Genomic DNA, 56,018 nt, shown 5'->3' on the forward strand with positions numbered 1-56,018 from the left:
GGCATCGAGCAGAAGCTGACCAAGAACATCTCGATCGGCATGGAATACATGTTCCATCAGTACCAGGACGACGACGCGCGCGTTCGCGTGACGGCGGGCACGGCGCTGGCCGGCAGCCCGGTTCTGCTGGCGAACAACCCGTTCCTGATCGCGCCAAACACCAGCGGCACCGATTTCCGCCGCAGCGACGAGAAGTTCCGCTGGCACAGCCTGCGCGCCACGGCGGCGTTCCGGTTCTGAGCCCATACGCTGCCAGCATTGCATGATGCTGGCAGCGTAGCGCTTCCGGCGAGCCTAGAGCCCCTCGCCCCCGACCCACTGCGCATTCGACAGGCGCCGTGCCAGATCCCAGCTTTGCTGCCGGATATCGGGGACCGCGACGACCTCCCACAATCCGCCGCGGGTCATCGGCCCGATACAGTGCAACCGCTGCTCGGCGTTACCGTCACGCCCGATCGCCTGCGACTGCGCATCGACATCGATCCCGAGACGAAGCGGATCGGGCCGGATGGCCCCGTCCGCGATCAGATGCCGGATCAGCGGCTCGCTCGATCGCATCAGGTCGCCCTGCGGCCCGGTACAGTTCACGATCCGCGCCGCCCGCGTGACGACCGCCTGGTCCGAACCGCGTGGCCGCCAGCTTAGCTCCACAGCATCACCGGCTGCCGCGGCGGACACGATCTTTCCCGCTGTGAACCGGAGCCGCCCGGTCGAGACCAGCGCATCGACCCGGTCCGCGACCTCCGGCGCCAGCCGATGCCGGTGGACGTCCCAATAGGGCCGTGCGTGCCGCAGGAACCGTGCGCGCTGCGACGTCGGGGCGGCGGCCCAGAGCATCTGGGTCACGGGGCGAAGCTCGTCGACCGCCGCGCGCCAGCCATCCGCCTTGGCACGGTCGCGGACGTGCCGGACGATCGCCGACAAATCCCCCTGCGGCTTGTCGAGGACCCGCGCGGGCGGCGCGCCATCGACATGCCGCCGCGGCGACAGCCCACGCCGCGACACCGCCAGGATCTGTCCCGAAAATCCGCCCGCATCGAGCAGCAGCGCGGCGTCGATCGCGGTCAGCCCGGTCCCGACCAGCACCACCGTATCGTCCGGCCCGAGCCCCTCGCCAATGTCCGAGGCCCAGGGATCCGCGCTATAGCGTCCGGGCGGAAGGTCGTCGGGGTTGAGCCCCGGCGGCGTGTGCGGCGGCAGGTTGCCGAGCGCGAGCACCGCACTGTCCGCAGCGATCGCGCTGCCATCCGCCATCGTCACCGCAAGCCTGTCGGTCCCGGCGAAATCGATCGCGCACACCTCCCCTTGCGCAAGCACAAGCCGCCCCGCCGATTGCGCGATCGTCGCGTCGAGCATCTCGCGCAGATACAGGCCGTAGGTCGTGCGCGGCACGAACGTCTTGCGGTCGCCGTCACCGCGCGCTTCGAGCCAGCGGACGAAATGATCGGGATCGTCGGGCAGCGCGCTCATGTTGCCCGCGCGTACGTTGAGCAGGTGGCTCGGATGCGCTGCACTATAGGCGACGCCGCGTGCGAGCTGGCGCTGACGCCGCTCGACCAAAGTCGCGCGCGGCCCGCCGTGGCGCATCAGGTTGATCGCCAGCAACGTGCCCGAAAAACCGCCCCCGACGATGACGACATGATCGTCCGGTCCCGCGATACGTGTCATCCTGCCCCCATTTGCCGCAAAATCATCGTCCCCGCTCGATAGGCGCAAAGCGGCCCGACGCACAGCCGGCACGCGCAACGCACGGGGAACATAGAAGGATTGCACAAACGACAGCGCTGTTGCACTTTCTCGTCCATGGCCTGCCGGTCCCGGTCTGGCCCTCCCCCGGAGATCGCCCTGTGAAATCGAAGTTCGCCGTTCTTGTCTCGCTGATCGCCATCGCCGCCGCCACGCCCGCCACCGCGCAGGACCTTCACGCCTGTATCGACGAGGCGTGTACGCTCGAATCGATCCTGCCGCAGGACGCGGCATCGGGCACGCCCGCAGCCGATGCGGCGGCCGCGACGCGCTATGGCCGCTGGGGCTTCGACCTTGCCGGCATGGACAAGAGCGTGAAGCCCGGCAACGACTGGTTCGACTATGTGAACGGCAGCTGGGTCAAGAGAACGCAGATCCCGGCGGACCGCTCGTCCTACGGCGCCTTCGCGGTACTGCGCGACCTGTCCGAGGCACGCATGCGCACGCTGGTCGAGGGCTATAAGCCCGGCGACGCCGCCAACCCCGATCGCGCCAAGGTCGCGACGCTCTACCAAGGCTTCATGGACGAAGCCGCGATCGAACGCGCTGACGCTGCACCGCTGTTGCAGCGGCTCGCCCCGGTCAAGGCCGCGACGACGAAGGACGATGTCGCGGTGCTGATGGGCAAGTCGATGGGCGGGTTCGGCGCCAGCTTCTTCGGTCCCGGCGTCAACGACGACGCGAAGCAGCCCGACGTCTATGCGCTGTATCTGCGCCAGTCGGGCCTGGGGCTCGGCGACCGCGACCTGTATCTTGATCCGAAATTCGCGCCGCAGGTCGTGCGCTACCAGGCCTATGTCGCGCAGATGCTCGGCATGGCGAACTGGCCGAACGCGCAGGCCGCCGCGGCAAAGATCGTCGCGATGGAGACGCGGATCGCGCAGGCGCACTGGACCCGCGCGCAGAGCCGCGACCGCGACAAGACCTACAACCCGATGACGCTCGCGCAGCTTCAGGCGCAGGCGCCGGGCTTCCCCTGGGCCAAGTTCTGGACTGCCGCGGGCATCGACAAGGCCAACCGCGCGATCGTCGCGCAGAACACCGCCTTTCCGAAGATCGCCGAGGTCTTCGCCACCACCGATCTCGACACGCTGAAAGCCTGGCAGGCGTTCCGCACCGCCGACGACATCGCGCCCCTGCTGTCGAAGCGGTTCGTCGACGCCAATTTCGACTTCCGTTCGAAATTCCTCAACGGCCAGCCGCAGCAGCGCGATCGCTGGAAGCGCGGGATCGGCGTTACCGAACGCGCGCTGGGCGAGGCGATCGGCCGCGATTACGTCGCGCTCTATTTCCCGCCGGCATCGAAGACCAAGATGGACGAGCTCGTAGGAAACCTGCGGATCGCGCTGCGCGGGCGGATCGACGGTCTGCCCTGGATGGGTGCCGCGACCAAGCAGGAGGCGCAGGCCAAGCTCGCCAATTTCAGCGTGAAGGTCGGCTATCCCGACAAATGGCGTGACTATAGCGCGCTACAGATCACCCCGGGCGACCTGATCGGCAATGTCGAACGCGCCGGGCGGTTCGAATGGGACTATCGCCGCAATCGCATGGGCGGCCCGGTCGACAAGGCCGAATGGGGCATGACCCCGCAGACCGTGAACGCCTATTACAACTCGGTGAAGAACGAGATTGTCTTCCCCGCGGCGATCCTCCAGCCGCCCTTCTTCGATCCCGATGCCGATCCTGCGGTCAATTATGGCGGCATCGGCGGCGTGATCGGGCACGAGATCAGCCACGGCTTCGACGACCAGGGTCGCAAGTCCGACGGCAAGGGCGTGCTGCGCGACTGGTGGACCGCACAGGATGCCGCCAAGTTCGAGGCGCAGGCGGTCAAGCTCGGCGCGCAATACGAGGCCTATACGTTCGAGGGTCTGCCCGGCGTGAAGATCAATGGCCGCGCCTCGATGGGTGAGAATATCGGCGATCTCGGGGGCGTGCTGATCTCGCTCGACGCCTATCACACGTCGCTCGGCGGCAAGCCTGCGCCGGTGCTCGACGGCTATAGCGGCGACCAGCGCTTCTTCCTCGGCTGGGGTCAGGTCTGGCGTACGCTGTTCCGCACCGAGGCGCTGCGCCAGCAGCTCGTCAGCGATCCGCACTCGCCGGGGCAGATCCGTGCGATCAACCCGCTACGCAACGTCGACGCCTGGTACAAGGCGTTCGACGTGAAGCCCGGGGATGCGCAATATCTCGCGCCCGCGGACCGCGTCCGGATCTGGTAAGGCCGCAAGCCCGCCGCCGGGCACGAAAAAATCCGGCGGCGGGCCAAGGTCGGGGCGGCAGGGCTCCGTCCTGTCAACGAGGGTGGCGGTGTTCCTGCTCGTCCGTCGTCATCCTCGCCCCCCGACCCTCGAACGGCCGGGACGCGGTCAGCGCATCGTCCGGTTCAGGAATGCCACGCTGTCCGCCAGCACCGGCGCCTTGCTGCGGAACGGCTTGGACAGCGCCATCGCAACGTCCTCATGGCTGAGCCCCGGATAGTCGACATGCCGCACCGGTGCACCGAGCGCGGTCAGCTTCGCGGCCAGATTGTCGGCATTGTGCGCCTTCACCTGCGTGTCGTTGCCCGCCGACACGAGCAGCATTGGCGGCGCATCGCGTCGCGCGAAGTGGATCGGCTGGGTCATCACCGGATCCGCCGCCCCCTGCATCGCATCGATCGCGCGCCTGGCGGTGAACGGGTAGAAGTCATAGGGCCCGCACAACCCGACCGCGGCCTTTATGATCCGCGGGTCGACACCTTCCGCACGCAACCAGCGTGGGTCGAGCGTCAGCATCGCGACCGTATACGCCCCCGCGGAATGCCCCGCGACCGCGATCCGGTTTGGGTCGCCGCCCGACGCCTCGATATGATCGCGCGTCCACTTCACCGCCTCGGCGCCATCCTGAAGGAAGGCGGGGAAGCGGACGTCGGGAACCTTGCGGTAGTCGGGCATGACGACGACGTAGCCCGCCTTCGCATAGGCGCGCGCGGCAAACGCATAGGCACTGCGCGACCCGTGCACCCAGCCGCCGCCATACCAGAAGATCAGCACCGGCAGCCCCGTCTTCGCGCCGCCCGATGGCCGCCACACGTCGAGTTTCTGGCCATGCGTGCCGAACGGAACGCCCTCCCGTACCCGTGCGGTGCCGCGGCCGCCGCCCATTACCCCATCGAGCACGCTGAGCGTCCCCGGCCCCGCGGTGAACGCCGTACCCGCGATCAGGATCACGACCAGCGCTATGACAATGGCAACGCGGCGCATCAGCGGCGGAAATCTGCGGTAATCGATCCGCTGGCCGCCAGCTCGGCCTCGTGCCCGGCCTCGCGCCACGTCTCGGCGAGCGCGGCGTCTTCCCATTCGCGCATCGCCGGATGCGCGAGGATCCGCTCGACCCACGCAAGGCCCTGCGGACCGACATCGATCCCGTAGGTGCGGACGCGAAACGCGACAGGCGCAAAGAACGCGTCGACGGCGGTGAAGTCGGCGCCTGCGAGCCAGGGCCCGCCGAACCGATCGATACCTTCCGCCCAGAGTTCGGTGATGCGCGCGACGTTGCGGTCGAGCGCGTCACTGCCGGGAATCGGATCGACGCGGACGCCGACGTTCATCGTCCGCTCGTTGCGCAGCGCCGCGAACCCGCCATGCATCTCTGCTGCCGCGCAGACCGCCCATGCGCGCGCGTCGTGATCGGACGGCCAGACGCCATCGTGCCGCTCGGCGAGGTAGAGCGCGATCCCCAGCGAATCCCACACCGTCCGCTCGCCATCGATCAGCACCGGCACCTGCCCGGTCGGCGAGAACATCCGGAACGCGTCGTAATTTTCGGGCGCGAGAAAGGGTTCGATCCGATCCTCGAACGCTATCCCCAGCGCCCGCATCAAGACCCACGGACGGAGCGACCAGCTGGAATAATTCCGGTTCGCGGTGACGAGCGTATAGCCCATCAGGTGGTGTAGCGCGCGGTGGTCTTCGCCGCGACCTCGTCCGCGGTCACGCCGGGCGCGAGTTCGACCAGCCTGAATCGCGAATCATGGTCGCTACGCTGGAACACCGCCAGGTCGGTGACGATCATGTCGACCACGTTCTTGCCGGTCAGCGGCAGCGAGCAGGACGGAATGAACTTTGGCGTCCCGTCCTTGGCGGTGTGATCCATGACGACGATGATCTGCTTGACGCCCGCGACCAGATCCATCGCGCCGCCCATGCCCTTGATCATCTTGCCCGGGATCATCCAGTTGGCGATGTCGCCGTCTTCGCTGACCTCCATCGCGCCGAGCACCGTCAGGTCGATATGCCCGCCGCGGATCATCGCGAAGCTGTCCGACGAGCTGAAATAGACCGACGAGGGCAGTTCGCTGATCGTCTGCTTGCCCGCGTTGATCAAGTCGGCATCCTCTTCGCCCGCATAGGGGAACGGCCCGATCCCGAGCATCCCGTTCTCCGACTGGAGCGTGACGGTCATGCCGTCGGGAATGTTGTTCGCGACGAGCGTCGGGATGCCGATGCCGAGATTGACGTAATAGCCGTCCTTCAGTTCCTGTGCGGCCCGCGCCGCCATCTGGTTGCGATCCCACGGCATCAGTTGAGCGTTCCTTCCTGGATGGTGGTGATGGTCGTGACCTGGTCGCGCAGTTCGGCGCTGACGCCGTCGACGATCGCCTGCAACGCGGCATCCTCGGCCATGCCCCAGGTGCCCGCATAGGCGCGGGCGGCGTGACGGATCGTGTCGGCGAGGAGGTAGCCGAACACGGTCGGATCCTCGAGGATGCCCGCGTCGATCAGTACGTTGCTGCCCGCATTGTTGGTGATCCAGATCCGCGCGACCTCGACCGATTCGTCCGTCAGCGCGGCGCCGGGATCGAGTTTGATCGCGTTGGGGTGGTCGGTCATCAGTGGATTCCCTGTGTCGGCGCCCAGTGGATCGCGGGCGGAAAGACCTCGTCACGGCTACCTTTCAGCGCGGTGCCGTAGACGGGGTTGGGCAGCACGAACCACCCTGCCCCCCATTTCGCCGTGATCGCGGGCGACTGCACCACCGCACGCCGCGCGGCGGGGGTCTGGCCTGCGTTGAACAGATCGCTGAAATCGCCGAGCTGGTCGCCGCCCATCGCGACGACGCAATATCGGGCGGCGATCGTCGCGCGGCGGCCGTCCTTCTTTGATCCGGTCGCGTCGTCGCCGGCTAGGAACAAGGTCTCGCCGTGGCGGGCGGGGCCAAGCCCTGCAGCTTCGATCGCCGCCTGGGTCTGCGCGGCATTGGCGGCGGCGCGGTTGGAGTTGAAGACCACCGTCACGCCCATCGCGCGCAACTGCGTCAGTGCGGAGCGCGCGCCGGGAACGGGCGCGACCTGCTTGATGCCGGTGCGCTCCCACTCCTGCCAGCGCGGTTCGGACCAGGGGCGCCCCGTCGACGCATCATATTCGAAGCCGAGGTTAAGCAGCACGGTCTCGTCGACGTCGAACACCGCGGCCCTCGGCTTGGCGCCGCATGCGGTCCAGCGCGGCGCGGCGAGCGTTGCGCCTGGCGCGAGGACGACCGATGTCGGCGTGCGCTGCGCACGGACATAGCCGACGAGCGCGTTCCATGCCTGGATGCTGGCAGCGGCGGCCTCGCCGGAGGCGTAGAGATACTGCATGCCCGCCGGGACGCCGTCGACGGTCACTGGTGCGGCGACGATCGCGGTCGGCGAGGTCACGCTGACGCACCCTTGCAGAACGAGTGCTCCTGCGAGCGCAGCGGTCCAAGGAATATGGCCGCGTTTGCGGCACATTATCGGGCTTGGTTTCACGCGGAGACCCGCTCGCGAACGGTGCGGAATTCGATCTTCTTGTCGTAGGGTGCGCCGACGATCATCCGCTTCACATAAATCCCCGGCAGGTGGATCGTATCGGGATCGAGGCTGCCGACGGGAACGATCTCCTCGACCTCGGCGACACAGATCTTGCCCGCGGTCGCCATCGGCTGGTTGAAGTTGCGCGCGGTCTTGCGGAAGATGAGATTCCCGCTCTCGTCCGCCTTCCAGCCCTTGATGATGCTCAGGTCCGCACGGATGCCGCGTTCGAGGATATAATCCTGCCCGTCGAAGCTCTTCACCTCCTTGCCCTCCGCCACCAGAGTGCCGACGCCGGTCTTGGTGTAGAAGCCGGGAATACCCGCGCCGCCCGCGCGGCAGCGCTCGGCAAGCGTCCCCTGCGGGCAGAATTCGACCTCGAGCTCGCCGCTCAGATATTGCCGCTCGAATTCCTTGTTCTCGCCGACATAGGACGAGATCATCTTCTTCACCTGGCGCGAACGGAGCAGTTTACCAAGGCCCTGCCCGTCGATGCCGGCATTGTTGCTGGCGATCGTCAGGTCCTTGACGCCCGACGCCTCGATCGCGTCGATCAGCCGCTCGGGGATGCCGCACAGCCCGAACCCGCCCGCGCAGATCGTCATCCCGTCGAACAGCACACCCTCGAGTGCCGCCGCCGCGTCGGTGTAGCGCTTGTTCGCCATGCATCCTCCTATCGTCTTTACCGCGGCATAATGCGCCGGGCAGTGGACGGCAATGTCGGGCGGGCGTTCTCGACTTGGTGACGATTGCCGGGCTACGGTGGCGGCAGGAGATTGTCATGACCCAGCGTACCGGCGGCCAAATTCTCGTCGACCAACTCGTCGCACAAGGTTGCGACCGTATTTTCACCGTACCCGGCGAAAGCTTCCTCGCGGTGCTCGACGCGCTTCACGACACGCCCGCCATCGAGACGGTGGTGTGCCGGCAGGAAGGCGGCGTGGCGTTCATGGCGTGCGCGGACGGCACGCTGACGCACCGCCCCGGCATCGCCTTCGTCACGCGCGGGCCCGGTGCGACCAACGCATCGATCGGCGTGCATGTCGCGATGCAGGACTCCCAGCCGATGATCCTGTTCGTCGGCGATATCGACCGCGGCACGCGTGACCGCGAGGCGTTCCAGGAGATTGATTTTCAGGCGATGTTCGCGCCCATCGCCAAATGGGCGGCGCGGATCGACGATGCCCGGCGGATCCCCGAATATGTCGCGCGCGCCTATGCGACCGCGATGTCGGGCCGGCCTGGGCCCGTGGTGCTCGCACTGCCCGAAGACATGCTGCTGGACATGGTCGAGGCGGTCGACCGGCCGCGGGTCGAGCGCGTCGCGCAAGCGTGCGACGCGGACATGATGGACCTGCTCGCGGATCTGCTGACGACCGCCGAACGGCCGGTGGCGATCGTCGGTGGCGCGGGCTGGGATGCGGCTGCGTCGGGGGCGTTCTCCACCTGGGCGGATCGCAACGGCATTCCCGTCGCGGCGGCGTTCCGGCGGCAGGATGCGATCCCGAACGCCTGCCCGGTCTGGGCGGGCAATCTGGGTTATGGCCCCAATCCGAAGCTCGTTGAGCGGGTGAAGGCAGCCGACCTGCTGCTCGTCGTCGGACCCCGGCTGGGCGAGGCGACGACCGATGGCTATGCGCTGGTGACGCCCGATCATCCGGGGCAGCGCATCGTCCACGTCCACCCCAATCCCAATGAGTTGAACCGCACCTATCACGCCGACGTCGCGGTGTGCGCGGGAATGGCCGAATTCGCAGAGGCGCTGCTCGCGGTCGACCTACCGCCGCGGACCGCGGGTCAGGAGGCGCATGCTGAGTGGCGCGCCTGGTCGACGCCCGCGCCGCGCGATCTGGTCATGGACCTCGGGCCGTGCGTCGCGGCGATGCGCGAGCGGCTGCCCGCGGATGCGATCATCTGCAACGGCGCGGGGAATTATTCGGGCTGGTGGCATCGCTACTGGGCCTATGCCGGGCCGGGAACGCAGCTTGCCCCGACCGCCGGAGCGATGGGCTACGGCGTACCCGCCGCGGTCGCCGCGTCCCTACGGCATCCCGAGCGGACGGTGGTCGCGCTGGCGGGTGACGGGTGCTTCCTGATGAACGGGCAGGAACTGGCGACCGCGGTCGCGCAGCGCGCGGACATGCTGGTGCTGGTCGTCGACAATGGCGGCTACGGCACGATCCGGATGCATCAGGAGCGCGAATATCCGGGGCGGGTGTCGGGAACCGCGCTGCGCAATCCCGACTTCGCTGCGCTGGGCCGGGCCTATGGCTGCTGGGCGGAAACGGTCACCAAGACCGAGGATTTCGCCGCGGCGCTCGACCGGGCGATGGGGAGGTCCGGCGTGCGGCTGCTGCATCTGGTCACGGATATCGAGGCGATCACCGCCGGGACAACGCTGGCGGCGATGCGCGGGGCGGCGTGATCCTTATTGGATAAGGACGCCGCCAGCCCACCTCACGCTCCACCCCGGCGAAGGCCGGGGCCCAGTTGGGGGACGGCAATAACGGGGGACGGTCCTCTGTTACCTCGGCCTTCCCAAGTGGGCCCCGGCCTTCGCCGGGGTGGTTTTGATGCTAGTGCCGGCATTCACTCGCACCGTTCCCCCGCGAAGGCGGGGGCCCAGGGTACCGGGCGCTACCGGTATTTAGCTGGGCCCCCGCGTCCGCGGGGGAACGGCCCAAAACAATAGCCTCTCAGCCCGCCAGCTTCGCCCGCACCGCCGCCACAGCATCCGCCGCCTTTTCGCCATCAGGCCCACCACCCTGAGCCATATCGGGACGGCCACCACCACCCTGCCCGCCGAGCGCGGCGACCGCGATCTTCAGCAGGTCGACCGCATTGTGGCTCGCGACCAGATCCGCGGTCACGCCGACCGCGACCGAGGCGCGGCCGTCGTTGATCGCGACGAGCATCGCGATCCCCGAGCCCAGCCGCTGCTTGGCCTCGTCGACCGCGCCGCGCAGGCCCTTCGCCTCGAAGTCGTTGAGCACCTGCCCAATAAAGGCCACGCCGCCGACCTGCTCGGGTCCCGCCGCCTCACCGGAACCGCCGCCGCCAAGCGCCAGCGCCTTCTTCGCATCCGCCAGCTCACGCTCGAGACGCCGGCGATCCTCGATCAGCGCTGCGACGCGCGCGGGCACCTCGTCGGGGGTCGATTTCAACGCCGCTGCCGCCTCACGCAGGCGATCGTCGCGTCCGGTCAGATAGGCACGCGCGGCCTCGCCGGTCAGCGCCTCGACGCGACGCACGCCGCTCGACACCGCGCCTTCGCCGACGACCTTAAACAGCCCGATATCGCCGAGCGCTGTCACATGAGTGCCGCCGCACAGCTCGATCGAATAGGTGCCCTCGCCGGTCGACCCCATCGATACGACGCGGACCTCGTCGCCATATTTCTCGCCAAACAGCGCCATTGCACCCATCGCGATCGCGTCGTCGGGGGTCATCAGCAGCGTGGTGACCGCGCCATTGCCGCGGACCTGCGCGTTCACATCGGCCTCGACCTGCGCGATGTCGGCGTGCGTCATCGCGACCGGCTGCGAGAAGTCGAAGCGCAGGCGATCGGGCGCGACCAGGCTCCCCTTCTGCGCGACATGCTTGCCGAGCCGTTCGCGCAGCGCTTCATGCAGCAGATGCGTTGCGGAGTGGTTGGCACGGATCTGCGCACGACGCGCGACGTCGATCTGCAGCTTGACCGTATCGCCGACCTTGATCCCGCCCGACTCGACCATCGCATGGTGGACGAACACGCGGCCGAGCTGCTTCGACGTCTCGGTGACGGTCGCGCGCAGCCCGGTGTCGGTCGAGATGTGCCCGGCATCGCCGACCTGCCCGCCGCTCTCGCCGTAGAAGGGCGTCTGGTTGACGACGATCGACACCGTATCACCCGTCGTCGCATGGTCGACGCGCGCACCGTCCTTGACCAAAGCGACGACCTCGCCCTCGCCGGTGTCCGAGGCATAGCCGAGAAATTCGGTGCCGCCGCTCTGCTCGACGATGTCGAACCAGATATCGTCCGAGGCCTTCGCGCCCGACCCCTTCCAGGCAGCACGCGCGGCGCGCTTCTGCTCGGCCATCGCAGTGTCGAAACCGTCGCGGTCGACCGCGAGCCCACGTTCGCGCAGCGCGTCCTCGGTCAGATCGTAGGGGAAGCCATAGGTGTCGTAGAGCTTGAACGCGACGTCACCCGCCAGCGTACCCTCGGTCATGTCCGCGGTCGCCTCGTCGAGCAGCTTCAGCCCCTTGTCGAGCGTCTGGCGGAACCGCGTCTCCTCCTGCTGCAGCGTCGCCTCGATCAGCGGCTGCGCCCGGAACAGCTCGGGATAGGCCGCGCCCATCTCTGTGACGAGCGACGGCACCAGCCGGTGCATCAACGGCTCCTTCGCACCCAGAATATGCGCGTGGCGCATCGCGCGGCGCATGATCCGGCGCAGGACATACCCACGGCCTTCGTTCGCGGGCAGCACGCCGTCCGCGACCAGGAAGCCCGCGGTGCGCAGGTGGTCGGCGATAACGCGGTGGCTGGCGGTGTTCGCGCCATCGGTCGCGGTATGCGTCAGCGCGCCCGAGGCTGCGATCAGCGCCTTGAACGTGTCGGTATCGTAATTGTCGGTGACGCCCTGCATCACCGCGGCGATCCGCTCGAGCCCCATGCCGGTGTCGATCGAGGGCTTGGGCAGATTGCCGACGATCTCGGCATTTTCCTGCTCATATTGCATGAACACGAGGTTCCAGATCTCGACGAAGCGATCGCCGTCCTCGTCGGGGCTGCCGGGAGGGCCACCGGGGATGTGATCGCCGTGGTCGTAGAAGATCTCCGAGCATGGCCCGCACGGCCCGTTGTCGCCCATCGACCAGAAATTGTCTTTGGTCGGGATGCGGATGATGCGGTGCTCAGGGAGGCCCGCGATCTTCTTCCAGAGGTCGAACGCCTCGTCGTCGGTGTGATAGACGGTCGCGGTCAGCCGGTCGGGCGACAGGCCCCAGTCCTTCGTCAGCAGCGTCCACGCATGCGTGATCGCCTGTTCCTTGAAATAATCGCCGAACGAGAAATTGCCGAGCATTTCGAAGAAGGTGTGATGCCGCGCGGTGTAGCCGACATTGTCGAGATCATTGTGCTTGCCGCCCGCGCGGACGCACTTCTGCGACGAGGTTGCGGTGCTGTAGGGCCGCGATTCGAGGCCGGTGAAGACGTTCTTGAACGGCACCATCCCCGCATTGACGAACATCAGCGTTGGGTCGTTCTGCGGGACGAGCGGCGCAGAGGGCACGATCTGGTGCCCCTGCGAACCGAAATAGTCGAGGAAGCCGCGGCGGATGTCGTTCGTCGATGTCATGCCGCCGACTTAGGCGAGCAACCGGGTTCGCTCAAGTGACCGCGTTACGCGGATTGTGGCAGGGCCGCCGCAAGCCAGTCATCGGCGTGAAGCCCGTAGATCAGGCTGTCGCGCAGCCCCATATGCGTCTCCCATTCGCCGCGCAGCAGCCGTTCGCGCCGGAACCCCAGCCGTTCGAGCAGCAGGATCGACGCGCGGTTCTCGCTGTCGGCATCGGCGAACACGCGGTGCTGCCCCTCGGCAAACAGCTGGTCGAGTACCGCCGATACCGCCTCGCTCGCCAGGCCGCGGCCCCAGTGCGCGCGTGCGAGGATGAAGCCGATCTCGGTTACCCCCTGCCCGCGCATCCGCCCGCCCGACACCCAGCCGATCGCCCGGTCGTCGCCGTGCCGCGTGATCGCCCAGGCGCGCCAGTTCACGTCGGCGGCATCCTCGACCAGATAGAGCCGCGTCGCCTCGATCGACGTCAGCGGACCATCCGCGGAATAGGTCATCAGGTCCGCGTCCGCGAGCGTCGGATGCAACGCGACCGCGTCCGCCTGGACGAGCCGACGCAGCCGGAGCCGCGGCGTCACCAGCACCGGATGGGGCAGCGCGCGACGCCTCAAGCGATCAGGGCGTCGACGAGCGCACGCACTTTCTTCTGACGCCACTGCGGCAGCGGCGCGACGAGCCAATAGCCGCCGCGCGACGGCTGCGCGTCGCCGATGATCCGGACCAGCCCCGCATCGAGCACGCGTCGCGCCAGCAGTTCGGGCACGGTCGCCCGCCCGAGCCCCGCCGCCGCCGCATCGATCGCCAACCCTGCATCACCGACGCGGACCAGTGCCGTGGCATCCCCCGCCGCCGGATCGAGCGCGGGCGCGCCGGGCCAGGCGATGATCGCCTCGGACGCGCTGCCGGTCGCCGCGATCGTGACGAGCCCTTCGGATTCGAGCGCCTCGCCCTCATTCTCGCCCGGGCCATCGCCCCAGCGGATCGCAAGGTCGAGATTGGCCTCGGTGAAGTCGACCGTCTCGTCCGCAGTGATCAGGACGAAGCGCAGATCGGGGTCGGCGGCCGCGATCTCGGCGAGGCGCGGCATCAGCCATTTCTCGGTCAGGTCGCGCGGTGCCGCGATCGTCAGCGACTTGGACGTCTGCCCCGCCTGCATCGCGCGGACCGCTTCCTCGAACTGGAGGAAGCCGTTGCGCAACGGCCCGAGCCCCGCCTCGGCCTCGGGCGTCAGCTCGAGTCCGCGCGTAGTACGCCGGAAAAGCACGACGCCCAGCGTGTCCTCGAGCGCGCGGATCTGCTGCCCGACCGCGGCGGGGGTGACCGCGAGCTCGTCGGCGGCGCGCGTGAACGAGAGATGCCGCGCCGCCGCATCGAGTACGCGCAGCCCGTTCAGCGGCAGGTGCGTGCGCTTCACGAAATCACCGCCGGCGCACTGAGCGAGAAATGCGGGATCGCCACCTCGAACACCGCACCGGTGTCATCGACCATCCGGTAGGATCCGCGCATCGCCCCCGTCGGCGTCGCCAGCGGGCAGCCCGAGACATAGTCGAAGCTCGCGCCCTGCTCGATCAGCGGCTGTTCGCCGACGACACCCTCACCCTCGACAGTGTGGCGCGCGCCATGCCCGTCGGTGATAATCCAGTGTCGCGTCAGCAGCTGGACCGCGCCGGGCCCGTCATTTTCCAGCCGGATATGATAGGCCCAGAACCAGCGCCCGCGCTGCGGCTCGGACTGTTCGGGCAGATAGCTGACCGAGACGCGCACCGTCACCCCGCGCGTCGTCGCCGCACTGGGGAACAGCGCCTTCACAGCCCGACCTTGCCCAATGCCCGGTCGAGATCGTCGATCACGTCGCGCACGTCCTCAAGCCCGACATTGAGCCGCAACAGCCCCTCGGTCACGCCCATCTCCGCCTGCTTGTCGGGCGAGACGCTGGCGTGCGTGGTCGAGGCGGGATGCGTCATCAGCGACCGCGAATCGCCGATATTGTTCGAGATATCGACGAGTTCCAGCGCATCGAGCAGGCCATGTGCCTGTTCGCGCCCCTCGACCTCGAACGCGAAGATCGGGCCGCACGCGTCCATCTGACTCATCGCGAGCTCGTGCTGCGGATGGCTGGCGAGGCCCGGATGCAGGATGCGCGGCACGCGCGCTTCCAGAAACGCGCCGACCTTCTGCGCATTCTCAGACTGGCGACGGATACGCAGATCGAGCGTCTCGAGCCCCTTGAGCACGACCCACGCATTGAACGGCGACAGCGTCGGCCCGGTGTTGCGCGTGAAGGGCAGCAGCGTGTTGGTGATGAAATCCTCGGTCCCGCATACCGCGCCGGCGAGCACGCGGCCCTGCCCGTCCATCATCTTGGTCGCGCTGTACGCGATCACGTCCGCACCGAACTGCATCGGCCGCTGCAACGCCGGCGTCGCGAACGCATTGTCGACGACAGTCGTAATGCCGCGCTCGCGCGCGATGTCGCACACCGCCTTCAGGTCGACAATGTCCATCGTCGGATTGGCGGGCGTCTCGAAGAAGAAGACCTTGGTCTCGGGCCGGACCGCGTCGAGAAACGCCTGCGGGTCGCGCGCATCGACGATCGTCGTGGCGATCCCGAACTTGGGGAGCAGCGTATCGGTCAGCCAGCGGCACGACCCGAACGCCGCGCGGCCGCCGACCAGATGGTCGCCGCTCTGCAATTGGCACAACAGCGCCGCGGTCATCGCGGCCATGCCCGTCGCCATCGACCGGCATGCCTCGGCCCCCTCGAGCAGCGCGATCCGCTCCTCGAGCATCTGCACCGTCGGGTTCTGGAGCCGGGAGTAGGTCATCCCGTCCTGCTCGCCGGCAAAGCGCGCCGCGGCGTCACCGGCTTTGTCGTAGCAATAGCCCGAGGTGAGGAAGAGGGCTTCCGACGTTTCGCCATATTCGCTGCGGGCGGTGCCGCCGCGGATGGCCTGCGTCTGCGGACGCCAGTTCTGGGTGATCGAACGATCTTGGCCGGTCTTGCGCTTCATAGCGACGCTTTGCCGGGGGCGGGCGGTGATGACAACCCCCGCGGAGGGTCGCGTGCGCTAGTAGCGCCCCCAGGTAAACCTGGATGACAGCGCATAATTCCACACCGCGCCGACCAGCACGCCGATCATCGCCGACACCGCCCAGGCGTCGTTGCGCACGTCGTGCATAAACGCCGCGATCCCGACATTGGCGATCGCGCCAACCGAACAGATCAGCGCGAACGATACCCAGCCATCGGCGAGCTGCCGCCACCCCTTCAGCCGCCGGTCGCGATAGGTCAGCGCGTTGTTCAGGAAGAAGTTCATCGTCAGCGCGGCCAGCGTTGCGCCGATCTGCCCGATCAGGAATGACGTCCCGATCCCGAGGAACAGCGCGCTGAGCACCGTCATATGCACGCCGATGCCGAGCACGCCGATCGCCGAGAACATCGCGAACCGCACCGGCACGAACCGCCCGAACATCCGGTCGTACAGCGCGATCAGATATTCCAGCGCGACGACGTGATCGAGCTTGCTCTCCCCTTCGGTCCGGCAGCGGAAGGTATAGGGCAGCTCGGCGAACCGCAGCGGCTCGGGCGCGGCGGTCAGCAGGTCGAGCAGGATCTTGAACCCGATCGCCGACAGTCTGGGCGCAAGCGCGCGCGCGACGTCGGTACGGATCGCGAAGAAGCCGCTCATCGGATCGCTCAGATCCGCCTTGAGCACGCGCCGCGACAGCCGTGTGGCGAGCGCGGACTTGGCGACGCGGTCGCGATCCCAGTCGCCGGTTCCGCCGCCGCTGACGAAGCGCGATCCGATCACGACGTCGTGCTCGCCGGCCTGCAACAGGTCGAGCATCTTCGGCAACAGCGTCTCGTCATGCTGCAGATCGCCGTCGATCACCGCGACGACGGGCGCGGCGGTCGCGCACAGCCCCTCGATACAGGCCGAGGACAGCCCGCGCCGGCCGATCCGCTGGATCACGCGGACGCGCGTGTCGCTGCGCCCGAGCACGCGCGCCGCCTCGGCGGTGCCGTCCGGGCTGTCGTCGTCGACGAAGATCGCTTCCCAGCGCCGCCCCGCCAGTGCCTGGTCGAGCTTGGCGATCAGTGCGGCGACGTTCGCCTTTTCGTTGAACGTCGGGATGACGACCGCGATCTCGAGCGTGTCCGCCCCCGCGCCCCGCACCGCGTCCAGCTCGACCGGACTCACCCGAGCGATGCGATCACCGCGTCGCCCATCGCGCGCGTCGTCAGCATGCCGCCGAGGTCAGGGGTCCGCGCGCCGCCCAGGATCGCCGCAGCCACCGCCGCCTCGATCCGGTCGGCCGCCTCGGCCTTGTCGAGCGAATGCCGCAGCATCATCGCCGCGGACAGGATCGCTGCACAGGGGTTCGCCTTGCCCTGCCCGGCAATGTCGGGCGCGCTGCCGTGGATCGGTTCGTACAGCCCATGGCCCCGACCATCGAGCGCGGCGGACGGCAGCATGCCGATCGACCCCGCGCACATCGACGCCTGATCGGACAGGATATCGCCGAACAGATTGCCCGTGACGACGACGTCGAACTGGCCGGGATCGCGCACGAGCTGCATCGCCGCGTTGTCGACATACATGTGGCTGAGCGCGACGTCAGGATAGTCCGCCGAGACCTCGATCACGACGTCGCGCCACAACTGCGACGTCTCCAAGACATTGGCCTTGTCGACCGATAGCAGCTTGCTCTTGCGGGTACGCGCGGTCTCGAACCCGACACGCGCGATCCGGGCGATCTCCGCCTCGTCGTAACGCATCTCGTCATGGCCTTCGCGCAGGCCCTCGGCCGTCGTCCGGATGCCCTTGGCGCCGAAATACACGTCGCCGGTCAGCTCGCGGACGATCACCATATCGATCGTGCGTGCGATCTCCGGCCGCAGCGACGACGCATCCTCCAGCCCCGCGAACAGCTTGGCCGGACGCAAATTGGCGAACAGCCCCAGCTCCTTGCGCAAGCCCAGGATCGCCTGTTCTGGTCGCAAATGCCGTTCGAGCCGATCGCAATCGGGGTCGCCGACCGCACCGAACAGCACGGCGTCCGCGCGCCGCGCGAGCGCCAGCGTCTCGGGCGGCAGCGGATGCCCCGCCGCCTTGTACGCCGCACCACCTACCAGCGCCTCGTCGAAGCTCAGATCGAGGTCGAGCCGGTCGAGCACGCGGCGCGCCTCGGCAGTCACTTCGGGTCCGATGCCGTCGCCGGCCAGTATCGCGATCAAGGGCATGTGCGTTCCTCCGCCGCCGCCCTTGCCGGGCAAGCCGCGCTCACGCAACCGCCCTTTTGAGCCGATCGACGAGGCGAGCCCGCGCTGCGAGCGGTTCGGCGCGGCGTTCGACCAGAACATCGCGCGTCAGGAAATGCTCGGTCAGCCGCAGTCCGTCGAAGATGTCCGGCCACCCCGCCTCGCCCCCGGCGGTGAGAAACGTGGGCAGCGGCAACAGCTTGGCCTCATAGCCCTGCGCCGCACCGCGCGACACCGCCGCCCCGCTCCGCGGGCTGACGAATGCGAGGTCGTCGAGCGCACCACTCGCGACGCACTGGTCGAGATCGAGACCGAAACCGAGCTCAGCGAGCAGCAGCAGTTCGTACCGCACCAACGCCGCCGCCCAACCTCGGGCCGAAGGCGCCGCCTCGATCGCGCCGAGGACGCCGTCGAGCGCATCATGGATATGCGGATAAGGCTGCGCCTCCGGCAGCGCGACCGCGGCCAGCGCTGTCGCCCATTCGAGCGCGCCTGCCGCAAGTGGCTCACCGTGCAGCGTAGCGCGGCTGTGGATCAACTCGGCGGTCAGCGCGGCGAGCTGGTCACCGGTCCGCGCGCGCCATTCGCCCTGGATCACGTTCGCCGCGAGCAGCACCGGCCGCATCGCGCGCGACCGTCCGCCGCGCACATAGCCCGGCTGCACGCCGTCTTCGCGCGTCAATGCCCGCACGATCGCGCCATGCTCGCCATGCTGGCGAACGGCGACGACGATGGCGGACGCGCGGAGATGCATCGCCCGTTCTTACGCGTGCGCCGTGACGAACGGGAGCCTCGAAAACTCTGTTTGATCCAGATCCCCGGTCAGGCGCGCTCAGCGCCGGATCCCGCGCATCATGCGCGCGAGTCGCGGATGCGACAGCGTCCGCTTCGCCCAGCCCGCCGCGCCATCGAATGCCCCCAGCGCGGCCACCGTCGCGCGGTTCGCCAGCGTCAGCCGCAACAGCAGCAGATCGACGCACGCCGTCCCCGCGGTGGCGAACTGCCGCTTGTGCTGCCCCTCCCCCTCGGTGAAGTCGAACCAGACGAAGCGGTCGTCGAACAGCTGCCGCATCGCCTCGACCTGCAACACCGTACCCGGCGACAGCGCGTTCTCGGCCGGGTCATGCCCGACATGATCATAGCGCAGCGTCCCGCCCTGCGCGGTACAGCAGAGATAGGCGATCGGCCGGCCCTCGACGAACAGCAGCCAGGCCCGCACCCGGTCCGCCGCGGCCAGCGCCTCGAAACCCTGCTGCGCCGCCTCGCCATCGGGCAGCCCCGATCCCAGCAGCCGCTCCTGATAGGTCGTCGCCGACACCGCCCGCGCCAGCGGATAAAACACCGCGATCTCGGCGGGGGTCCGATAGGCACGGATGTCGAGCGTGCCGCCCGACAGCGCCGCCAGCCGCTTCGCCTTGCGCTTCAACCCCGACCGCGCACTGCCCGACAGCGTCGCGAGCCATGCCGCCTCGCCGATCCGCAGGTCTGCGTGATACCGGACATAACGCTGCCGGACGACGGTCAGCAGGCCATGCGTGTTCAGCGCGTCCACCCGGTTCGCGGGCAACGAGGTGACCACATAGCCGTCGGCCTGAGCCGGCAGCGCGGGCAGCATCGGCGTTTCGCCCGCCAGCACGTCATCCAGCGACAGCGCGACGCGCACCAGCCGGCGCGGGATCGTCGCCAGCGTGCGCGCGCCGAGCTGGAACTTCAGGCGGACGCTGACCGCAGTCATCAGGCGCGTTCTTCGACCCAGTTCGACCAGAGCTGCTCGGCCTGGCGCAGGCCCCGCCGGATCGGATCGCGCGCCAGCGGCCGGTCGTACTGGCCAAGGGCCAGCGGCGGGCGATCGCGGAAATGCCGGGTCGGCAAGTCGGTGCGCAGCTCCGCCAGCGTCGCGCACAGCGCCTCAAACCGGCGGACATGGACGGCGTTCGCGCGCGTGCCCTGCCGATTCGCCAGCTCGAAACCATGGCTGACGATCGTCGCGGCGACATGCCCCCGGGCCGCGGCGTGCTCGAGCGCATCGCGGCTTTCGTTCGCGGACAGGGCGCAGAGCTGCAACGTGCGCAACTGACCCGGCCGATCCTCGATCACGGTCACCGGGATCTCGATCAGGCCCTGCGCGGCGACCGGCGCGATCTGACGCGGCGACAGCGAGATCCTGCTCGCATCGCACGCCGCCGCGCCATTATGGCTGCTGTCATAGGCGAAGCCCAGCGCGGCGAGCGCGGCGAGCGTATCGTCGTTCGCGGCATAGCTGCCCGCGCGAAATGCGATCGGGTCGGGCGCACCCGCGTCGATCAGCAGTTCGGTGGCTTGCAGGATCAGCGCGTATTGTTCGGCCAGCGGATAGTCGGACAGGTCGAACTTCGCGTGATTCGCGCCGCGGTCCCGGGCAATTGCGGCGGTCCAGGCGGGATGGAGATGCAGCTGAACCTCCTGCCCCGCGTCGAGGATCGTCGCGACCATCCGCCGGACCGGCTCGATCCCGAAGGTCAGCGCGGGCATCGGGTCGACGAAGAAACAGGCCTTCAGCCCGTACCGCGCCAGCTTGTCGAGCTGATAGCTGATCCCGACCCCCGCGGGCTCGACCGACCGGTGGTAGATCGCATCGCTACAAAGCCCCTCGCGGTGGTGCCGCCAGGCAAATTCGGTGTCGATCGTCAGGAAAACTGCCGTGGTCACGTCACTGGCCTAGTGTCCCGTGGTGAAGATAAGGTTTCCGCCTACGAGACAGGCGTGACCCGACCTCCGCAATCTATCGGCCCCAGCTGAAGATTGATCAACATTATTAAACTAAATTATCTTGAATGGTAAAAGTCGTACACCTGCTGTGCGACCGTTGCGGACACGCCCGGCGCCTGCTGCAGATCCTGCAGGCTGGCATTGCGTACCGCGCGGCCGGTGCCGAAATGCATCAGCAGCGCCTTCTTGCGCGCGGGGCCGATGCCGGGGACCTCGTCGAGCGGGCTCGCACCGATCGCCTTGCTGCGCTTGTCGCGGTGGACGCCGATCGCGAAACGGTGGACCTCGTCGCGCAGCCTCTGGAGGTAGAACAGCACCGGCGCGTTGACGGGCAGCTGGAATTCGCGGCCGTCGAGCATGTGGAACACCTCGCGCCCGTCACGGCCATGCTGCGGCCCCTTGGCGATCCCGACGAGGCACACGTCCTCGACGCCGATTTCCTCGAGCGCGGCCTTCACCGTGTTCAGCTGCCCCTTGCCGCCGTCGATCAGCACCAGGTCGGGCCATTCGCCCGAGTCGCGGTCGGGATCCTCGGCCTGCGCGCGCGCAAACCGCCGGGTGAAGACCTCGCGCATCATCCCGAAATCGTCGCCCGGGATGGTCTCCTTGTTCTTGATGTTGAACTTGCGATACTGTCCCTTGCGGAGGCCTTCGGGGCCGGCGACCACCATCGCGCCGGTCGCGGCAGTGCCCTGGATATGGCTGTTGTCGTAGATCTCGATCCGCTGCGGCGGCTCGGCCAGGTCGAACAGGTCGGCGACCTCGCGCAGCAGCTTGGCCTGAGTCGTCGACTCGGCCTGACGTCGCTCGATCGCCTCGACCGCATTGCGCTTGGCCTGATCCATCAAGCGACGGCGATCGCCGCGCTGCGGCACCTGCACCGCAACCTTGTAGCCCGCGCGCTCGCCCAGCGCCTCGACCAGCAGCGCGCCTTCGGGAAGCTCGCGGTCGAGCAGGATCTGGCGTGCGGGCGGCACGTCCTCGTAGAACTGGCCGAGGAAGCTGGTGAGCACCTCGTCCTCGGGCACGTCGTTGGTGTGCTGCGGGAAGAAGCTGCGATGCCCCCAATTCTGGCCGCCGCGGATGAAGAACGCCTGGATGCCGATCAGCCCGTCCTTGCACGCCATCGCGAAGATGTCGGCGTCGCCCACCCCTTCCGCGTTGATCGCCTGCGTGCCCTGGATGAAGGTCAGCGCCTTCAACCGGTCGCGCAGCAGCGCGGCGAGTTCGAAGTCCATATTCTCGGCCGCCGCCTGCATCTGCGCACCGAGCTTGGCCTGCACGCCGGTCGACTTGCCCGCGAGGAAGCTCTTCGCATCCTCGACCAGTTCCTTGTACGCGCCCTCGTCGATGCGGCCGACGCACGGCGCGGAGCAGCGCTTGATCTGGTAGAGCAGGCACGGCCGGTCGCGCGTCTTGAAGAAGCTGTCGGTGCAGCTGCGCAACAGGAACAGCTTCTGAAGCGCGTTGAGCGTATTGTTGACCGATCCGGCACTAGCGAACGGGCCGTAGTAATTACCCTTCGCACGCCGGGCGCCGCGATGCTTCTGGACGCGCGGAAAGTCATGGTCGTCGCGCAGCAGGATGAAGGGGAAGCTCTTATCGTCGCGCAGCAGCACATTGTACGCAGGGCGATAGCGCTTGATGAGCTGCGATTCGAGCAGCAGCGCCTCGGCCTCGTTGTTGGTCGTGACGATCGTCATCGACCGGGTCTGCGACACCATCCGCTGCAGCCGCTTGGTCAGGCGTTCGACCTGGACATAGTTGGCGACCCGGTTCCTGAGTGCCCGCGCCTTGCCGACATAGAGCACGTCGCCGCGCGCATCCTGCATCCGGTAGACGCCGGGGCGGATCGGCAGCGTGTCGAGCACATTGCGGATCGCCGCGACGCCCGCCGCAAGATCGGGCGCCTCGCCGCCGCCGCGGACGGCGAAGGTGGATTTGTCTTCGTTGAAACGGTCGGGGGAATTGGGGGAGGACATCGTCGGGGAATCTAGGGAGTCGGAGGGTGTTATGCCAGCCGAGGACATTGATGTTCACGCGAAGGCGCGATGGCACGAAGAGAAGGTAATTTTCGCGCAGAGGCGCAGAGGACGCTGAGAGACGAAGCGATTAGGGTTGGCATCTGTCCTCGAACCGCCGGAGGCTCATGGCCCGTGTGGCAGTCGGAAGATCCATCCCAAGCGCCACGCCTCCGCGCTCTCTGCGCCTCTGCGCCTCTGCGCCTCTGCGCGAACCAATCTCCCTTCTCTTCGCGCCATCGCGCCTTCGCGTGAACAGTCTTCTTCATGCCCTGCGGGCAACGGCAGACGATCAGGCCTGCGCAAACACCTTGGTGCCGACGATGCCAACAACGGTCAGCGCCATGAAGCATGCCTGCACGCCGCTGACCTTATCGCCGAACAGGATCACGCCACCGATGATCACGCCGATCGCCCCAGCGCCGGTCCAGATTGCATACGCCGTCCCCGCCGGCAAACCGCGCATCGCGAGCGCGAGCAGGCCCATGTTGACGAAGCTCAGCACGATCGGAACCGAAGACGCCTGCCACGTGGCAACGGTCGCTGCCCATTTGAGGCTGAGCGCCCAGGTGATTTCAGTGATCACGGCGACGCCGAGGATGAGCCAGGACATAAGGGTATCTCCAACGGGCTCAGATTGGAGACGCAGCCGCCGGAAACCCGGGAAGAGACGGCCGCCTGTGAAAAACGAAAAAGGCGCCAAGCGAACGAACGTTCCCCCGTCGAAGCGGTGGTCCAGGGTTGCGGGCGCTGTGTCGTGAGAACCTGCCCCCCGCTTTCGCGGGGGAACAGACGATTAGTTCAGGCGGCTAAGCCCCGAGATCGACCGATCGACCATCGCGCGGTCGGCGGCGGCATCGTGATGCTCGGCGATCAGGATACCGGCTGCCTTGGCAGCGGCGTCAGCGGCCCGCGCACGGACCTCGGCGATCGCGGCGCGCTCGGCGGCGGCGATCTTGTCCTCGGCCATCTTCGCGCGACGCGTCATCAGGTCCTCGGCACCCGCCTTGGCCTTGGCGATGATCGCCGCGGCTTCGGTATGCGCATGCGCCTTCATCGCCTCGGCTTCGAGATGCGCGGTCTTGGCCTTGGCCTCATACTCCGCGCGGATCGCCTCGGCCTCGGCGCGCAGCGCCTTGGCCTCGTCGAGTTGTATGCGGATCCCGGCGATCTTGGCGTCGAGCGACCGCCCGATCATGCCGGGGACCTTCTTCCACACCATCAGCGCCAGAACGATGATCATCGCGATCGCGACCCAGCCGGTCGAGTTGACGCCGAGCGCGGTCGGATCGACGACATGCTCGACGGTCCCAGGCGCGACGGTGTGACCCTGCAACCCCTGATTGTCGATCGAGCCTTCGGGCGCCATGCCCTCGGCCGAGATCACCTTGGCCGGTGCGTCCGGGTTGGCGGCGGGGGTATTAGCCATGAGCCATCGTCCTGCGTACCGCATCGCTCGCCGAGTCCAGGCTCACCTGAAGTCCGGCAACCTTGTCGGCCAGTTGCTGTGCCGCTTCGGCTGCGACATTCTGAAGATTGGCGAGGGCCTGCGCCTTCGCATTCGCCACGGCGAGATCGTGATGACCCAGACGCTCGGCGATGTCGGCATCGGCCGCATGGACCTGCTGCTCGAAGGCCATTGCCGCCCGCTTGGCTGCGGCCGCGGTCTCGGCCTGTGCCGCGACGCGGGCCGCATCCATTTCGGCCTGCCAGGTCGCCTGGACCGTATCGGCCTGCGCCCGTGCAGCGACTGCCGCTGCCAGATCGCCCGCGATTCGGCCTTCACGCGCGTCCACGGTCGACACGATCTTAGGCACCAGCCCCTTGCCGATCCCGAAATACAGGATCCCGAAGGTGAGGAGCAGCCAGAAGATCTGTGAAGCGTAGGTGGCGGCTATCTGGGCAATCTGGGGCATGGCAGTCCTTCGTGATACGGCCGGACGGGATATCGCCCGGCCAGATCAGCGCATGTTAGGCGACGAACACCAGGATGATCATCGTGACGAATGCGAGCAGACCGAGAAGCTCGGCAGCCGCGAAGCCGATGAACAGACGGCCCTGCTGGCTGTCGGCAGCGCCCGGATTGCGCAGCGCGCCGGCGAGGAACTGGGCGAAGACGTTACCCACGCCGAGTGCGGCGAGGCCCATGCCGATCGCTGCGAGGCCGGCACCGATCATCTTTGCTGCGTTGACGTCCATGTTAAAACTCCCTTGGAAAATCAGTAGTGGTTCGAAAGAAAACTTAGTGAAGGTTGACCGCGTCGTTCAGATAGACCGACGTCAGCAGCGCGAACACATAGGCCTGGATCGCGGCGACCAGCAGCTCGAGCAGCGTGATGCCGATCATCAGCAGCATGCTCGGCGCAGTCACCAGGCCGATATAAACGCCGCCCAGGTTGATGCCGTTGATCACGAACGCCGCCAGCACCTTGAGCAGGATATGCCCCGCCGTCATCGCGACGAACAGTCGCAGACCCAGCGAGAACGGACGCACCAGGAACGACATCAGCTCGACGACGAAGATCAGCGGGATCATCAGCGCGGGCGTGCCGCTCGGCACGAACAGCGAGAAGAAGTGGAAGCCATGCTTGCCGAAGCCGACGATCAGGACGATCGCAAAGCTGATCAGCGCCAGCACGCCGGTGACGGTCATGTGGCTGGTCACGGTGAACGGGTGAACACCCGGCACGATACCGAACGGCATCAGGCCGATGATGTTCGCGAACAGGATGAACATGAACAGCGAGAAGACGTAAGGGATGAAGCGCTTGCCGCCGGGCCCGACATTCTGCTCGAGCATACCCGAGATGAAGCCCGTAAAGCCCTCGACCGCGGCCTGCCAGCGACCGGGGACGAGCTCGCGCTTCATCCCGCCGATCATGAAGGCCCAAAGTGCGACCAGAGTCACCACCATCCACATCGCGGAATTGGTGAAGGACAGGTCGTAACCACCTACGATCCAGTGCGAGCCGAACGCCGGCTCGATCAGGAACTGGTGCATCGGATCGATCTTGCCGCCCTGTTCTGCCGCCACGTGGAATCCCTGCCGTCTTGAAACGACAAACGCCCGGCTACTCCGGGCGTTCGCCTGAAATTCGAATGATTTGCCTGAACGCAACCGCAATTCCGAGGAACAGCAACACGATCAGACCCCAAGGCCCAGTGCCGACCCAATGGTCTATCAACCATCCGATCAGCGCACTGCCGACGAGACTCCCGATCAGGGCGGAGATGACCCGATTGCCCTGCGAGTAACCCCGCTCGGCATCTGGTCCTCCCTGCCCCTTTTTCAGCGTCTCCCGAGCCTTGACCTCCCTCAATCGCTCATCGAGCGCGGAAAGTCGCGGATCTTCAACACCGTAGGGGTCCTGTCCGGGTTCGATCTCCGCCACGACATGCTCTCCACCTGATACGACACCGGGGAGATATACGCAGCGACGAGCGATCCCGCCAAGGCGCGGTCCGTTTAGAAAAGGGGGGGGGCCAAGTCAACCGGTGTGACAGTATCGTCATCAATGTGGTGACTGCGCGGCGCGTTACGCCCTCTCCCATCCGTCATCCTGACGAAAGCCAGGATCCAGAGCCGCAGGCGGACCATGTGTGGCGCTGGATCCTGGGTCGAACCCAGGATGACGAATGGCATTCAGGACAGCATGCTCAGACACAGCGCGAATCACGCTCCGGCGCGGCGGCGGTGCGCGTCTTCCACACACCACCCGGCGTCTTGTACTTCTCGCCCGAATTGGTCCCCGCGATCAGGTTGCAACCGCTGGTGAACGCCAGCTGCTCGACCGTCGCGCCGCTCGCCTGCGCCTTGGCGGTATAGGCGGACTTGCGCTGGATGTTGATGCTGTTGACCAGCGCGCGCAGGTCGCCGCTCGCCGCGCCGACCAGCCCGAGATAGCCGTCGGGCTGCTCGCCGACCTCGCCGCCCGCGCGCGCCGCGGCATAGGCGGGGTCACGCTGCGCCGACGCGGCGACCGACAGGCCGCCAAGCACCGCCACCGCCGCGATCATCGTCAAAGCCTTGATCTTCATCTCAGAATATCCCCGGATTCTGCTGGATCAGCGATTTCGCCTCGCCATCGAGACGATAGACCACTTCCTGCGTCACATTGATGTTGAGGTTGATCTCGATCGGCTTGTCCGGCGCCGACACGTTGATGCAGCCCGGCAGGGCGGCGGCGGTCGTGACCAGAAAGACGATCGTCCTCATCATGTACAAGATCGGTCTTTGCTCCAGCTTGTTCAATCCTGTTTCGGTCATGGCACGATCCTGCTTTCGGCGGGCTGAATGGATGGGGCTGCGGGGACGGCAGGCCCGGGGGATGGCGGCGCGGACTGCTGCTGGATCAGCGCGGGCAGGTTGCGTTCGATCAGCCGCTTCGGATCATAGAAGCTCTGCGCCGAATCGAGCAGCCCGCGAAACGGCGCCTTGATCCGGATGTTGAACACGAAGGGCAGCTTCTGCAGCCGGCGGACGATGAAGTTCGACTTCGCCCCCTCGCCCTGGCTGATCCCGGCAAAGCGCACGTCGGTCACCATCTCGCCCGCGAGCGGCCCGTTCATGCCGACGCGGAGCGACTGGTAGCGTAACGACTTGAGCGCCTGGAACGCGATGTTCGCCCAGATGCCGAGATCCTTCTGGCTGAGATCGCCGACATAGGCGAGCGTCCCGCCGCCCGGCCGGACGCGCAGGTCGCCGCCCTCGATCCGACCGCCCGTCTCGTCGAAGATCATCGGCAGCACGCCGTCGAAGATTCCCGTCGCGTCGAGATTCTTGAAATCGAACTGCTGCAGGAACTGGTCCGCGGCCATGTTGGCGATGTGGAACGTCATCCGCCGCTCGCTCTGCGCGGAGAAATCCAGCAGCGTCGGGTCGAGCGTCAGCGATCCGCCCGCAAACGGCCACGCCCCGCCCTCGACCCGCACACGCGCACCCGGCAGGGTCTGATAGCGGATCGTCCCGTCGCTGACCGGGATGCCGGGGTTGAGCGTGCGGATCGTCGCGACCTGCCCCGGTGCGCTTTGGAGATTGAGCAGGTCGGTGAAGCGGATCTCGGTCGCGATCCCGGTCACCGGGCCGAACGCGGCGGCAAGGTCGGTGCCCGCGGTCCGGAACACCCCGGTGCTCGTCACGCCGTCAGGGGTCCACGCGATGTGTCCGTCGCCGCTGACCGATCCATTGACGTCGGCGATCACGCCGAACGTCAATGGCGTCAGCGCCTCGGGTTGCAGCGCGTCCTTGGCGAACACGATCCCCGGCACCAGCAGGTCGGCGCGGCCGATGCCCGTGCTCAGCGCGTGGACGAGCGTGACGTCGGCGACCTTGGTGCTGCTGACCGGTTCGAACAGCGTTCCCGCCGCGGTGATCGTGCCGCCGACCAGCGACAGCATCACGCCGCGCGCCGCGACCGGCTTGAACCGCGCGGTGGCGGCGGCGTCGCTGACACCCATCGTGCCGTTGAGCGCCAGCGCACCGCCGATCAGCGTCCAGTCGCCCGCCGCCTCGTTCAGCAGCAGCGGCACATTGCCGATCTGCCCTGCCCCGCCGGTGAACGCGCCCGCGATTCCCTGCGCCGTCATCCGCCCGGTGATCGTCGCGAAGTCCAGCCGCGTGACCCGCTCGGGCGCGCCGATCCGGGTCTGCACGCCGTCGATCGCAAAGCCCCGGTCGGCCAGCCGCAGCGTCGCTCCGCTCGCGTTCAGCGTCAGCGACGTCCGCCCCAGCCGCCCCGACAGCGCGGCCGCGGCGATCCGCGCACCGCCGCGCAGACGTCCGCGATCGGTCTGCACCAGCGCTCCGTCGATCGGGCATAGCGACAGCCGCGCAGGGTCGAGCACCAGTCCCGACACCGCCAGCCGTCGCACCGCGAGCGGCGTGCAGCCAGGGTTGACGACGAGCCGCGTCTTCCCATCCCAGCGGGCAAAGATCGGCATCGACAGGCCTTCGACCCGGTCCTTGCCGCCGCTGCCGATCGGACCGTCGAGTGTCACTCGCGTCGTGATCGCGGTCGCCCCGCCGGGCGTCGCGCTGAACCGTACCGGGGTCACCACCAGCCGCGCGCCGTCCACGACATAAGGCGCGACCGCCGCGACGCCGCGGACGGGCGCACCCGGCCGGGCCTGGGCGAGCGCGATGCGCGCCTCGGGCAACCCGCCACCCCGCGTCGCAAGAGTCGTATCGAGCGTGACGCCTCCGCCAGACGCACCGCGTCCAGGCCATGCGAACCGGAGCCCCTCCCCGCCATCAAGCGAGATCCTCGCGCCGCTCGCCGATGCGAGCGCGAGGCGTGACAGCACGGCCTCGCCGCGCCCGCCGCGCTGCTGAACGGCGATCACCGCATCGGCGGCAAAGCCCTTTGCGGCCCGCGTCACGGCCTGCACCGCTGCGTCCATGAGGGGCGCGACCGGCGACCCAGCTGCCGATCCCTGCAACGCCTCCACCCCGGCAAGCCGGCGTGGGGCGATCGCGGCACCCGCCGCGCGAACGCGGCCCTCGAACGCGATCGTCGCGCCGAGCCGGTAGGATCCCGCGATCGCCACGCGGCGGGCGCGGCCCTCGGCCGTCCGGACGGCCTCCGCGGCAAGGTCCGCCTTGCCCGCGGTTCCCGCAGAAGTGCCGGTAAAGTCGACAACACCCTTGGCCGCGGCGAACGTCGCTCCGGGCAGGACGGCCGGTCCGGTCGCCAGCGCGGCCCGCCCCTGCCAGCGATCGAGCGCCGCACCGAGCGTCAGGTCGAGCGTCGCGACGACGCTGTCCGCGCGCGAATCGCCGCACGCCAGCCGCCCCAGCCGCACGGGGCCCTTCAGGATCGGTTTCGCCGCATCGATCCGCACGCGGACCGTCGCGGCGAGGCGGTCGCCCGTACAGCCGCCGACGCTCAGCCGATCGCTGACCGCAGCGAGCGAACCCCTGAAACCGTTATCGAGCTTCCCCGTCCCGGTGAGTTTCAACCCAACCAGCCCGTAAGGCGTCTCCAGCCGCATCCGCGCATCGTCGACGGTCGCGTCGAGCGCGGGCAGCGCGAACGGCTTGCCCGAGGGTGCGGGCAGAAGGCGGTCGATCGCCCCCAGCGACAACCGTCCGTCGACCAGCCGCCCACGTAGCCGCACCCGCCCCGCACGCACCGCCTCCAGATAGGGGCCCGACAGCCCGATCCCGGTCCGCGTCTCGACCCAGTCCGCGACCAGATCGGGATCGGCCGGATCGCCGAGCACGACATTGGTCAGCCTTTGCCCGCCAAGCGCCAGGTCGGCGATCTCGTAGCGCGCAGGCACCTCGGCCCGCGCGAGTTCGCGATCGATGAAGCCCGTCGCGATCTGCTTGCGGAGTACCCAGACTCCGATGAGCAGGGCGAGCAGCAGGAGTGCTACGACCAGCACGATTCGCCGAATCTGCGCAAGTCCGCCGCGACGGCGGGCCGGCGCGTGACGGCGAGGGTCGGGCCCTGTCTCGCTCGTCTCGGTCAACCGCTTACTCCGTCACGCTTTCCCGGCCTGCATAGGCGGTAGCGGGGGCGTCATGCAATTGCGGCTGGATGTGCTAGCATCCGGCCATGGCGGGGGCAGACGATATAGTCGACGAGCGCAAAGGACACCGGGCGCGGCTGCGCAAGCGGCTGTTCGAGGGCGGCGGAGAGGCGCTGCTCGATCACGAGCTGATCGAATATCTCCTCGCCGTCGCGATTCCCCGTGCCGACACCAAGGCGCTCGCCAAGGCCCTTATGCGCGAATTCGGGGGCATCGGCGGGGTTCTGACCGCCGATCCGGCGGCGCTCGCGCGTGTCGATGGCATGGGCGAGATTTCGACCGCCGCGGTCAAGATCGCGCACGCCGCCGCGCTTCGGCTGTTGCAGGCGCGCGTCGGCGAGCGGCCGGTGCTCGCCAACTGGCAGGCGCTGCTCGACTATCTGCGCGCGGACATGGCCCACCACGTCATCGAACGGTTCCGCGTCCTGCATCTCAACACGCGCAACATGCTGATCCGCGACGAGGTGATGAGCGAGGGTTCGATCGACCAGGCCGCGGTCTATGTCCGCGAGGTGATCCGCCGCGCGATCGATCTCGGCTCGGCCTCGATCATTCTCGTCCACAACCATCCCAGCGGCGACCCCTCCCCCAGTCGCGCGGACATCGAGATCACCCGCACGATCGCGGAGGCGGGCAAACGGCTGGGGGTCGCCGTGCACGACCACATCATTATCGGCACTGCCGGCCACGTAAGCCTCCGCGCGCAGGGACTGATCTGACGGACGCATGACACGAGAAGGCCGCCGGGGTCAGCCGGCGGCCTTGAGGTCGCGAGGGTCCTCCCGCGCGTGGTTCAGCCGGCCTGGGTCAGGAACCTGGTCAGCTCGGTCTTGGTCAGCATCTTGTTCTTGTCGGCATCCGCCTGCGCGAACGCACCATCGACCCATTTGCGCGTCTCGGGCGCGGCCGCGACCGTCGTCGGGTCCGACTGCGTCTTCAAGGCGACCATCCAGGCGCCAAATTCGGACGTGCTCAGCAGATTGTCGCCATTCTTGTCATATCCCGGAAATTCCGCATCGACGACCTGCGCCACCTGCGCCCCCGTCACCGGCTGCTGTGCAGTCGCTCCCGCAGGATTGCCCTGCATCGTCGAAGATGACGGCGACTGCAGCGAAGATTCCGTCTGCGCCATGGGCTGCGCCGGTGATTTGGGCGCCCCGCCGGGCATGGTCTGAGCCGATGTCGGCGTCGCAAGCGCAATCGCACCGATAAGTAGAGTAAATTTCAGCATGTCTTCTCTCCTGCTGCGACCTTGGTGGCGACTTTGCAGTCGCGAAGGTCGTTCGTTCGGATAGTAGGCGATACCAATGCATGACTGCCGCGCAGGGTTCCGTTGGCCTCGCCCGATCGCCCCGGGGCTGGATTTGAACCTTGCCGTCCGGCCTGCTACCGCGCGAGCGATCGCCGCCGTGGGTCCCGCCGGGGCGCGCGTCGCGCCTCCTCTCCCCAGCCACAGGAAATCCCGATGGTCCCCCGCTATTCCCGCCCCGACATGGTCGCGATCTGGACGCCTGAAGCGCGTTTCAAGATCTGGTTCGAAATCGAGGCGCACGCCACCGACGCGCTCGCCGAACTCGGCGTCGTGCCGAAAGAGGCCGCGGCCGCGATCTGGGAAAAGGGCGCGTTCGAAGTCGACCGGATCGACGAGATCGAGCGCGAGACCAAGCATGACGTCATCGCGTTCCTGACCAACGTCGCCGAGCATGTCGGCCCCGAGGCGCGCTTCATGCACCAGGGTATGACCTCGTCCGACGTCCTCGACACCTGCCTCGCGGTCCAGCTGGCCAAGGCGAGCGATATCCTGATCGCCGACCTCGACGCGCTGCTGGTCGTGCTCGAACGCCGCGCGCGCGAGCACAAGATGACGCCGACGATCGGCCGCAGCCACGGCATCCACGCCGAGCCCGTCACCTTTGGCCTCAAGATGGCGCAGGCGCATGCCGAGTTCGCGCGAAACCGCGCACGGCTGGTGGCGGCGCGCGCCGACGTCGCGACCTGCGCGATCTCGGGCGCAGTCGGCACGTTCGCCAACATCGACCCGTTCGTCGAGGACTATGTCGCGGGCAAGCTCGGCCTGTCGGTCGAGCCCGTCTCGACCCAGGTCATTCCGCGCGATCGCCATGCGATGTTCTTCGCGACATTGGGCGTGATCGCCAGCTCGATCGAGCGGCTCGCGACCGAGATCCGCCATCTCCAGCGCACCGAAGTGCTCGAGGCGGAGGAATATTTCTCGCCTGGCCAGAAGGGCTCGTCGGCGATGCCGCACAAGCGCAACCCGGTCCTGACCGAGAACCTCACCGGCCTCGCGCGCATGGTCCGCGGCTATGTCACCCCCGCGCTCGAGAATGTCGCGCTGTGGCATGAGCGCGACATCTCGCACTCGTCGGTCGAGCGCTATATCGGCCCCGACGCGACGATCACGCTCGACTTCGCGCTCGCGCGGCTCACCGGGGTGATGGACAAGCTCGTCGTCTATCCGGCACGAATGGAGAAGAATCTGAACAAGATGGGCGGTCTCGTCCATTCGCAGCGCGTCCTCCTCGCGCTGACGCAGGCCGGGGTGAGCCGCGAGGACGCCTATCGCCTCGTCCAGCGCAACGCGATGAAGGTGTGGGATTCGGACGGCGCACTTTCGCTGCTCGACCTGCTCAAGGCCGATCCGGAAGTGACGCTGAGCGATGCCGAGCTCGAGGACAAATTCGACCTTGGCTATCACCTGAAGCACGTCGACACGATCTTCGCCCGGGTGTTCGGCGCGGCCTGACAGCGGACGTTCGGCTAACCCCCCGTCATCCTGACGAAAGTCAGGATCCAGAGCCAAGCAGCGCCGCACCGCGTTACTCTGGATCCTGACTTTCGTCAGGATGACGGGTGGGGAGAGGCCAAGCCCACCAAAGTGCACGCAACGCAATTACGATTTCATGTTACAAAATTGCGACAGCTCGCAACTATCGCCATATCACCGATGCCGGATATTACTCCGGCATCGGAGACCTACCCATGCGCATGTTCGAAACCGTGACCAGCTCGATGCTGGCGATCGCGGCTCAAGCGCTGGTGGTCGGGGTGGTCATTTCCACCCTCTGATCCATCGGCCCGCCCGCCCCTCCAAGGAGGGGCGCGGCTAGGGTCGCAGGCTCCCGTCTTCAGGCTTCTAGCGCTAAACCCCGTCGATGATCGTCATCGTTGGCGCCACTAGGCGCATCGGGTTTGCGCACGCGTATCGCACGGCGGTTTGCACCTACCGGCCGCTCACGTCGTAGAACCGCCGCCAGCCGCGCCGGCAAACCTCGGACCCGCAGGCTCGACGCAGCGCCGATCAACCCAATCGCGACGTCCAGATACGCCGACACTTCGAACGACGTCAGCCAGATCGCAAAGTCGGGCGCGCCCATCATGGCAACCCGGACCCTGTCGCCGTCATCGGCGAACATCATGACGCACGCTGCCGCAATCAGCACCAGACCGACCGCGACGTCGCCGCGCGTCAGCAGCGCCACCCGCCTGACCGGCGCCTCGACCAGAAGCACGCGGAGGGACCGCGACAGGGGGATCGTGGGCGCCGCGAGCATCAGCAGCCAGCAAGCGAGAAACGTCACACCGATTGCCGCCACACTATCCCCCTGTCACGCGCGCCAAGCAGCACTGCCTATTCCGCGGCGAAGACGCCCTTCAGCTTGGCAAAGAATCCCTGACTGTCGGGGCATTCGTCGCCGGTCTCGGTCTCGCGGAACATCTCGAGCAGTTCCTTCTGCCGGTTCGACAGGCGGGTCGGAGTCTCAACGTCGATCTGCACGACCAGATCGCCATGACCACGCCCCTGCAACACCGGCATGCCGGCACCGCGCTGACGGAGCTGCTTGCCCGACTGGATGCCCGCCGGGATCTTCACCTCATGCGTGCGCCCGTCGAGGCCGGGGATCGACAGCGATCCGCCTAGTGCGGCGACCGTGAAGCTGATCGGTGCGCGCGCAAACAGCGTCGTGCCTTCGCGCTCGAACAGATTATGCTTGGTGACGTGGAGGAAGATATAAAGGTCACCCGCCGGTGCTCCGCGCGCGCCGGCCTCGCCCTCGCCCGTCATCCGGATCCGCGTGCCTTCATCGACACCGGGCGGCACGTTGATGCTGAGCGTCTTGGTCTTCTCGACCCGGCCCTCGCCGCGGCAATCGGGGCATGGATCGGCGATCACCTGACCCGCGCCGTTGCAGACCGGGCAGGCGCGCTCGACCACGAAGAAGCCCTGCTGTGCACGGACCTTGCCGTGACCGCCGCAATGCTGGCAGGTCTTGGCCCGCGTGCCGGCCTTCGCGCCCGACCCGTCGCAGGTGTCGCACACCGCCGAGACGTCGACGGTGATCTCGGTCGCCTTGCCGTGGAACGCCTCTTCCAAGCTGACTTCCATGTCGTACCGCAAATCCGCGCCGCGACGTGCCGACGATCGGCCACCGCCGCCGCGCTGCGCGCCGCCCATGAATTCGCCGAAAACGCTCTCGAAAATGTCGCTGAAGCCGCCGAAATCCTGCGCGCCGCCGCCATGACCGCCGCCGCCATTCTGGAACGCGGCATGGCCGAAGCGATCATAGGCCGCACGCTTCTGGGGATCCTTGAGGCAGTCATAGGCCTCGCTGACCGCCTTGAACTGAGCCTCGGAATCCTTGCAACCGGCATTCTTGTCCGGGTGATATTTCATCGCGAGCTTGCGGTAGGACGACTTGATCGTCCCCGCATCCGCGGTCCGCTCGATCTCGAGCAGTTCGTAATAGTCTGTCTGGGTACTCATAGCGGCCCTCTTAGCCCTCTCCCCTCCGGGGAGAGGGTTGGGTGAGGAGTTGTCCCGGACAACAGCACGCGGAACAGCCCCTCACCCCGGCCCTCTCCCCGACCGGGCACCCATGAAAATATTACTTTCATCGGACCCTGGGGAGAGGGAGTTTCAGTTACGCCTTCGGGTTCTCGTCGACTTCCGAGAATTCGGCGTCGACGACGTCGTCGTCCTTCTTCGCCGCATCACCGTCAGCCGAAGGCGAAGCGTCCGCCTGAGCCTGCTTCTCGTAGATCGCCTGGCCGAGCTTCATCGCGACCTGAGCGAGCGCGGTGCTCTTCTCGGTCATCGCATCCGCATCGCCGCCTTCGACCGCGGCCTTGGTCGCGTCGATCGCGGCCTGGATCTCGGTCTTGAGCGCGTCGTCGACCTTGTCGCCATTATCGGCAAGCTGACGCTCGGTCGTGTGGATCAGGCTCTCGGCGTTGTTCTTCGCCTCGGCGCCCGCACGACGCTTCTTGTCCTCCTCGGCGAAGGTCTCGGCATCGCGGACCATCTGGTCGATGTCGCTGTCCGAAAGACCACCCGAGGCCTGGATGCGGATCTGCTGCTCCTTGCCGGTGCCCTTGTCCTTGGCCGAGACGCTGACGAGGCCGTTGGCGTCGATGTCGAACGTGACCTCGATCTGCGGCACGCCGCGCGGCGCCGGCGGGATGCCGACGAGATCGAAATTGCCGAGCATCTTGTTGTCGGCCGCCATCTCGCGCTCGCCCTGGAACACGCGGATCGTCACCGCGCCCTGGTTGTCGTCCGCGGTCGAATAGGTCTGCGACTTCTTGGTCGGGATCGTCGTGTTGCGATCGATCATCCGGGTGAACACGCCACCCAGCGTCTCGATGCCGAGCGACAGCGGCGTCACGTCGAGCAGCAGCACGTCCTTGACGTCGCCCTGCAGCACGCCGGCCTGGATCGCGGCGCCCATCGCGACGACCTCGTCCGGGTTGACGCCGGTGTGCGGCTCCTTGCCGAAGAACTGCTTCACGACTTCACGGACGCGCGGCATGCGCGTCATGCCGCCGACCAGCACGACCTCGGAGATGTCGTCGGCCTTCAGGCCGGCGTCGGCGAGTGCCTTCTTGCAGGGGTCGAGCGTCCGCTTGACCAGGTCCTCGACCATCCGCTCCAGATCGGCGCGGGTGATCGACTTCACCAGATGCTTCGGGCCGTTCTGGTCCGCGGTGATGAAGGGCAGGTTGACTTCGGTCGACTGTGCCGAGCTGAGCTCGATCTTCGCCTTCTCGGCCGCTTCCTTCAGACGCTGCAGCGCCAGCTTGTCCTTGGCGAGGTCGATGCCCTCCGCCTTCTTGAACTCGTCGGCGAGGAACTGGACGATCTTGTTGTCGAAATCCTCACCGCCGAGGAAGGTGTCGCCGTTGGTCGCCTTCACCTCGAACACGCCGTCGCCGATCTCGAGGATCGAGATGTCGAACGTGCCGCCGCCAAGATCATAGACCGCGATCGTCTTGCCGTCCTGCTTGTCGAGGCCGTAGGCCAGCGCCGCCGCGGTCGGCTCGTTGATGATGCGCAGCACTTCAAGGCCGGCGATCTGGCCGGCGTCCTTGGTCGCCTGGCGCTGTGCGTCGTTGAAGTATGCGGGAACGGTGATGACTGCCTGCGTGACCGTTTCGCCGAGATACGACTCCGCGGTTTCCTTCATCTTCTGCAGCGTGAACGCCGAGATCTGCGACGGCGAATAGTCCTTGCCGCCGGCCGAGACCCATGCGTCGCCGTTCGGCCCGCGCGAAATCTTGTACGGGACCAGCTCGGTGTCCTTCTTGGTGATCGGATCGTCGAAACGACGGCCGATCAGGCGCTTCACCGCGAAGATGGTGTTGTCGCCGTTCGTCACTGCCTGGCGCTTGGCCGGCTGGCCGACCAGTCGCTCGCCGTCCTTGGCGAATGCGACGATCGACGGCGTGGTGCGCGCGCCTTCGGAATTCTCGATGACCTTGGGCTTGCCGCCTTCCATGACGGAAACGCAGCTGTTGGTCGTGCCGAGATCGATACCGATTACTTTAGCCATGAGTTTAAATAGCCCCTCACACATCGTAAAAAAGTCTCGGGCTCCACCCCGTTACGGCAGTGGAACCTTTCGATTGATGGGCGCGATATAGGTTGGCTCGCGCTTGCCGCAAGATTGTACGGCCCGTAGAGATCGCAAGAGGGGTATGAAGTGGCGATGATGACGATGCGTGGTATTTTTGCCGTGACGGCCCTGGTCGGGGTCGCGGCCTGTGCACAGCCGCAACAGCTGTCCGTCGAGAAGGCGTGGGTCCGGCTCGCGGCGGTCAAGGGCGGACCGGCGGCAGGCTATTTCACGATCCATGGCGGGCCGACCGATGCGACGCTGATCAACGTCACCACCGACGTTGCGATCCGGAGCGAGATGCACGAGAGCATGTCGGCCGGCGGCGTGTCGTCGATGAAACCGATCGCGCGCGTCGAGATTCCGGCCAAGACCGATGTCGTGTTCGCGCCGGGCGGCCGTCACGTGATGCTGTTCGACGTAAATCCCGGCATCAAGCCCGGTGAACGCACCATCACCTTCACCCTCACCTTCGCCGACGGCACTAGAATCCTGCAGAACGCGGCCGTCGTCGGCGCTGGCGACACCGGAACCAAGTGAGCGTTCGCGATCGGTCGACGCGAGCGCTGACCCCGGCCGAGACGATGCTTGCCGCGTCGGTCTTCGGCGATGCGATCGACTATGCGCCGGTGCGTCTGGCACGCCGCAAATGGGCGTTCTTCCAGCCGCGCGACACGGTGATGGCGCCGCGCGGGTGCATCCACTTCCACCCCAAGGGCGATCTGTGGTGCGACGATTTCGCGCATGCCCATCTGACGCTGCAGGGGCTGTTCATCCACGAGATGACGCATATCTGGCAGCACCAGCGCGGTATCTTTCTCCCGCTCGTACGGCATCCGTGGTGCCGCTACGACTATGCGCTGCGTCCCGGCGTCGCGCTGCACCGCTACGGTATAGAGCAGCAGGGCGAGATCGTCCGCCACGCCTTCCTGCTGCGTGCTGGCGCGACGGTCGCAGGCGCCCCGCCGCTCGCGCAGTACGAGACGCTGCTGCCGTTCAAGCCGCGGGTGTCGGTCTAGTCCGCCCCTCCCCAAACCGTCACCCCAGCGAACGCTGGGATGACGTGGGCTAGGACGATATCAGAGCCAGCTGCGCCCATCCGGTCCCGCGCAGCCATAAGGCGGCAACTGCCCGAAGAACCGTTCCTGCATCTTGTGACAGCCCCAGGCGCGCAGCGGTGCGGGGGCGTAGCCGTTCAGCGCGATGCCGACCTCGTCATACGGGGTCTCGCCGCGCGCGACATACATGTACCATCGCCCGCCGAACATGACCGCCGCCGCGACCAGCACGACACACACGACCTGAAGAATCTTCTGCATTTCCGCCCTTTTTGTGATGAAGGGCGCCCCGTTGCAGATAACATGGATTAATATCAACCACCGGAAGGCGAGCCCGGCCGGTGGCGATTCCCATCCTACAATGCGTCGAAATCGATAGCTTGTGTTCTATCAAGCGCTTGCGGGGCTTCGGGCATCGGATATTTCAGTCCGGTCGCACAATTAAAAAGTACGACGCGGTCGTCTTCGTCGACCAGACCGGTGTTCAGCGCCTGATGATAGGCCGCGAGCGTCGCGCCGCCCTCGGGACACAGCAACAGCCCGTCCTGCTTCGCGGCGGCCTCGACCGCCTTGAGGATCGCCGGATCGCCGACCGCCATCGCTTGCCCGCCGCTCTCGCGGACCGCGCGCAGGATCAGGAAGTCGCCGACCGCCTTGGGCACGCGAATGCCCGCCGCGACGGTGCTCGCATCCTCCCAGCGCTCGGCATGCTCCTCGCCCGCCTCGAACGCGCGGACGATCGGCGCGCAGCCGCTCGCCTGCACGGCAAACATCTTGGGTCGCTCCGACCCGATCCAGCCAAGCTGCTCAAGCTCGTCGAACGCCTTCCACATGCCGATCAGCCCGGTGCCGCCGCCGGTCGGATAGAAGATCGCATCGGGCAGTTTCCAGCCGAACTGCGCGGCCAGTTCCAGCCCCATCGTCTTCTTGCCCTCGATTCGATAGGGCTCCTTCAGCGTCGAGAAATCGAACCAGCGCCCCTCGGCGGCGCCCTTGCCGACGATCGCGCCGCAATCGTCGATCAGCCCATTGACGCGCCAGACGCGCGCGCCCTGCATCGCAATCTCGCGGACGTTGATCTCGGGCGTGTCGTCGGGACAGAGCACGATCGTCTCGATCCCGCAACGCGTGGCGTAGGCGGCCAGCGCCGCGCCCGCATTGCCGTTGGTCGGCATCGCGATCTTCTTGACGCCAAGTTCCTTCGCCATCGCCACCGCCATGACCAGCCCGCGCGCCTTGAAGCTGCCGGTCGGGAGGCGACCTTCGTCCTTCACGAGGACGTCGGGGCCACCGGACTTGGGGATCGGCACCAGCGGCGTCTCGATCTCGCCGAGGCTGACGATATTGGACGTCTGCCGCACGGGCAGCAGCTCGCGCCACCGCCATAGATCGGTGGGACGCGCCTCGATCGTGTCGCGCGAAATCGTCGAGCGCACCGCGTCGAGATCGTAGCGGACGAGCAACGGCCTGCCCGCACGCGAAAGGCCATGAAGCTGGTCCGCCTCATAGCGTTCGCCGGTGATCGAGCATTCAAGATGCGTGACGAACGTCTCGCGATCGGTGGTGAGGTTCTCGTTCATCGCGTCATCCCGGCGAGGCAGAAAGTTGAGCGCTGCCTCCTGCCGTTCCCCCGCGAAGGCGGGGGCCCAGGGTCACGGGCGACAGCGTTTGAAACCCTGGGTTCCCGCCTTCGCGGGAGAACACCAGGCCGACAGGCTCACCCCGCCTTGGCGACGCCCACCATCGCAGGCCGCAGCAGGCGATCCTTGATCATGTAGCCCGCCTGCATTTCCTGGACGATCGTGCCGGCCGGCTGGTCGCTCGGGATCTCCAGCATCGCCTGATGCTTGTTCGGGTCGAGCATCTGACCCTCGGCAGCGATCTTGGTGATGCCGTGGCGCTGGAACACGCTCTCCAGCTCTCGGCCGGTCGCTTCGAGCCCGGTGACGAGGCCCTTCATCTTGTCGTCTGCACGCAGGTCCGCCGGGATCGCCGACAGGCCGCGGGCGAGGTTGTCGGCAACCGACAGCACGTCGCGCGCGAACGCGGTGGCGGCATAGGCGCGCGCGTCCTGCGCTTCCTTCTCGGCGCGGCGGCGGACATTCTGCACCTCGGCCTGCGCATAGAGGACATTCTGCTTTGCCTCGGCAAGCTGGTTCTCCAGCTCGGCGACGCGATCGTTCGAGGCCACTTCGGGTGCGGCTTCGGCGGTCTCTTCGCGCAGGTCGGCAGGCGTGTTCTGATCGATATCGGACATTGTTTTCCCTATAAGTTGGGCCGGCTCAACCCATCAACCGGGCGAGCGTTGCAGCCGTGAAATCCACCATGGGCACGACGCGCGCATAGTTCAACCGCGTGGGGCCGATCACGCCCACCACGCCGACCACCCGCCCGTCCAATCCGCGGAACGGTCGCGCGATCACCGACGAGCCGGACAGGGCGAATAATTTGGTCTCCGCACCAATGAAGATCCGCGTCGAATCGCCGGCCCGCGCGCTGTCGAGCAGCGATGCGACCTCCTGCTTTCCCTCGAGGTCGTCGAGCAGGTCGCGGACCCGATCGAGATCGGCGGCGGCGGCGGCATCGATCAGCCGCCCCTGCCCGCGGACGATCAGCACCGGGCGGCGATCCGCATCCTCGCTCCACACCGCGATCCCGCCCTCGACCAGCATCCGCGCCGCACCGTCGAGCGCCGCCTGTCCGTCCGCCAGCTCGCGCTCGATCCGCAGCCGCGCCTCGGCCAGCGTCAGCCCGCCGAGCGTCGCCGACATGTAATTGCCCGCCTCGACCAGGGTCGACGGCGACATGCCCTTGGGCAGTGCGATCACGCGGTTCTCGACCGAGCCATCCTCGCTGACCAGCACCGCGAGCGCCTGATCGGGCGACAGCGCGACGAACGCGATCTGACGCAGCGTCATCTCGCGTTTCGGCACCATCACCAGCCCCGCGCATGCCGACAGCCCCGACAGCGCAAGCGTGGTGGCGGCGAGCGCCTCCTCGACCGGGCCGCCGACGCCGGCGCGCGCCTCGATCGTCTGGCGCTCCTCGAATGACGGCTCCATCGCCTGCATCATCCCGTCGACGAACAGCCGCAGGCCGCGATCGGTCGGCATCCGCCCCGCGCTCGTATGTGGGCTGGCGAGCAGTCCCAGCCCCTCCAGCTCCCCCATCACCCCGCGAATCGACGCTGGCGACAGGCTGAGCCCGGCCAGCTGCGCGATCGTCTTCGACCCCACCGGCGTGCCGCTAGCGAGATAGCTGTCGACGACCGCACGAAAAATATCGCGCGCGCGGTCGGTCAGTTCGGTGACGGGGGGCGTGGCCATGCGGCTGATCTAGGCTGGCGAGCGACCAAACGAAAGGCTAGGCAGCCGCTTTCCCCGTTCGTGCCGAGTAGCGGTCGAGCGAAGTCGAGACCGCGTATCGAGGTACATGTCCTTCGATACGTCCTCTCGACACGCTCGATGACTACTCGGGACGAACGGCAGTTTTCCACGGACCTTGACGAAGGAATACACCATGCGCCCATCCGGCCGTGCCCCAGACCAGATGCGCAGCATCACGATCGAACCCCGCTTCACCAAGCACGCCGAAGGCTCCGTCCTGATCGGCTTCGGCGACACGAAGGTGCTCGTCACCGCCAGCATCGAGGAAAAGGTCCCGCCGTTCCTGCGCGGCAAGGGCGAAGGCTGGGTGACCGCCGAATACGGCATGCTCCCGCGCTCGACCAACACGCGCAACAACCGCGAGGCAGCCAAGGGCAAGCAGTCGGGCCGCACGCAGGAGATTCAGCGCCTGATCGGCCGTTCGCTCCGCGCCGTCACCGAACTGAAGCTGCTCGGCGAGCGCCAGATCGTTCTGGACTGCGACGTGCTTCAGGCCGACGGCGGCACGCGCACTGCCTCGATCTCGGGCGCCTGGGTCGCGCTGCGGCTCGCGATCGACGGACTGCTGGACAGCGGCAAGCTGACCGCCGACCCGCTGACTCAGAAGGTCGCCGCGATCAGCTGCGGCATCTATCAGGGCAACCCCGTGCTCGACCTCGACTATATCGAGGATTCGGGTGCGGACGCGGATGCGAATTTCGTCCTGCTCGAAAACGGCAACATCGCCGAGGCACAGGCGACCGCCGAGGGCGCGACCTATGACGAGGAGGCGCTGCTCCGGCTGTTGCGGCTCGCCCGGATCGGCTGCGCGGACATCTTCGCGGCACAGGCCAAGGCGGTCGCCAAGTGAGCGGCGAAGGCAGCACCCCCCAGGCCATCCGCAAACTTCAGCCCGGCAAGCTCGTCATCGCCAGCCACAACAAGGGCAAGGTGCGCGAGATTGCCGACTTGCTCGCAGGGCGCGGGTTCGACGTCGTGTCGGCGGCGGATCTGGACCTGCCCGAGCCGGTCGAGACGGGGACGACCTTCTTCGCCAATGCCGAGCTGAAGGCACGCTCCGCCGCCGACCTGTCGGGCTATCCCGCGCTGGCCGACGACAGCGGGCTGTGCGTCGATGCGCTGGGTGGCGATCCGGGCGTGTACACCGCCGACTGGGCAGAGACCCCGAACGGTCGCGACTGGTCGATGGCGATGCAGAAGGTCGAGGACGCGCTCGCTGCCAAGGGTCCCGATGCGACCCGCGGCGCGCATTTCGTTAGCGTGCTCGCGCTCGCCTGGCCCGACGGCCATGTCGAATGGTTCGAAGGCCGCGCCGAGGGCACGCTGGTCTGGCCGCCGCGCGGCAAGGTCGGCTTCGGCTATGACCCGATGTTCGTGCCGCTGGGCCATGACCAGACCTATGCGGAGCTGCCGCACGAGACGAAGAACGCGATCAGCCACAGGAACGTCGCGTTCGAACTGCTGAAGGCCGCCGTGTTCTGAAACGCCGCCGGACCGTCACCCCCGGTGACGGTCCGGCACTCTCGCGTACCTAGTAGCTACGCTCGCCCACCACATTGCCCGGCGGCGAATAGCGGCACACCAGATAATCGTCGCGTTCGTTGCTCGCCATCGCGCATCCCACCGCGGTTGATCTGCGCCAGACGATCTGCGTGTAGTGCGCGACATCCTCATATTTGCCGGTCCGGCTGAACGCGGGCGTCACGCCGTTGACGAAATCCTTCCGTTCGGCGACCCAGTGGCCGATCATCTCGGGATAGGCATAGGCATAGCGCGTGCCGGTCCACAGATTCTCGCCCTCGCGGCCGGGCCCCTGAACCTGATGCGCATGCGCAAATTTGCGCGTGTTGGCCATTTCCTCGGCATAGGCACGCGCGGTGGTCGCGAGCGTATCGCTCCACACCAGCGGCGGGACACCCACCGCCGCCCGCGCGGTATTGTGCCCGTCCATCATCGCCGCCTTGAGGAGAGCAGGCCCGCGCGGCGCCGGCGCCTGTGTCTCGCGCCGCTCCACGACGCGTTCCGGCCCCTGCGCGCAAGCTCCGGCGAACAACGCCGCCGCAACTGCCAGACCCAACCGAACCGTCATTGCGCTTCCTTCTGTCGCTCCGTGCGACCATATGCGCGAGATAATGCCCCCGATCGAAACGCCAAGCCCCGCCCCGCCGTCCTCGGGGGACCTCGCGCTCTACGTCCATTGGCCGTTCTGTGTGTCGAAATGCCCCTATTGCGACTTCAACAGCCATGTCCGCGAGGGCGTCGACCAGGCGGCGTGGCGCGCGGCGCTGCTCACCGACCTCGCGCACGAAGCGTCGGTGCTGCCGGGACGCAAGCTTCAGTCGATCTTCTTCGGCGGCGGCACGCCCTCGCTGATGCCGCCCGCAACGGTCGCCGCGATCCTCGACGCCGCCGAACGCGCCTGGGGCTTTGCCGAGGGGATCGAGATCACGCTCGAGGCCAATCCCTCCTCGGTCGAGGCCGCGCGCTTTGCCGATCTTGCCAGCGCGGGCGTCAACCGCGTGTCGCTGGGACTTCAGTCGCTCGACGATCAGGCTCTGAAATTCCTCGGCCGCGCGCATGACGTGAACGAGGGGCAGGCGGCGCTGGCGACCGCGCAGAGAGTCTTTCCGCGCGTGAGTTTCGACCTGATCTATGCGCTCCCCGGCCAGCGGCTTGCCGACTGGCGGGCCGAGCTCGCGCGCGCGCTGAGCTTCGGGACCGAGCATCTGTCGCTCTATCAGCTGACGATCGAGCCCGGCACGCGGTTCGCGACCGAGGCGCTCGCGGGGCGCATCGTCATTCCCGACGGCGACAGCGCGGCGGACCTGTTCGAGGCGACGCGCGCCGACACCGAAGCCGCCGGGCTCCCAGCCTATGAAACCTCGAACCACGCGCGGCCGGGGTCGGAGAGTCGCCATAATCTGGCGTACTGGCGCTATCAGGATTATGCCGGGATCGGTCCCGGCGCGCATGGCCGCCGCGGTGGCCTGGCGACGGTGCGTCGCAAGAAGCCCGAAAACTGGCTCGCCGCGATCGAGCGCAACGGCCACGGGATGGAGGTCGAGGACCCGCTCACCCCCTCGACGCGCGCGACCGAGGCGTTGCTGATGGGGCTGCGCCTGGCCGAGGGAGTCGATCTCGACCGGATTACGCGGCTCAATGGCGGCGCGATGCCGGTCGATCTCGCCGCGGTGGCGCGGCTGGAAGCGCTCGGACTGATCGCCCACACGCCGGGCCGGCTGCGCGTGACCGATGCGGGTGCGCTCCTGCTGGACGCGATCCTGCCGGAGATCGTGACGGCGTAACGCCCCCACCCATGTCATTCCCGCGGAGGCGGGAAGCCAGACTGGCTAGCCGCGCGACTTGAATCGCAACCGATCATCCGTATGGATCCCCGCCTCCGCGGGGATGACGAACGGAGTCGGCGTCAGCCGCCGAAGCCGCTCGGCGCGGGCGAGACAACAGTGGTGGTCCCCCCGCGGATTTCCTTCACCTCCAGCGCACGCTCGGCGACATTGTCGCGGCCGAAGCGGAACGCGCCGTCGATGCCCGAAAAGCCGTCGCCATCGCGCAGCCGCGACACGGGGAACGCCGTCCCCGGCTTCCAGTCGCGCGCGATCCGCACCGTCAGCAGCACCGAATCATAGCCGAGACTCGACAGGCGATAGGGTCCGCTGCCGAAGCGTGCACGGTATTTGGCGGCATATTGCCGGTACAGCGTATCCGACACGCTAGCATACCAGGCGCCGTTCAATGCCGGCTTGGCGGCGACGCTCGATTCGGAATTCCACAGCTCGGTGCCGAGGATCCGGGTCGATGCGCCCGCCCCGCGCTTCACCAGCGCCGCCGCCCCCGCCGCGGTCGAACCGCTGTCGGCGATCAGCACGGCATCATAGGGTGCCTTCGCCGCGAGCCGCGTGACCGCCCCCGACACGCCACCGGCGGTCCGGCCATAGGTCTGGAGCGACACGACCTGGCCGCCCGCCCCCTCGACCGCGCGGAGGAATGCGGTCGAGGCACGCTCGCCATACAGCCCGTTCGGGACCAGCCCGGCAAAGTTCGACACGCCGCGCTCGCGCGCAAAATCGACGACGCGCGAAATCGACTGGGTCGGCACATAGCCCATCAGATAGGCGCCGTTGCCGGCCACCCCGAGATCGTTCGAGAAGCTCAGCACCGGCACGCCCGCCGCGCGCGCAATTGGTGCGACCGTCCGCACGTCCTCGGACAGCAGCGGCCCGAGGATCAGCTGCGCGCCTTCTGCGATCGCGCGCTGGGCCGCGGCCGCGGCACCCGTCGCGGTATCGTAATTGGTGATCCGCACGCGCTGGTTCTGCGTGTCGAGCAGCGCCATCATCGTCGCATTGGCGATCGACGTGCCGACCCCCGCATTGCTTCCCGACAGCGGCACGAGCAGCGCGACGCGGTTGCGCTCGGCATCGCGGGGGATGCCGGTTTCGACCCCGATCGTCGGCGTGTCGGTAGGACGGGTGGTCGGGCGCTGCTGCGACGGCTCGACGGGACCGCGCGGGACGATCGTCTGGCACGCGCCCAGCAGGCAGGCCATCGTGAGCGCGGCCGAGCGCCCAAACGCGCGCATCCGGTGCCGGGCCGATTGCCCTATCGTCGCTGCGTCTGCCATGACAATCCCCATGAACCCTGAAACTCCACTGAACCCCGGCCTTTACATCGTCGCGACGCCGATCGGCAATCTCGGTGATCTGTCGCCGCGTGCCGCCGACATCCTAGCGCGTGCCGACGTCGTCGCGGTCGAGGACAGCCGTGTCACCGCCGGTCTGCTCCGCCATGTCGGTACCAAGACGCCGATGGTCCCCTATCATGATCACAGCGCCGAGGGCGTCCGCCCCGCGCTGATCGCGCGGATGGCGACCGAGGCGGTGGCGCTGGTGTCCGACGCGGGCACGCCGCTGATTTCCGATCCCGGATTCAAGCTGGTGCGCGACGCGCGCGCGGCGGGGCATCTCGTGGTGACGATCCCCGGCCCCTGCGCCGCGGTCGCCGCGCTCACGCTGGCTGGCCTGCCGACCGATCGCTTCCTGTTCGTCGGCTTCCTGCCGTCCAAGGCGCATGCCCGGTCGGAGGCGATCGCCGAGATCGCCACGATCCGCGCGACGCTGGTGCTCTACGAATCCGGTCCGCGGCTCGGTGCCAGCCTTGCCGCGCTCGCCGAAGGACTCGGCGACCGTGAGGCGGCGGTCACGCGCGAGATCACCAAGCGGTTCGAGGAGGCGGTGACCGGTACGCTGACGACCCTCGCCACCCGCTACGCCGACGCCCCGCCGCGTGGCGAGATCGTCATCGTCATCGCGCCCCCCGGCGACGCCCCCCCGGCCAGCGCGGCGGATGCCGACGCGGCACTCGCCGACGCGCTGACCCGCCTCTCCACGGGCCAGGCCGCGAGCGAGGTCGCCAAGGCACTCGGGCTCGACCGCAAGACGCTCTACGCCCGCGCGCTCGAACTAAAGGCGAAGGGGTGACCCTCCCCGCCCCGCGCCCCTCGCGCAGGCGGACGGCGAGCACCGCCGATCGACAGGTCGCGGAAGCTGCGGGGCGGCGCGGGGAGAGGCTGGCCGGCTGGTGGCTGCGATTGAAGGGCTGGAGCATCCTCGCCCGCCGCGTGCGGACGCCGGCGGGCGAGGTCGACATCGTCGCGCGCAAGGGGACGCTGGTCGCGTTCGTCGAGGTGAAGACGCGCGCGACCGCCGCCGAACTCGACTTCGCGATCGACGAGCGGCGGCTCGCGCGGGTCGCCGCGGCGGCAGAGTTTTTGATGCCGCGCTATGCCGGGGCGGGCGACGATATCCGCGTCGACGTCATCCTGCTCGCGCCCGGCACGCGCCCCCGCCATATCGAGAATGCATGGATCGGCTGAGCGGGTCGGGTGACTTGCGGCCCGCGCGCTCCTACATGCGCTCGACCGCATAGAAGGAAGACGCATGAGCCTCACCGTCGCCGTCCAGATGGACCCGCTCGACAGCATCAATATCGCGGGCGATTCGACCTTCGCGCTGATGCTCTCCGCACAGGACCGCGGGCACCGCCTGTTCCATTATGCCGCGGAGAATCTCAACTACCGCGACGGCCGGGTCTGGGCGAAGGCGCACCCCGTCACCGTGCAGCGCGTGACCGGCGACCACTTCAGCGTCGGCGAGCCGGTGAACCTCGATCTCGGCGACGAGGCCGACGTCGTGCTCATGCGGCAGGACCCGCCCTTCGATCTCGGCTACATCACCGCGACGCATCTGCTCGAGCGGATCGCCGGCAAGACGCTGGTCGTGAACGACCCCGCACAGGTCCGCAACGCACCCGAAAAGGTGTTCGTGCTCGACTATCCGCAGTTCATGCCCCCGACGCTCGTCACGCGCAGCCTCGACGAGGCGCGCGCCTTCCTGGCCGAGCACGGCGCGATCGTGATCAAGCCGCTCCACGGCAATGGCGGCAAGGCGATCTTCAAGGTCGAATCGGACGGTGCCAACCTGTCCGCGCTGATCGAGGTGTTCAACATGACGTGGCGCGAGCCGCACATGGTCCAGGCGTTCCTTCCCGACGTGGCCAAGGGCGACAAGCGCATCGTGCTCGTCGACGGCGAAGTCGCCGGCGCGATCAACCGCCTGCCGGGTGAGGGCGAGATCCGCTCGAACCTCGCGGTCGGCGGCTCGGCGGAAAAGACCGAACTGACCCCGACCGAGCGCGAGATCTGCGCAGTCCTCGGGCCTGAACTCAAAAAGCGCGGGCTGCTGTTCGTCGGCATCGACGTGATCGGCGGCAAATGGCTGACCGAGATCAACGTGACCTCGCCCACCGGCATCGTCGCGATTGAACGGTTCGACGGCACTGACGTCTCCGCGATGATCTGGGACGCGATTGAGGCTAAGGTCGCGGCGCGGTAGGAAAACCACCATCCCGGTTCAGGCCGGGATGGTGCGACCATACTGTCGAGGGAACACATGCGGCCCCCCGGAAGTATCGGTTAGCCATGACCGAATTCATCATCAACCTGATCGCCTGGGGCGGCTATTTCGGCATCTTCCTGCTGATGGCGCTCGAGAATATCGTGCCCCCCGTGCCGTCCGAGGTGATCATGGGGCTCGGCGGCATTGCCGTCGCGCGCGGCCATATGGCGGTCGTGCCGCTGATCGTCGCGGGCACGGTCGGATCGGTCGCGGGCAATTACTTCTGGTATCATATCGGCCGGAACATCGGCTACGAGCGCTTCCGCCCGTTCGTCGAGCGGCATGGCCGCTGGCTGACGATCGAATGGTCCGACATCGAGAAGGTCCACCGATTCTTCGTGAAGCGCGGCGGCTGGGTGATCTTCGTCTTCCGCTTCATGCCGACCTTCCGGACGATCATCTCGCTGCCGGCTGGCATGACGTACATGCCGTTGTGGAAGTTCGTGATCTGGACCGCTGCGGGCAGCGCGATCTGGAACACCGTGCTCGCCTATGCGGGCATCCTGCTCGGCTCGCGGTTCCAGCAGCTCGACCGCTATGTCGGCCCGGTTTCGGTCGCAACGTTCGTCATCATCGCGCTGGCCTATGGCTGGCGCGTGCTGACATGGAAGCCGAAGGGCTGACCTAAGCGCTACGCCCGGGGATGCGCGTTGCGGTACACGTCCATCAGATGCGCGGCGTCGACCTGCGTGTAGATCTGTGTCGAGCTGAGGCTCGCATGGCCGAGCAGCTCCTGCAACGCGCGCAGGTCCGCCCCGCGTCCCAGCAGATGCGTCGCGAAACTGTGGCGCAGTGCGTGCGGCGTCGTCCGCTCGCCCAGCCCCAGCCGCCCGCGTGCCCCGCGGACTGCGCGGCGCACGATCGCGGGGGCGAGCGGGCCACCCTTCGCGCCCCGGAACAGCGGCTCCCCCGGCACCAGCGCCCAAGGGCACGACGCGACATAGGCCTCGATCGCAGTCCGGACCTGCGGCAACAGCGGCACGATCCGCGTCTTGGCGCGCTTGCCGGTTACCGACAGCGTCTCGCCGAGCGGCAGGATCGCGGGCGTCAGCAGCAGCGCCTCACCGATTCGCAGCCCCGCGCCGTACAGCAGCATCAGCACCGCCCAGTCGCGCGCGCCGATCCACGGCTCGGCAGCGTCGTCGGCGACCTCCCCGGCCAGCGCCACCGCTTCCGCCGGCGAGATGGGCCGCGGCACGCCGCGCTGGACCCGCGGCCCCTTCAGCCGCGGCGGTTCGGCATCCGCATTCGCCCAAGCGAGGAAACCGCGAACCGCGGACAGCTCGCGCGCCGCCGATGCATTCCCCAGCCCCTGCCCGCGCCGATAGGCCAGATAGGCGCGAAGATCTGCCGTGCTCGTCCGCCCCAGCGCCGCGCGGTCGACCGCCCCCGCCCAATGCTCGACAAGGAACGCCGTCAGCCGCTCGGCGACCGCGCGATAGGCGCGCACCGTGTGCACCGACCGCATCCGGTCCCGCGCCAGATGCGTCGCCCAGAGCATCGACGGGGGAAGCGTGTCGGGTGAGGTCATTCCGGCATGCTAGAGCGTTTGAACGACAAAGAAAATTAACTAACGCAGGCCTATTCGAAGACATGTCGCTCCCCGAGTCCGCCCTCCGCGAAATGCCCGGATCACCATCGCGTTTTGCCTCGGCCGACGAGGAACGCCGGGTGGCGACGCTCAACGCGCTCGCGCTTCTCGATACCGAACCGGAACGCGAATTCGACGCGCTCGTCGCGCTGGCAGCCGAAATGCTCGACTGCCCCAGCGCGATGATGACGCTGATCGATCGCGACCGGTTGTGGATCAAGGCCGCCAATGACGGCGAACGCGGCGAGATCGCGCGCGACGTGACCATGTGCAACGTCACCATTCAGGGCTCGGCGCCGCTGGTCGTGGAGGATTTGTCGGGTGATTCGCGATTCGCTGCCAACCCCCTGGTTGCCGCATCCGACGGGGTGCGATTCTATGCCGGTGCCCCGATCCACGCGATCGCCGACGACGGACGACGTCACCCGATCGGCGCGCTGTGCGTGCTCGACACCCATCCGCGCAGCCTGAACGCAGCAGGGCGGAAAGCGCTTGTGCATCTCGCCACGCTTGCCGAGGCTGCGATCGCCGCGCGGACCGCGGCAATGCAGGCGCTGGCGATCGCGGTGACCGCGGATCGCCAGTCGTCCGTTCTCGCTCGCCAGGATCGCATCTTCCGCCAGGCGGAACGGATGGCGGCGATCGGATCGTGGCGGGTGCTGTGGCCCGACGGTCCGCTCGAATGGTCCGACGGCGTCTTCCGGATCCACGAGCTGCCGCTTGGCGCGCAACCCGACCCGTCGAAGGCGATCGATCACTATCCCCCCCATGCCCGCGAACAGATCGCGCAGGCGCTCACCGACGTCATCCGGACCGGTGTGCCGATCGATCTCGAACTCGATTTCACCACTGCACTGGGCAATCCACGACGCGTGCGCGTGCAGGGCGAGCTCGAACATGCGGCCCAGCGGAACGTGGACGGTCCCGTCGCGATCGTCGGCATCTTCCAGGACGTGACCGAGCGTCACGCGCTCGAACTCACGCTGCGACGCACGGCCGAAACCGATGCGCTTACCGGTCTCGCCAACCGGGCCGCCTTCGACCGGGCGCTCGACGCGGCCATCACGCGCGCGCGTACAGCGGCAACGCCGTTGCTGCTCGCGCTGGTCGATCTCGACGGGTTCAAGGCGATCAACGACACGCTCGGCCACAACGCGGGCGACGACGTGCTGCGCGGCGTCGGCCAGATCCTGCAGGCGCCATGGCTTCGCGGCAGCCTAGCCGCGCGGCTTGGCGGTGACGAATTCGCGGTGATCGTCGACGACCCCGCGCTGGTCGGTGCACCCGAGGAGATCGTCAGCCGCCTGCAGGAGGCGTTGCAGGTGCCGGTCTCGGTCGACGGCCTGGCGATGATCAGCGCGGGCACGGTCGGCATCGCCGCGCTCGAAGCCGATTGCCAGACGGTCCGCGATTTCGTCCACCGCGTCGACATCGTCCTCTACCGCGCCAAGCGCGAACGGATCGGCGAACGGCGCCGCGCCGCCTGATCGGGTTCAGCCCGATGGGCGCCGCGACAACGACCACACGCCGCTAAAAGGTTTCCGTCGAGTCGATCTGCCCCCATATGCATCGGCCATGTCGTCGCGCGCCCGTGTCCTGATCCTCAACGCCGCCCTCGGGCCGCTCGACTATCGCGTGCCCGCGGGCATGGACGTCGCGCCCGGCTCGATCGTCGTCGCGCCGCTCGGCCCGCGCCAGCTGCTCGGCGTGGTGTGGGAGGCGGAGCGGATGCCGTCCGATGCGGAGGTCGGCGACAACCGCCTGCGCAATCTCCTCGCGGTCTCGGACGTGCCGCCGCTCGGTGCGCCGCTTCGCCGGCTGATCGAATGGACCGCCGATTATTATCTGGCGCCCCCCGCCTCGGTGCTGCGGATGTCGCTCGCCTCGACTTCCGCGCTCGAGGGCGCGCGCACCGCGACCGAATATCGCGCGACCGGCACGATCCCCCCGCGCCTGACGCCGCAACGCGAACAGGCGCTCGAACGGATCGGCGATCGCCAGGGCCTGATCCGCGAACTGGCGCAGCTCGCCGAGGTGAGCGACGCGGTCATTCGCGGTCTCGTCAAGGTCGGTGGGATCGAGGCGGTCGAGGTGGATATCGACAGCCCCTACCCTGTCCCCGACCCGCTGCATCACGTCCCCACCCTGTCGCCCGATCAGCGCGCGGCGGCGGACTCGCTCGTCAAAGGCGTCGCCGACCACATCTTCACGCCGACCTTGCTCGACGGCGTGACCGGTTCAGGCAAGACCGAGGTCTATTTCGAGGCGGTCGCGCAGGCGATCCGTGACGGCCGCCAGACGCTGGTCCTGCTCCCCGAGATCGCGTTGACCGAGCCGTTCCTCAAGCGCTTCCACGACCGCTTCGGCTGCGAGCCGATCGCGTGGCATTCGGGGCTGCGCTCCACCCAGCGCCGCCGCGCCTGGCGTGCGATCGCGAGCGGCGAGGCGCTGGTGACGGTCGGCGCACGATCCGCGCTGTTCCTGCCCTATCGCGATCTCGGCCTGATCGTCGTCGACGAGGCGCACGAGACCAGCTTCAAGCAGGAAGAAGGCGTGCATTATCATGCGCGCGACGTCGCGGTGATGCGCGGCAAGTTCGAGGGGTGCCCGGTCATCCTCGCGTCCGCCACGCCCGCGATCGAGACCCGCCAGCAGGTCGCGACCGGCCGCTATGCCGAACTGAAGTTGCCCGGCCGGTTCGGCGTGGCGGAAATGCCGACGATCGAACCGATCGACCTTATCAAGGAGCCGCCCGAGCGCGGCCGCTGGCTCGCCCCGCGGCTGGTCCAGGCGATGCAGGCGACGCTGGAGAAGCGCGAACAGGCGCTGCTGTTCCTCAACCGCCGGGGCTATGCACCGCTGACGCTGTGCCGCACCTGCGGGCACCGGTTCCAGTGTCCGAACTGCACTGCGTGGATGGTCGAGCACCGGCTGACGCGGCGGCTCGCCTGTCATCATTGCGGCCATGCCGAGCCGACGCCGCGCGTCTGTCCCGAATGCCAGGGCGAGGATACGCTCGTCGCCTGCGGTCCCGGTGTCGAGCGGATCGCGGACGAGGTCGCCGCGCTGTTTCCCGAGGCGAAGACCGCGGTCGTCACGTCGGACACGATCTGGTCGCCTGCCAAGGCAGCGGAATTCGTCGACCGGATGGAGGCGGGCGATATCGACATCGTCGTCGGCACGCAGCTGGTGACCAAGGGCTATCACTTCCCCAATCTGACGCTGGTCGGCGTCGTCGATGCGGATCTCGGGCTCGACGGCGGCGACCTGCGCGCGGCTGAGCGCACCTTCCAGCAGATCCGCCAGGTGTCGGGGCGTGCCGGGCGCGGCGAGAAGCCCGGCCATGTCTTCATCCAGACGCACAGCCCCGCCGCGCAGGTGATGCAGGCGCTGATCACCGGCGACGCCGACGCCTTTTATGCGGCCGAGACCGAGGCGCGCAAGGATGCGGGCGCGCCGCCCTTTGGCCGTTATGCCGCGATCGTCGTCTCGTCCGAGGATCAGCGCTGCGCACACGACACCGCCAATCTCGTCGGGCGAAGCGCGCCGCAGGTCGAGGGGATGCATGTCTATGGCCCCGCGCCCGCACCGCTCGCGATGCTGCGCGGCCGGCACCGCTACCGCCTGCTCGTCCATGCGAAGCGCGCGCTCGACGTACAGGACGTCATCCGTGCATGGCTCGGCACGCTCGACTGGCCGGCCAAGGTACGCGTTACCGTCGACGTCGATCCCTATAATTTTCTCTGATACGACAGCAACCGACGCTTAACCGCTTGCACGCTATCCAGGGTGGATGTCGGCGCAGCGTGTTACCCCGATCCAATGGCTGCGCGCGCTGGCGGCGACGATGGTCGTTGCCGCGCATGCAGCGAACCTGGTCGATGCGGGTCCGGTCCGGATCACCGGCGCGTTCATCCCGTCGGTGCCCAATCTCGCCGTGGTTGGCATTAGCGGCGTCGATCTCTTCTTCGTCATCAGCGGCTTCGTCATGGCGCAGTCGCTCGCGACCGCACCACGCGATCCCTGGGGCTTTCTCGTCCAGCGCTGGCGCCGCATCGTCCCGCTCTTCGCGCTCGCCAGCATCGCCTATATCCTCGTCGCGACCGAGCCGCAGCCGGTCGAGGCGATGCTGATGTCGATCACCGTCCTCCCGCTGCTCGATGGCGCCGACTATCATCAGCCTTCGCTCTATGTCGGCTGGACGCTGGGCTTCGAATTTGCCTTCTACGCGCTCGTCGCACTCGCGATGACCGCCCGCCACCACAGGACCCGGTGGCTGCTGGTCTCGACGCTGGCCGTTGCGCTGCTCGGCTGCATCGTCCAGCCCGGCTGGGCGCCAGCGCGGCTCCTCTTCAATCCGATGCAGCTGGAATTCGCGTTTGGCCTGCTCGTCTGGATCGCCTGGCGACGGGGCATTGCCGCACCCGTCGCGGCCATCGCCATGGTCTCGGGGATCGCGCTACTCGCCATCGGTATCGCCGTCGGGCTTGGCCCCACGGTCTCGGGCGATGTCCAGGCGGCGGTCGCCGGCACCTCCGGTCTCGCACGCAGCTGGACCTGGGGGCTGCCCTGGGCGCTCGTCCTGCTCGGGGTGATCGACACGCAGGGTGGCGGCCGGTTCGACCGGGCCGTCGCGCGGATCGGCGACGCCTCCTATTCGACCTATCTCGTCCACCCTTGCCTGATCGCGCTGCTGTGGCGCATCGGCGGGATGTTGCCGGAATGCCCGGCGCTGGTCTTCGTCGCGCTAGTCGTGACACCGTCGACGGTCGCGGGGCTCATCGTCCACCGCTGGATCGAACGGCCGCTGCTGCAGGTCCTAGCCCGGCAGCGCAAGGCGGCAGCGCCCGTCGCTACCGACGCGGCGCTCGCCTGAGGCGGTTTACTCGCCCGCCTGCTCGGCGAGAATCGTCAGGCCCTTGGCGTTGACCTCGGCGAAACCACCGCGGATCGCGATCGTCTCGGACGTGCCGTTCTGCGTCCGGTACACCTGCACGCTTCCGTCACGGACGGTCGACATGAACGGCGCATGGCCTTCCAGCACGCCGAAGTCGCCTTCGGTGCCGGGGACGACGACCATATAGACCTCCTCCGACCGGACGAGCTTTTCTGGCGTGACGAGTTCGAAATGCAGCATCTTGTTTGCCTTCTCCCTCTCCCCGTCGGGGAGAGGGTCGGGGTGAGGGGCAGTACCGGGCGAGAGCGCTCGTGGCGGCCCCTCACCCCAACCCTCTCCCCCGAGGGGAGAGGGAGCAGCAGAAGCTTACGCCTCCGCAGCCATCTTCTCGGCCTTGGCGACCGCTTCGTCGATGCCGCCGACCATGTAGAAGGCGCTCTCGGGCAGGTGATCATACTCACCCTCGACCACCGCCTTGAACGAACGGACGGTATCCTCGAGCTGGACGAACTTGCCGCTGATGCCGGTGAAGACCTCGGCGACGTGGAACGGCTGGCTCAGGAACTTCTGGATCTTGCGCGCACGCTGCACGGTGAGCTTATCTTCTTCAGACAGCTCGTCCATGCCGAGAATCGCGATGATGTCCTGCAGCGACTTGTACTTCTGCAGCGTCGACTGGACCGCACGGGCGGTGTCGTAATGCTCCTGGCCGACGACGCGTGGCTCGAGCAGACGCGAG

At 67.6% G+C, this 56,018-nt stretch carries 57 protein-coding genes (2 of these 57 only partly in view); 17 read left to right on the forward strand and 40 right to left on the reverse strand.

Annotated elements, in window-relative coordinates:
- Positions 1-240, forward strand: partial view of an outer membrane protein gene (locus tag NEF64_RS14755; protein WP_056405377.1) — the final stretch only. 630 nt of this gene lie to the left of the window's left edge; only the last 240 of its 870 coding nucleotides appear in the window; the start codon falls outside the window, past its left edge; the stop codon is at positions 238-240.
- Between the two features lie 54 nt (positions 241-294).
- On the opposite strand, the gene NEF64_RS14760 is transcribed toward NEF64_RS14755, so the two are convergent.
- Positions 295-1,668, reverse strand: a complete 1,374-nt coding sequence (locus NEF64_RS14760; RefSeq protein WP_056405374.1) for an FAD/NAD(P)-binding protein — start codon at positions 1,666-1,668, stop codon at positions 295-297.
- Positions 1,669-1,847: 179 nt separating this feature from the next.
- Here NEF64_RS14760 and NEF64_RS14765 point away from each other — a divergent pair, with 179 nt between their 5' ends.
- A complete protein-coding gene (locus NEF64_RS14765; protein WP_056405373.1) occupies positions 1,848-3,968 on the forward strand; it encodes a M13 family metallopeptidase in 2,121 nt (706 codons plus the stop codon).
- Between the two features lie 147 nt (positions 3,969-4,115).
- Here NEF64_RS14765 and NEF64_RS14770 read toward each other — a convergent pair whose 3' ends face one another.
- From NEF64_RS14770 to NEF64_RS14795, 6 genes are read right to left on the reverse strand one after another with little or no spacing between them, the layout of a single operon-like run.
- Positions 4,116-4,991, reverse strand: coding sequence for an alpha/beta hydrolase (locus NEF64_RS14770; protein ID WP_056405369.1), 876 nt, complete (start codon positions 4,989-4,991; stop codon positions 4,116-4,118).
- Positions 4,991-5,674 carry a glutathione S-transferase family protein gene (locus NEF64_RS14775; RefSeq protein ID WP_252574088.1) on the reverse strand — a complete coding sequence of 228 codons (684 nt, stop codon included), beginning with the start codon at positions 5,672-5,674 and terminating at the stop codon, positions 4,991-4,993. The genes NEF64_RS14770 and NEF64_RS14775 overlap by 1 nt, the downstream gene beginning before the upstream one ends.
- On the reverse strand, positions 5,674-6,309 hold the full coding sequence (locus NEF64_RS14780) for a 3-oxoacid CoA-transferase subunit B (RefSeq protein ID WP_056405365.1): 636 nt from the start codon (positions 6,307-6,309) through the stop codon (positions 5,674-5,676). The genes NEF64_RS14775 and NEF64_RS14780 overlap by 1 nt, the downstream gene beginning before the upstream one ends.
- Entirely contained in the window at positions 6,309-6,620 is a 312-nt protein-coding gene (locus tag NEF64_RS14785; RefSeq protein ID WP_056405363.1) for a DUF5076 domain-containing protein, read from the reverse strand. The genes NEF64_RS14780 and NEF64_RS14785 overlap by 1 nt, the downstream gene beginning before the upstream one ends.
- On the reverse strand, positions 6,620-7,501 hold the full coding sequence (locus NEF64_RS14790; protein ID WP_056405361.1) for an HAD family acid phosphatase: 882 nt from the start codon (positions 7,499-7,501) through the stop codon (positions 6,620-6,622). Before NEF64_RS14790 ends, NEF64_RS14785 begins: the two co-directional genes overlap by 1 nt.
- Positions 7,502-7,515: 14 nt before the next feature.
- Entirely contained in the window at positions 7,516-8,226 is a 711-nt protein-coding gene (locus NEF64_RS14795) for a CoA transferase subunit A (RefSeq protein WP_031440773.1), read from the reverse strand.
- A gap of 116 nt (positions 8,227-8,342) precedes the next feature.
- Here NEF64_RS14795 and NEF64_RS14800 point away from each other — a divergent pair, with 116 nt between their 5' ends.
- Entirely contained in the window at positions 8,343-9,986 is a 1,644-nt protein-coding gene (locus NEF64_RS14800; RefSeq protein ID WP_056405358.1) for a thiamine pyrophosphate-binding protein, read from the forward strand.
- Positions 9,987-10,257: 271 nt separating this feature from the next.
- On the opposite strand, the gene alaS is transcribed toward NEF64_RS14800, so the two are convergent.
- The 20 genes from alaS to NEF64_RS14900 all read right to left on the reverse strand — a co-directional run bounded on the left by alaS (position 10,258) and on the right by NEF64_RS14900 (position 30,315).
- Positions 10,258-12,900: an alanine--tRNA ligase gene (alaS, locus tag NEF64_RS14805; RefSeq protein ID WP_056405357.1), complete on the reverse strand. Its 2,643-nt coding sequence runs from the start codon at positions 12,898-12,900 to the stop codon at positions 10,258-10,260.
- A 44-nt stretch (positions 12,901-12,944) separates the two neighbouring features.
- Positions 12,945-13,475, reverse strand: coding sequence for a GNAT family N-acetyltransferase (locus tag NEF64_RS14810; RefSeq protein ID WP_235516276.1), 531 nt, complete (start codon positions 13,473-13,475; stop codon positions 12,945-12,947).
- 29 nt (positions 13,476-13,504) lie between these two features.
- On the reverse strand, positions 13,505-14,311 hold the full coding sequence (locus NEF64_RS14815; RefSeq protein ID WP_056405355.1) for a LysR family transcriptional regulator: 807 nt from the start codon (positions 14,309-14,311) through the stop codon (positions 13,505-13,507).
- Positions 14,308-14,706: a Co2+/Mg2+ efflux protein ApaG gene (apaG, locus tag NEF64_RS14820; RefSeq protein ID WP_031393907.1), complete on the reverse strand. Its 399-nt coding sequence runs from the start codon at positions 14,704-14,706 to the stop codon at positions 14,308-14,310. Before apaG ends, NEF64_RS14815 begins: the two co-directional genes overlap by 4 nt.
- Positions 14,703-15,908 carry a trans-sulfuration enzyme family protein gene (locus NEF64_RS14825; RefSeq protein ID WP_056405354.1) on the reverse strand — a complete coding sequence of 402 codons (1,206 nt, stop codon included), beginning with the start codon at positions 15,906-15,908 and terminating at the stop codon, positions 14,703-14,705. The genes apaG and NEF64_RS14825 overlap by 4 nt, the downstream gene beginning before the upstream one ends.
- Positions 15,909-15,965: 57 nt before the next feature.
- Positions 15,966-17,099, reverse strand: coding sequence for a glycosyltransferase family 2 protein (locus NEF64_RS14830; RefSeq protein ID WP_235516275.1), 1,134 nt, complete (start codon positions 17,097-17,099; stop codon positions 15,966-15,968).
- Positions 17,096-18,142: a 3-isopropylmalate dehydrogenase gene (gene leuB, locus NEF64_RS14835; RefSeq protein WP_056405658.1), complete on the reverse strand. Its 1,047-nt coding sequence runs from the start codon at positions 18,140-18,142 to the stop codon at positions 17,096-17,098. The genes NEF64_RS14830 and leuB overlap by 4 nt, the downstream gene beginning before the upstream one ends.
- A gap of 40 nt (positions 18,143-18,182) precedes the next feature.
- Positions 18,183-18,914, reverse strand: a complete 732-nt coding sequence (gene recO / locus NEF64_RS14840; protein WP_056405352.1) for a DNA repair protein RecO — start codon at positions 18,912-18,914, stop codon at positions 18,183-18,185.
- A gap of 78 nt (positions 18,915-18,992) precedes the next feature.
- Positions 18,993-19,895: a GNAT family N-acetyltransferase gene (locus tag NEF64_RS14845; protein WP_082446524.1), complete on the reverse strand. Its 903-nt coding sequence runs from the start codon at positions 19,893-19,895 to the stop codon at positions 18,993-18,995.
- Entirely contained in the window at positions 19,895-20,848 is a 954-nt protein-coding gene (locus NEF64_RS14850; protein ID WP_056405350.1) for a polysaccharide deacetylase family protein, read from the reverse strand. Before NEF64_RS14850 ends, NEF64_RS14845 begins: the two co-directional genes overlap by 1 nt.
- A 116-nt stretch (positions 20,849-20,964) precedes the next feature.
- Entirely contained in the window at positions 20,965-22,890 is a 1,926-nt protein-coding gene (gene uvrC / locus NEF64_RS14855) for an excinuclease ABC subunit UvrC (protein ID WP_056405348.1), read from the reverse strand.
- Positions 22,891-23,221: 331 nt separating this feature from the next.
- The gene (locus NEF64_RS14860; protein ID WP_056405346.1) at positions 23,222-23,542 is read right to left on the reverse strand and encodes a DMT family transporter; all 321 of its coding nucleotides are present in this window, start codon (positions 23,540-23,542) and stop codon (positions 23,222-23,224) included.
- 183 nt (positions 23,543-23,725) lie between these two features.
- Positions 23,726-24,358 carry a F0F1 ATP synthase subunit B family protein gene (locus tag NEF64_RS14865; protein WP_082446522.1) on the reverse strand — a complete coding sequence of 211 codons (633 nt, stop codon included), beginning with the start codon at positions 24,356-24,358 and terminating at the stop codon, positions 23,726-23,728.
- Positions 24,351-24,845: a F0F1 ATP synthase subunit B family protein gene (locus NEF64_RS14870; RefSeq protein WP_056405345.1), complete on the reverse strand. Its 495-nt coding sequence runs from the start codon at positions 24,843-24,845 to the stop codon at positions 24,351-24,353. The genes NEF64_RS14865 and NEF64_RS14870 overlap by 8 nt, the downstream gene beginning before the upstream one ends.
- A 55-nt stretch (positions 24,846-24,900) precedes the next feature.
- A complete protein-coding gene (locus NEF64_RS14875) occupies positions 24,901-25,128 on the reverse strand; it encodes a F0F1 ATP synthase subunit C (protein ID WP_031394300.1) in 228 nt (75 codons plus the stop codon).
- A 43-nt stretch (positions 25,129-25,171) separates the two neighbouring features.
- Positions 25,172-25,930: a F0F1 ATP synthase subunit A gene (locus NEF64_RS14880; RefSeq protein WP_031394299.1), complete on the reverse strand. Its 759-nt coding sequence runs from the start codon at positions 25,928-25,930 to the stop codon at positions 25,172-25,174.
- A 70-nt stretch (positions 25,931-26,000) separates the two neighbouring features.
- The gene (locus NEF64_RS14885) at positions 26,001-26,321 is read right to left on the reverse strand and encodes an AtpZ/AtpI family protein (protein ID WP_031394298.1); all 321 of its coding nucleotides are present in this window, start codon (positions 26,319-26,321) and stop codon (positions 26,001-26,003) included.
- Between the two features lie 265 nt (positions 26,322-26,586).
- On the reverse strand, positions 26,587-26,967 hold the full coding sequence (locus tag NEF64_RS14890; protein WP_252574091.1) for a YdbL family probable chaperone protein: 381 nt from the start codon (positions 26,965-26,967) through the stop codon (positions 26,587-26,589).
- 1 nt (position 26,968) lies between these two features.
- A complete protein-coding gene (locus NEF64_RS14895) occupies positions 26,969-27,148 on the reverse strand; it encodes a YnbE family lipoprotein (RefSeq protein ID WP_056405341.1) in 180 nt (59 codons plus the stop codon).
- A gap of 44 nt (positions 27,149-27,192) precedes the next feature.
- Positions 27,193-30,315, reverse strand: coding sequence for an intermembrane phospholipid transport YdbH family protein (locus tag NEF64_RS14900; RefSeq protein WP_252574094.1), 3,123 nt, complete (start codon positions 30,313-30,315; stop codon positions 27,193-27,195).
- A gap of 173 nt (positions 30,316-30,488) precedes the next feature.
- On the opposite strand from NEF64_RS14900, the gene radC reads away from it, so the two are divergent.
- On the forward strand, positions 30,489-31,181 hold the full coding sequence (radC, locus tag NEF64_RS14905) for a RadC family protein (RefSeq protein ID WP_056405340.1): 693 nt from the start codon (positions 30,489-30,491) through the stop codon (positions 31,179-31,181).
- A 74-nt stretch (positions 31,182-31,255) separates the two neighbouring features.
- Here radC and NEF64_RS14910 read toward each other — a convergent pair whose 3' ends face one another.
- Positions 31,256-31,693: an EF-hand domain-containing protein gene (locus NEF64_RS14910; RefSeq protein ID WP_156360229.1), complete on the reverse strand. Its 438-nt coding sequence runs from the start codon at positions 31,691-31,693 to the stop codon at positions 31,256-31,258.
- A 234-nt stretch (positions 31,694-31,927) separates the two neighbouring features.
- Here NEF64_RS14910 and purB point away from each other — a divergent pair, with 234 nt between their 5' ends.
- The gene (gene purB / locus NEF64_RS14915) at positions 31,928-33,226 is read left to right on the forward strand and encodes an adenylosuccinate lyase (protein WP_031441496.1); all 1,299 of its coding nucleotides are present in this window, start codon (positions 31,928-31,930) and stop codon (positions 33,224-33,226) included.
- Positions 33,227-33,608: 382 nt separating this feature from the next.
- Here purB and NEF64_RS14920 read toward each other — a convergent pair whose 3' ends face one another.
- From NEF64_RS14920 to dnaK, 3 genes are all read right to left on the reverse strand, one after another.
- On the reverse strand, positions 33,609-34,076 hold the full coding sequence (locus tag NEF64_RS14920; RefSeq protein WP_156360228.1) for a hypothetical protein: 468 nt from the start codon (positions 34,074-34,076) through the stop codon (positions 33,609-33,611).
- Positions 34,077-34,111: 35 nt separating this feature from the next.
- Positions 34,112-35,245, reverse strand: coding sequence for a molecular chaperone DnaJ (dnaJ, locus tag NEF64_RS14925; RefSeq protein ID WP_056405336.1), 1,134 nt, complete (start codon positions 35,243-35,245; stop codon positions 34,112-34,114).
- 157 nt (positions 35,246-35,402) lie between these two features.
- Positions 35,403-37,310, reverse strand: a complete 1,908-nt coding sequence (gene dnaK / locus NEF64_RS14930; protein ID WP_031441499.1) for a molecular chaperone DnaK — start codon at positions 37,308-37,310, stop codon at positions 35,403-35,405.
- A gap of 156 nt (positions 37,311-37,466) precedes the next feature.
- On the opposite strand from dnaK, the gene NEF64_RS14935 reads away from it, so the two are divergent.
- Both NEF64_RS14935 and NEF64_RS14940 read left to right on the forward strand, forming a co-directional pair.
- The gene (locus tag NEF64_RS14935) at positions 37,467-37,913 is read left to right on the forward strand and encodes a copper chaperone PCu(A)C (protein ID WP_235516273.1); all 447 of its coding nucleotides are present in this window, start codon (positions 37,467-37,469) and stop codon (positions 37,911-37,913) included.
- A gap of 44 nt (positions 37,914-37,957) precedes the next feature.
- Positions 37,958-38,392 carry a hypothetical protein gene (locus NEF64_RS14940; RefSeq protein WP_056405334.1) on the forward strand — a complete coding sequence of 145 codons (435 nt, stop codon included), beginning with the start codon at positions 37,958-37,960 and terminating at the stop codon, positions 38,390-38,392.
- Between the two features lie 60 nt (positions 38,393-38,452).
- On the opposite strand, the gene NEF64_RS14945 is transcribed toward NEF64_RS14940, so the two are convergent.
- The 4 genes from NEF64_RS14945 to hrcA form a co-directional block, all read right to left on the reverse strand.
- On the reverse strand, positions 38,453-38,692 hold the full coding sequence (locus NEF64_RS14945; protein WP_031394647.1) for a hypothetical protein: 240 nt from the start codon (positions 38,690-38,692) through the stop codon (positions 38,453-38,455).
- 95 nt (positions 38,693-38,787) lie between these two features.
- Complete coding sequence (locus tag NEF64_RS14950; RefSeq protein ID WP_056405333.1) at positions 38,788-40,011, reverse strand: threonine synthase; 1,224 nt, start codon at positions 40,009-40,011, stop codon at positions 38,788-38,790.
- A gap of 137 nt (positions 40,012-40,148) precedes the next feature.
- A complete protein-coding gene (grpE, locus tag NEF64_RS14955) occupies positions 40,149-40,688 on the reverse strand; it encodes a nucleotide exchange factor GrpE (RefSeq protein WP_031394645.1) in 540 nt (179 codons plus the stop codon).
- Between the two features lie 25 nt (positions 40,689-40,713).
- Positions 40,714-41,757: a heat-inducible transcriptional repressor HrcA gene (gene hrcA / locus NEF64_RS14960; protein WP_031441504.1), complete on the reverse strand. Its 1,044-nt coding sequence runs from the start codon at positions 41,755-41,757 to the stop codon at positions 40,714-40,716.
- A gap of 193 nt (positions 41,758-41,950) precedes the next feature.
- Here hrcA and rph point away from each other — a divergent pair, with 193 nt between their 5' ends.
- Positions 41,951-42,667, forward strand: coding sequence for a ribonuclease PH (gene rph, locus NEF64_RS14965; RefSeq protein WP_056405653.1), 717 nt, complete (start codon positions 41,951-41,953; stop codon positions 42,665-42,667).
- Positions 42,664-43,299, forward strand: a complete 636-nt coding sequence (gene rdgB / locus NEF64_RS14970; protein ID WP_056405330.1) for an RdgB/HAM1 family non-canonical purine NTP pyrophosphatase — start codon at positions 42,664-42,666, stop codon at positions 43,297-43,299. Before rph ends, rdgB begins: the two co-directional genes overlap by 4 nt.
- 49 nt (positions 43,300-43,348) lie before the next feature.
- Here rdgB and NEF64_RS14975 read toward each other — a convergent pair whose 3' ends face one another.
- Positions 43,349-43,906, reverse strand: a complete 558-nt coding sequence (locus tag NEF64_RS14975) for a CAP domain-containing protein (protein ID WP_056405329.1) — start codon at positions 43,904-43,906, stop codon at positions 43,349-43,351.
- Between the two features lie 43 nt (positions 43,907-43,949).
- Here NEF64_RS14975 and hemW point away from each other — a divergent pair, with 43 nt between their 5' ends.
- The gene (gene hemW, locus NEF64_RS14980) at positions 43,950-45,122 is read left to right on the forward strand and encodes a radical SAM family heme chaperone HemW (RefSeq protein WP_056405652.1); all 1,173 of its coding nucleotides are present in this window, start codon (positions 43,950-43,952) and stop codon (positions 45,120-45,122) included.
- Between the two features lie 122 nt (positions 45,123-45,244).
- Here hemW and NEF64_RS14985 read toward each other — a convergent pair whose 3' ends face one another.
- On the reverse strand, positions 45,245-46,459 hold the full coding sequence (locus NEF64_RS14985) for a penicillin-binding protein activator (RefSeq protein WP_056405327.1): 1,215 nt from the start codon (positions 46,457-46,459) through the stop codon (positions 45,245-45,247).
- A 10-nt stretch (positions 46,460-46,469) separates the two neighbouring features.
- Here NEF64_RS14985 and rsmI point away from each other — a divergent pair, with 10 nt between their 5' ends.
- The 4 genes from rsmI to NEF64_RS15005 all read left to right on the forward strand — a co-directional run bounded on the left by rsmI (position 46,470) and on the right by NEF64_RS15005 (position 49,414).
- Positions 46,470-47,315, forward strand: coding sequence for a 16S rRNA (cytidine(1402)-2'-O)-methyltransferase (gene rsmI, locus NEF64_RS14990; RefSeq protein ID WP_234387743.1), 846 nt, complete (start codon positions 46,470-46,472; stop codon positions 47,313-47,315).
- Positions 47,312-47,710, forward strand: coding sequence for a YraN family protein (locus NEF64_RS14995; protein WP_056405322.1), 399 nt, complete (start codon positions 47,312-47,314; stop codon positions 47,708-47,710). The genes rsmI and NEF64_RS14995 overlap by 4 nt, the downstream gene beginning before the upstream one ends.
- A 64-nt stretch (positions 47,711-47,774) precedes the next feature.
- On the forward strand, positions 47,775-48,728 hold the full coding sequence (gene gshB, locus NEF64_RS15000) for a glutathione synthase (protein WP_252574097.1): 954 nt from the start codon (positions 47,775-47,777) through the stop codon (positions 48,726-48,728).
- 86 nt (positions 48,729-48,814) lie between these two features.
- On the forward strand, positions 48,815-49,414 hold the full coding sequence (locus NEF64_RS15005) for a DedA family protein (RefSeq protein ID WP_056405318.1): 600 nt from the start codon (positions 48,815-48,817) through the stop codon (positions 49,412-49,414).
- Positions 49,415-49,422: 8 nt separating this feature from the next.
- Here NEF64_RS15005 and NEF64_RS15010 read toward each other — a convergent pair whose 3' ends face one another.
- Positions 49,423-50,322 carry a tyrosine recombinase XerC gene (locus tag NEF64_RS15010; RefSeq protein WP_235516272.1) on the reverse strand — a complete coding sequence of 300 codons (900 nt, stop codon included), beginning with the start codon at positions 50,320-50,322 and terminating at the stop codon, positions 49,423-49,425.
- 140 nt (positions 50,323-50,462) lie between these two features.
- On the opposite strand from NEF64_RS15010, the gene NEF64_RS15015 reads away from it, so the two are divergent.
- From NEF64_RS15015 to NEF64_RS15025, 3 genes are all read left to right on the forward strand, one after another.
- Positions 50,463-51,869, forward strand: coding sequence for a sensor domain-containing diguanylate cyclase (locus tag NEF64_RS15015; RefSeq protein WP_236701843.1), 1,407 nt, complete (start codon positions 50,463-50,465; stop codon positions 51,867-51,869).
- A gap of 88 nt (positions 51,870-51,957) precedes the next feature.
- On the forward strand, positions 51,958-54,129 hold the full coding sequence (locus NEF64_RS15020; RefSeq protein ID WP_056405316.1) for a primosomal protein N': 2,172 nt from the start codon (positions 51,958-51,960) through the stop codon (positions 54,127-54,129).
- Positions 54,130-54,175: 46 nt separating this feature from the next.
- A complete protein-coding gene (locus tag NEF64_RS15025) occupies positions 54,176-55,258 on the forward strand; it encodes an acyltransferase family protein (protein WP_056405315.1) in 1,083 nt (360 codons plus the stop codon).
- Positions 55,259-55,264: 6 nt separating this feature from the next.
- Here NEF64_RS15025 and NEF64_RS15030 read toward each other — a convergent pair whose 3' ends face one another.
- On the reverse strand, positions 55,265-55,519 hold the full coding sequence (locus tag NEF64_RS15030) for an ATP synthase F1 subunit epsilon (protein WP_031441853.1): 255 nt from the start codon (positions 55,517-55,519) through the stop codon (positions 55,265-55,267).
- 126 nt (positions 55,520-55,645) lie between these two features.
- Positions 55,646-56,018, reverse strand: the 3' portion of a protein-coding gene (gene atpD / locus NEF64_RS15035; RefSeq protein WP_037530472.1) for a F0F1 ATP synthase subunit beta. 1,100 nt of this gene lie beyond the right edge of the window; 373 of the gene's 1,473 nt are visible here — the last part of the coding sequence; its start codon lies beyond the right edge, outside the window — the gene reads right to left on this strand; the stop codon is at positions 55,646-55,648.

It is taken from the genome of Sphingomonas aerolata (genome assembly GCF_023935825.1).
Classification (GTDB): domain Bacteria; phylum Pseudomonadota; class Alphaproteobacteria; order Sphingomonadales; family Sphingomonadaceae; genus Sphingomonas; species Sphingomonas aerolata.

Excerpts from the sequence above, each read along its gene's own strand:
- NEF64_RS14760 (WP_056405374.1), bottom strand. The coding sequence starts at position 1,668 with ATGACACGTATCGCGGGACCGGACGATCATGTCGTCATCGTCGGGGGC.
- NEF64_RS14770 (WP_056405369.1), bottom strand. The coding sequence starts at position 4,991 with ATGCGCCGCGTTGCCATTGTCATAGCGCTGGTCGTGATCCTGATCGCG.
- NEF64_RS14775 (WP_252574088.1), bottom strand. The coding sequence starts at position 5,674 with ATGGGCTATACGCTCGTCACCGCGAACCGGAATTATTCCAGCTGGTCG.
- NEF64_RS14780 (WP_056405365.1), bottom strand. The coding sequence starts at position 6,309 with ATGCCGTGGGATCGCAACCAGATGGCGGCGCGGGCCGCACAGGAACTG.
- NEF64_RS14785 (WP_056405363.1), bottom strand. The coding sequence starts at position 6,620 with ATGACCGACCACCCCAACGCGATCAAACTCGATCCCGGCGCCGCGCTG.
- NEF64_RS14790 (WP_056405361.1), bottom strand. The coding sequence starts at position 7,501 with ATGTGCCGCAAACGCGGCCATATTCCTTGGACCGCTGCGCTCGCAGGA.
- NEF64_RS14795 (WP_031440773.1), bottom strand. The coding sequence starts at position 8,226 with ATGGCGAACAAGCGCTACACCGACGCGGCGGCGGCACTCGAGGGTGTG.
- NEF64_RS14800 (WP_056405358.1), top strand. The coding sequence starts at position 8,343 with ATGACCCAGCGTACCGGCGGCCAAATTCTCGTCGACCAACTCGTCGCA.
- alaS (WP_056405357.1), bottom strand. The coding sequence starts at position 12,900 with ATGACATCGACGAACGACATCCGCCGCGGCTTCCTCGACTATTTCGGT.
- NEF64_RS14825 (WP_056405354.1), bottom strand. The coding sequence starts at position 15,908 with ATGAAGCGCAAGACCGGCCAAGATCGTTCGATCACCCAGAACTGGCGT.
- leuB (WP_056405658.1), bottom strand. The coding sequence starts at position 18,142 with ATGCCCTTGATCGCGATACTGGCCGGCGACGGCATCGGACCCGAAGTG.
- recO (WP_056405352.1), bottom strand. The coding sequence starts at position 18,914 with ATGCATCTCCGCGCGTCCGCCATCGTCGTCGCCGTTCGCCAGCATGGC.
- NEF64_RS14845 (WP_082446524.1), bottom strand. The coding sequence starts at position 19,895 with ATGACTGCGGTCAGCGTCCGCCTGAAGTTCCAGCTCGGCGCGCGCACG.
- uvrC (WP_056405348.1), bottom strand. The coding sequence starts at position 22,890 with ATGTCCTCCCCCAATTCCCCCGACCGTTTCAACGAAGACAAATCCACC.
- NEF64_RS14860 (WP_056405346.1), bottom strand. The coding sequence starts at position 23,542 with ATGTCCTGGCTCATCCTCGGCGTCGCCGTGATCACTGAAATCACCTGG.
- NEF64_RS14865 (WP_082446522.1), bottom strand. The coding sequence starts at position 24,358 with ATGGCTAATACCCCCGCCGCCAACCCGGACGCACCGGCCAAGGTGATC.
- NEF64_RS14870 (WP_056405345.1), bottom strand. The coding sequence starts at position 24,845 with ATGCCCCAGATTGCCCAGATAGCCGCCACCTACGCTTCACAGATCTTC.
- NEF64_RS14875 (WP_031394300.1), bottom strand. The coding sequence starts at position 25,128 with ATGGACGTCAACGCAGCAAAGATGATCGGTGCCGGCCTCGCAGCGATC.
- NEF64_RS14880 (WP_031394299.1), bottom strand. The coding sequence starts at position 25,930 with ATGCACCAGTTCCTGATCGAGCCGGCGTTCGGCTCGCACTGGATCGTA.
- NEF64_RS14890 (WP_252574091.1), bottom strand. The coding sequence starts at position 26,967 with ATGAAGATCAAGGCTTTGACGATGATCGCGGCGGTGGCGGTGCTTGGC.
- NEF64_RS14895 (WP_056405341.1), bottom strand. The coding sequence starts at position 27,148 with ATGATGAGGACGATCGTCTTTCTGGTCACGACCGCCGCCGCCCTGCCG.
- radC (WP_056405340.1), top strand. The coding sequence starts at position 30,489 with ATGGCGGGGGCAGACGATATAGTCGACGAGCGCAAAGGACACCGGGCG.
- NEF64_RS14910 (WP_156360229.1), bottom strand. The coding sequence starts at position 31,693 with ATGCTGAAATTTACTCTACTTATCGGTGCGATTGCGCTTGCGACGCCG.
- purB (WP_031441496.1), top strand. The coding sequence starts at position 31,928 with ATGGTCCCCCGCTATTCCCGCCCCGACATGGTCGCGATCTGGACGCCT.
- dnaJ (WP_056405336.1), bottom strand. The coding sequence starts at position 35,245 with ATGAGTACCCAGACAGACTATTACGAACTGCTCGAGATCGAGCGGACC.
- dnaK (WP_031441499.1), bottom strand. The coding sequence starts at position 37,310 with ATGGCTAAAGTAATCGGTATCGATCTCGGCACGACCAACAGCTGCGTT.
- NEF64_RS14935 (WP_235516273.1), top strand. The coding sequence starts at position 37,467 with ATGATGACGATGCGTGGTATTTTTGCCGTGACGGCCCTGGTCGGGGTC.
- NEF64_RS14940 (WP_056405334.1), top strand. The coding sequence starts at position 37,958 with ATGCTTGCCGCGTCGGTCTTCGGCGATGCGATCGACTATGCGCCGGTG.
- NEF64_RS14945 (WP_031394647.1), bottom strand. The coding sequence starts at position 38,692 with ATGCAGAAGATTCTTCAGGTCGTGTGTGTCGTGCTGGTCGCGGCGGCG.
- NEF64_RS14950 (WP_056405333.1), bottom strand. The coding sequence starts at position 40,011 with ATGAACGAGAACCTCACCACCGATCGCGAGACGTTCGTCACGCATCTT.
- grpE (WP_031394645.1), bottom strand. The coding sequence starts at position 40,688 with ATGTCCGATATCGATCAGAACACGCCTGCCGACCTGCGCGAAGAGACC.
- hrcA (WP_031441504.1), bottom strand. The coding sequence starts at position 41,757 with ATGGCCACGCCCCCCGTCACCGAACTGACCGACCGCGCGCGCGATATT.
- rph (WP_056405653.1), top strand. The coding sequence starts at position 41,951 with ATGCGCCCATCCGGCCGTGCCCCAGACCAGATGCGCAGCATCACGATC.
- NEF64_RS14975 (WP_056405329.1), bottom strand. The coding sequence starts at position 43,906 with ATGACGGTTCGGTTGGGTCTGGCAGTTGCGGCGGCGTTGTTCGCCGGA.
- hemW (WP_056405652.1), top strand. The coding sequence starts at position 43,950 with ATGCCCCCGATCGAAACGCCAAGCCCCGCCCCGCCGTCCTCGGGGGAC.
- NEF64_RS14985 (WP_056405327.1), bottom strand. The coding sequence starts at position 46,459 with ATGGCAGACGCAGCGACGATAGGGCAATCGGCCCGGCACCGGATGCGC.
- rsmI (WP_234387743.1), top strand. The coding sequence starts at position 46,470 with ATGAACCCTGAAACTCCACTGAACCCCGGCCTTTACATCGTCGCGACG.
- gshB (WP_252574097.1), top strand. The coding sequence starts at position 47,775 with ATGAGCCTCACCGTCGCCGTCCAGATGGACCCGCTCGACAGCATCAAT.
- NEF64_RS15005 (WP_056405318.1), top strand. The coding sequence starts at position 48,815 with ATGACCGAATTCATCATCAACCTGATCGCCTGGGGCGGCTATTTCGGC.
- NEF64_RS15010 (WP_235516272.1), bottom strand. The coding sequence starts at position 50,322 with ATGACCTCACCCGACACGCTTCCCCCGTCGATGCTCTGGGCGACGCAT.
- NEF64_RS15020 (WP_056405316.1), top strand. The coding sequence starts at position 51,958 with ATGTCGTCGCGCGCCCGTGTCCTGATCCTCAACGCCGCCCTCGGGCCG.
- NEF64_RS15025 (WP_056405315.1), top strand. The coding sequence starts at position 54,176 with ATGTCGGCGCAGCGTGTTACCCCGATCCAATGGCTGCGCGCGCTGGCG.
- NEF64_RS15030 (WP_031441853.1), bottom strand. The coding sequence starts at position 55,519 with ATGCTGCATTTCGAACTCGTCACGCCAGAAAAGCTCGTCCGGTCGGAG.